Below are 48,743 nucleotides of genomic sequence, written 5' to 3'. Positions count from 1 at the left end.
CCCCTCTCCCGTGCGGGAGAGGGGTTCCCCGCGCCATCGATTTTCCCCGGACAGCCGTGCCCGGCGCCGCGGCGGGCCGGCGAGCAGCCTCGGCCGGCCCCGGCGCGGCGGCGATGACCGCCAGCAGGACCGCGAGGCCGGGGATCCGCGCGCGCGCCTTGCGGGCCGGTTGCGGCGATTTCAGCGCGCCCGGCATCGCCACGGCCACTTGGTCTCGCCAGTGCGCACAAGATCAGCGGTTATCTCGCCTGATCTCGGTGTTGCGATCGGTTGCGCGTACCGTCAATGCAATATACTTCATATTTCTCCTAGAAAAGTCGCGTAAAATTTACCCGACGAATTATTGCCTTCGGGTCACACCTCGCCGGGCTTGTGTTGCGTATGTCCCCGAATAGGTTCGGCGGGCTTGCAATGTCCGCCAAGCTGGGCAGGAAGTCGCGTCGTGCGGTCGAGGGTGCCCGGATCCGATGCCGGCGCGCCGCCCCGCTCACGAGGTGCACATCATGGCGATTGCGAAGCGCTTCTGGCTCGTCTCCGCGGCCGGTCTGACGGGCATCACGGGGGCGGGCGCCGCCGACCAGCCGGTCCGGAAGGCGGCCCTGGTCGAGTACCTCCGGGTCTGCTCGGCCTACGGCACGGGCTTCTTCTACATCCCCGGCACGGACACCTGCCTGCGCGTCGGCGGCCGCGCCCGCTTCGAGGCCGGATACGCCCAGAATTACGGCCGCTCGGGCGCCAACGGCGATCTCTCGCAGTATCGCGGCCTCGGCCGCCTGAACCTCGACGCCCGCACGCAGACCGGCTACGGCACCCTGCGCGCCTTCGTGCGCTTCGAGATCGCCAGCCGCACCGGCGCGTTCCTGACCTCGGGCACGCAGCAGCGCATCGGCAACGCCTTCCCGGCGCTCGGCGTCGACACGTTCGGCCGCTCGCAGCAATTCGCGAACGTCGACAAGGCGTTCGTGCAGTTCGCCGGCCTCACCGCCGGCCGCGCCTCGTCGTTCTTCGACTTCTACGCCCACGACTTCGAGATCATCGGCGCCACGGCCGGCTCGGAACTGGCCTCGACCAACCTCATCGCCTACACGGCCACCCTGGGCGAGGGTTTCTCGGCGACGCTCTCGCTCGAAGACCCGATCTTCCGCAAGACGCCCCTCTACGGCAACGCCGCGACGACCGGCAACCTCGCCAGTCAGTTCAACGTCTTCACCGGCAATTTCAACGTCTCGCCGGTGATCGGCACGGACGCGGCCGGCAACCCGGTGGGGCTGGCCTTCCTCGACGTCGTGCAGCGCTCGCGCCTGCCCGACTTCGTCGGCACGCTGCGCTACGACGGCGCCTGGGGCGCGGCGCAGATCTCGGCGGCGGTGCACGAGATCAACACCGGCAACGCCTCCTTCGCCATCAACGGCTTCAACGCCTCGGTGGGCGCTCCCGTGGCGCGGCCTGCGGGCACCACCTTCGCGCCCCGTGCTCAGAACGAGTACGGCTGGGCGGTCCAGGGGGGCGTGAAGATCAACCTGCCGTTCATCGCCAAGGGCGATTCCCTCTACCTCCAGGGCGCCTACGGCGAGGGCGCGCAGAGCTACACCGGCTACTCGTTCTACACCGGCCAGTACGCCGCCTCGGTGACGGCGGGCAACATCCAGGGCTCGCCCTTCCCGCAGTTCTTCTCGGACGCCGTGGTCAACCCGGCCACCGGGCGACTGGAGCTGTCGACGAGCTGGACGGTCCTGGCCTCCTACCTGCACTACTGGACGCCCGACTGGCGCTCGGCGGTGTTCGGCAGCTACGGCGAGATCGCCTTTCCGCAGGGCGCCCGCACGGCGCTCGGCCTGGTCAACTTCAACGGGATCGGCAATCCGGTCACCGCGCCGGCCGCCTTCGCGTTCAGCAACCAGTTGCGCGACACCAACCAGTTCGTGGTGGGCGGCAACGTGATCTGGTCGCCGGTCAAGGACCTCGATATCGGCCTGGAGGCCCTCTACACCCGCGTCTCGCTCAACAACGGGCGCACCGTCGACCAGAACCGCAACCCGGGCCAGACGGTCGCCAACGTGGTGAACGGCGTGCCGGTGAACGCCGCCGGCGCACCCGTGGCGACCACCAGCTTCGCCGACGCCGTGCAGGTGCGCATGCGCGTGCAGCGCGACTTCTGACGGCGCGGCCCGCGTGGGAGGCGCGCTCCCGTCCCGCTGATCGCACGGCTGTCCGGGGCGGGAGTGGTTGACGAAGCCGGCGGCGGCACGACCTCAAAGGGTACGCCATCCCACGCCGGTCTCCTCGGATGCGCTTCGCTGCGGCTCTCGCCACCGTGCTGGCCCTCGCCCTGCTGCTCCTGTGGCCGGGGCCCCTGGCGATCGTCCTGTCCCTCGCGCTGCTGCTGGCGTGGCCGCTGCTGGACCGGCGCCGCTGAGCCGCCGCGCCGCTTGAAACGGGCCGCGTCCCCGTCAGGTATGGCCCTGAGGCAGGAGCGACGCGATGATTCCGATGCTGGATCCGACGAGTCTGACCGTGTTCGTCACCGGCGCGACCGCCGGCTTCGGGGCGGCCGTATGCCGGCGCTTCGCCGAGGCCGGCGCCCGCGTCATCGGCACCGGCCGCCGCCGGGAGCGCCTGGACGCGCTGCGGCGCGAACTCGGCGACCGCTGCCACGTCGCCGAACTGGACGTCACCGACCGCGACGCGGTGACGGCACTCGTCTCCTCCCTCCCGGCCGGCTTCGACGCGCCCAACGTCTGCATCGCCAATGCCGGGCTGGCGCTCGGCCTGGAGCCCGCTCAGCAGGCCCAGATCGGCAACTGGGAGCAGATGATCGCCACCAACGTGAACGGTCTCCTCTACACGGTGACCGCACTCCTGCCGGGCATGGTCGCGCGCGACGAGGGCCACGTCGTGCTCCTCGGCTCGGTGGCGGGCGACTATCCGTATCCGGGCGGCAACGTCTACGGCGCCACCAAGGCCTTCGTGAAGCAGTTCGGCCTCAACCTGCGGGCGGATCTGATCGGCAAGCAGGTGCGCGTCACCAACATCGAGCCCGGGCTCGCCGAGACGGAGTTCTCGCTGGTGCGGTTTCAGGGCGATGCCGCCCAGGCGGCCAAGCCCTACGAGGGCCTCACGCCGATGTCCGCCGAGGACATCGCCGAGACGATTTTTTGGTCGTGCGTGCTGCCGCGCCACCTCAACGTGAATCGCCTGCAGATCATGCCGACCATGCAGGCCTTCGGCAATTTCGCCGTGCATCGCCGCTGAAGCGGATCGGGACCGATGGGCCGGCACCGGAGTGCCGGCCCCGAACCGCGCCTACCAGCGACGATGCCACCCGGCGTGGCGCCAGCCCCACCCGCCATGGTGCCAGCCGGCCCGCCGCCAGCCCCATCCACCGTGACCCCACCCGGCGTGACGCCACCCGTACGGGCGATGCCAGCCATACGGGCGGTGCCAGCCCGCGTGACGCCAGCCCCAGGGCCGGCGCCAGCCGTAGCCGTAGCCGTACACGGGACGGGCGTAGAAGACGGGACGGGCGTAGAAGACCGGGCGGTAGGCATAGGGCCGGAAGTTCGGCCGGCACCAGCCGTAATAGCCGCGATGGAAGCCGGGACCGCAGCCGTCCCTGGCCTCGGCCGCCGAGCCGGTGCCGAACAGGGTTCCGAGCGCGAGGAGTGCCGCGCCTGCCAACTTCAGTCGCATGGGTGTCCTCCTTTCGTGACGCCCATAAACCCGGTCGGCGATATTTGGTTTCAAGCTTTCGCGGGAAAATTGTTTCTGGATTGTAAACAACGAAGCGCGGCAGCAGGCGACGATGGTCGTATCATATCAGTGCGGAGGAAATCGTCGAGAAATGATAGTCGGACCGGCCGCGAGCCGCATGGGAGATCTGGAATCCTTGAGGGCAAATGAGGCGGTGATGATCTGCGGAGGATAACGATGCGAGCGGCTTTCCCTTGCGTGCCATGCACGTCGCGACGGACCGCCCGACGCCGGATCGAGCGGCCCGCCGGCGTCCGGCGTAGCGGTCTCCGACTCAGCGCCAGACGAACAGCTTCGGCAGGACGAGCGCCTGGATCCGGAAGCTGCTGAACAGCCACCGCGGCGGCAGCGGCTGCGGATTGAGGCCGCCGGACACGTGATCGAGGTCGGCATCCGACAAGATCTCGGACGCGGTCTCGGGCTTCGGCGCCTGCTTGGACTTGAGGGGCTTGAGCATCTGCTCTCTCCATGATGGCGAAGACTGCCACGAAAAGCAGGATGACCCTCCGTCGACTGTACGGATGTGCAGTGCCGCACGAGGCAGGATCGGGCACGGAACGGCTCGATGCTCGGCCCGACTTGGCCTCAACCCAGCTCGGCCTCTCGCCTCACTCGACCGCCGGGTGTTGCTGCAGTGCAGCATAACGTCGCGACGAGCGGTCGTGGCCCGGGCATGGCACGTGAATCGCCTCGCCGGCTTCGAGTACGGCAGGTCGTCGCCCGGCCCGAGGACTGCCGGTGCGGGTCACGAGACGCGCAGCACGATGGGGGCCGGTGGAGGTGGCATGGCCGAATTCCTCACCGTCGCGCTGGTCTGCGCCAAGGCCCTCGCCGCGCCCGACTGTTCCCGCGACACGGCGCTCGACGTCTTCGTGGCGCCGGCGCCCTCGCCCATCACCTGCATGATGCAGGGCGAGACGCTGGCGGCCCGGTCCGGCCTGCTCGACCGCGCGACCAACTACCTGAAGGTCGGCTGCGAACGGCGCCGCACGGCGGGCCTCGTGCCGTCCGGTCCCGTGGTGGCCAACGCCCCGTAGACCGGGATCGAGAGCGGGTGCGTCAGGGCAGCGCGCCGATCAGCGTCTTGGCCTGGCTCATGGTGTTCTCGCAGGCGTCGGTCTGACCGGCCTTGTCCTCGGCGCGCGCCTTCGCGATCAGCTCCCGCGCCTGCGCGATCTTGTCGGGACTGGGCGTGACGTTCGGATCGCTCGGCTGTCCGCCGGGCGGCGTCGGCAGGGCGCGGGGCGAGCCGGTCTGCGTGCCGGTGCTGCCGGTGACGGAGGCCGCTCCCGTGCTGTCGAGCCGGCGCTCGATGGTGGCGATCTGCTCGCCGCAGGGGCTCGCGAGGACCGGGACGGCGCTGGAGGCCGCCAGAAAGGCGGTCGTCACGGCGAGGGTGAGGCGCATGAGAATTTTTTCCTGTCGAGGACGGCGTGCCGGGCCGGCCGGCGGCGCGGACCTTCTCAACAGCCCGCCAGGGGCTTCGGTTCTCAGGCGCGACAATGGGTTGAGCGCTCGGGCCGGGTCGTCCGGGCGGGTCACGATGCCGTGAGCCGCAAGGCCCGGATCGTGCTCCGGCTTGCTCGGCGGCAGGCCCCCGCCTCTGATTTCCCGCAGGCGGCCGACGGGCCGCGACAGGGGAGACGATCGCCATGGGGATGGGATGCCGAGCGGCCCACGCGCTGGCCGTGCTGGGGCTCCTGGCGGCGCCGGCTGCGGTCGCGCAGGACATGATGCGCCACATCGACCTGACCTCGCCCGAGATGGCCGGAGCCGAGACCACTCGCGCGGCCGTGGAGGCGATGGTGCGGGAGGCGGCGGGCCGGCCGCTCGACCTCTCGGGCAAGCGGCTGTCGGGCCTCGATCTCTCGGGCCTCGACCTGCGCGGGGCGAACCTGCGCCTCGCCCGCCTCAACAAGGCGCGGCTCGCGGGCACCGACCTGTCCGGCGCCACCCTCGATCAGGCCTGGGCGCTCGGCGCCGATCTCTCCGGGGCCAAGCTCGGGGGCGCGAGCCTGTTCGCCCTGCAGGCCCGCAACGCCGTGCTGGCCGGGGCCGACCTGTCGGAGGCGCGGCTGGTGGCGGACCTCACCGGGGCCGACCTCACCGGGGCGGTGGTGCGCCGCGCCCGCGGCGGGGCCGACATGCGCAACCAGTCGATGGGCCTGATCCGGGCGGTGCTGGTCTCGGCCAAGCTCGACGGGGCGGACCTCGCCGGGTCGGACCTGTCGCGGGCCAAGCTCGACTTCGCGAGCCTCCGGGGCGCCAACCTCACGGACGTGAATTTGATGGGGGCCGACCTGTCGGGCGCCGACCTCACGGGCGCGCGCCTCGCCGGCTCCACCTGGACGGGCGCCGACGTGAGCGGCACCCGGCTGCGCGACCTGGAGGGCGCCGAGGCGGCGCGGGGCTTCGATGCCGTGGTGAATGCCGACCGGGCGCTGCGGAACTGAGGGCGGTCCGCGGGCCGTCCCCGATGAGGCGGAGGCGGCCTCAGAGCTTCGCCTGGATCTTCCGGGCGATCTCGCCGAGGCGCTGCTCCAGCAGGGTCGGCACCTCGCAGACGTAGGTCAGGGACTGGCTGCGCTCTTGGAAGATGCGCTTGTCCCAGTTGAATCGACTCTCCAGGTCGGCGAGTTCCTTCGTCTCCTTCACGTCGGGCGAGGTCTTGATCTCGCTGATCTGGCTCGCCTCCTCGCGGATGCGCTCGGCCATGACGCGCTGGCCGCGCGCGTAGCGCGTGATGCCGGCCATCACCTTGTCGCGCTCGCCGTTCAGCAGCTCGAACACCCCGGCGAAGACCCGGGTGAGGCGCTCGGCCTTCTCCGGTCCCGCCTTCTCGGCGAAGTCGGCGATCAGGCCGTCGGCCTCCTCCAGGGGCGTGCGGCGCGAGGCGAGTTTCTGGGCGAGCTGCGCGGCCTCGCGGTCGCTGCCCCATTCCGTGAGCGCCTGCGCGACGTCCGGCCCGGTCCAGACCGCCCCGGGGCCGAGCGTCGAGACCTTGCGCTGCGTGCAGGGCCAGGTCGGGTCCGGCTTCGGCTGGGCGAGCGCCGGAGAGACGAGGGCCGCGGCGGCCGTGACGGTGGTGACGAGGAGGGAAAGGCGGAGCATGGACCTCGATCTCGATGGGTGTCAGGCGGCCTCGCCGGCCGGGCCGCCGCGCCGGGCCAGCAGGCCGCGGCCGGGGTCGTAGGCGATCACCGCCAGGGCGAAGAAGACGATCCCGGTCCCGAGCACGACCGCGCAGGAGACCGGGTTGAAGGCGCCGTAGAGGGCGAAGCGCACCAGCTCCACCGCATGCGTGAACGGGTTCGCCTGGCAGATCCAGTAGAGCGCATCGCTCGATTCCCGCACCCGCCAGAGCGGGTAGAGCGCCGAGGAGGCGAAGAACATCGGGAAGATCACGAAGTTCATCACGCTCGCGAAATTCTCGAGCTGGCGCACCAGCGAGGACAGGAAGAGCCCGATCGCGCCGAGCATCAGCCCGGCGGCGATGAAGGCCGGCAGCGCCGCGAGGTAGCCCCACGGCGGGATGTCGGTCTCCCAGAAGGCCGCGATGGCGAGAAAGACGTAGGCCTGGATGATCGAGACCGCGACGCCCGCCGCGAGCTTGGCGAGCAGCAGGCTCCAGCGCGGATAGGGGCTGGTGAGCAGCACCCGCATCGAGCCGACCTCGCGGTCGTAGACCATCGAGAGCGAGGATTGCATGCCGTTGAAGAGCTGGATCATCGTGGCGAGGCCCGGCACGACGTAGACCTCGTAGAGCACGTAGGTCTCGTAGGGGGGCGTGATCGACAGCCCGAGCGTGTTGCGGAATCCCGCCGCGAAGATGAACAGCCAGACGAGCGGCCGCACCAGCGCGGAGAAGAATCGCTCCTTCTGGTTGAAGAAGCGCAGCAGCTCCCGGCGCACGATGCCGAGGAAGCAGATCAGGTAGCCGGTGGCGTCGAGCCGGCCGCGGGGCGCGGCGGAGGCCGGTGCGGGATGGGTCATGCGACCTGCCTCCGGCCCGCCTCGGCGGTGATCTGGCGGAAGGATGCTTCCAGGGAGCCGGAGGGCTCGCTCAGCGCGCCCGCGAGCCCGCGCGCCACGACGCGGCCCTTGTGCAGCACCACGACCCGGTCCTGGGGCTCGACCTCGTCGAAGATGTGCGTCGCCCACAGCACCGAGAGCCCCTCCTCCCGCACCAGCGCCCGCACGATGGCGACGATGTCGGCGCGCGCCTCGAGATCGAGCCCGACGGTCGGCTCGTCGAGGAGCAGCAGGTCGGGCGCGTGGATCAGCGCCCGGGCGATCTCGATGCGCCGCGACTGGCCGCCCGAGAGCGTGCGGATCTTGTCGTCGCGCCGCTCGAGCAGGCCGACGCGGCCGAGGAGCGCCGCGATGCGGGCATCCGCCGCCCGGCGCGCGATGCCGTGGAGGGCGGCGTGGTAGAGGAGGTTCTGGCGCACCGTCAGGTCGGTGTCGAGGGTGCGGGCCTGGAAGACCACGCCGAGGCGCGCGAGCGCCCGCGAGGGCTCGCGGGAGAGGGCGTGGCCGAAGATCGCCACCGTCCCGTCCTGGTTGGCGTAGAGCCGGGTCACCACCGAAAAGAGCGTGGTCTTGCCCGCGCCGTTCGGCCCGAGCAGCGCCACGAACTGGCCCCGCGGCACGGCGAGCGAGACGTCGTCGAGGGCCGCCCGGCTGCCGAAGCGGTGGCTCACCCGCTCGACCTGCAGGGCCGGCTCCGGGAGGGCCGGGGCGTCGGGCGCGGCGCTCATCGGCCGGCCCTGGCGTCCCGGACGGCGTCCAGGCACTCGTCGAACTCGCCCTCGCGCGCCTCGCGCTCGGCCACCCGCAGGGCCTTCCGGAGGCGGCCGGCGGCCGGCTCGGGCGGCGCCTTGTCGAGGGCGGCGCGGATCTCCGCGATCCCGTCGCGGCAGGCCGCCGCGTCGTCGGCGCGGGCGCCCGCGATGCCGCCGGCGGTGAGCGCGAGGACGAGGGCGAGGGAGCGCATGGGCTGACGAATCCTCCGGTGTCGGTCCGGCATGTAGGGTGGCGCGGCGCGTCCCGAAACAGGCCGCTACTTCACGATGAAGCGGCCGGTCATGCCGCGGCTCTCCAGCCCCTGGATGGTCCAGGGAAACTCGCCCGCCCGCACCGTGACGAACTCCACCTCGATCGTGCCGGGATCGTCGAACTCCAGGTGGTGGGGCGGCCCGGCCATGTGGATCTCCAGATGGTTGATGACGATCTGGTTCATCCACACGCCGCGGAAGAATTCGGGGGCGAAGAACTTGTACTCCTTCTGGCCCTTGGCGGTGATGCGCAGGCGGTAGGACTTGCCCGCCTCCATCTCGATCTCCTTGGTCGAGACCGCGTAGTCGTTGCCCTGGTCGTCGCCGAGGACGAGGTCGGGCAGGTCGGTGCGGCCCTTGGCGAGGTCGCGGGCGAGCGCCGGGCCGGCGGCGAGGAGCGCCGCGGCGACGAGGGCGCGCAGGATCGGGCGCATGAGAAAAAGTCCGTTGGCGAGGGAGATCAATGTGGTGAGACGACGACGCCCCAGGGCAGGAGGCCGACCGGGATGCTCTTGACCACCTTGAGGGCCTCGACGTCGATCACCGAGACGTCGTTCGAGGTGCCGTTGGTGGTGAAGAGCTGCTTCTGGTCGGGCGTGAAGGCGAGCTGCCACACCCGCTGGCCGACCGGCAGGTATTTTTCCACCTCGTAGGTCTTGGCGTTGATCACCGCGACGCGGTTGGCGGGGCCGAGCGCCACGAAGGCGCGGGCTCCGTCCCGGGTGAGGCGCACGCCGACGGGCTGGATCTGCTCGTCGGTGACGCCCGGGATCTTGAACGAGATCTTCTTGACCACCTTGCGGGTCGCGGTGTCGATCACCGCGACGGTGCCGCCCACCTCCGCCGAGACCCAGAGCCACTTCCCGTCCACCGAGAACTCGGCGAAGCGCGGGCGGGCATCCACCAGCACGTTGTCGATCACCTGGTGCGTCTTGGTGTCGATGAAATGGGCCATGTTGGTGGTCTCGGAGGTGTTGACCAGCACCGAGCCGTCCGGGCTCAGGCCCATGCCCTCCGGCTCCACGCCCACCGGGATCTCGGCGATGACCCGGTTCTTCTCGATGTCCACCACCGTGACCTGGCTGTCGTCCTCGTTGGCGATGTAGAGCGGGTTGCCGCTCGGATGCAGGATGAACAGCTCCGGGTCCGGCCCCGAGCGCAGGGACTTCACCACCTTGCCGGTCGCGGTGTCGATCACGTCGACCCGGTCGTCGTCGCTGGCGCAGACGAAGAGCTGCTTGCCGTCGTGGCTGATGGTCACGCCCCGCGGCCGGCGCCCCACCGGCCAGGTGGCGGTGACCTGCAGCGTGGTCGAGTCGATGACGCTGACCGAGTTGCCCTTCTCGTTCGTGACGTAGACCGTGTAGGCGCCCGCCGGGGCGGCGGCCAGCAGGCTCAGCCCAAGGCCCGCGGCGGCGATGGCGCGGCGCAAGCGGCGTGGCCCGGACGCGCGTCCCGTCCCGTGGCGTCTCATGGGGGTCTCCCTGGTGGTTTCTTGAGGGCGGTATGTAGCGTCCCGCCCGGTCCCGGGCGAGGCGGACAAAGGCCTTACCGGCGGCGGGGTGGGCGGGCGCGATGGGGCGCGGGGGGTCGGAAAGGGCGGCGGGCCGCCGATCACGATTTCGGCAGCTTGCACTGGCTCTCCGGCTGGTCGTAACCCAGCGTGTCCAGGGGGGTGCGCTGGTGCAGGTAGCCCTGCTCGGGGGCCACCGCGACGAGGGCGCTCGGCTGCACCAGCAGGATCGGCTGGCGCAACTGGTGATCCCAGGAGCGGAAGGTCAGCGACACGCCCTTGTAGGCCGGCAGCGTGAAGCCCGGATCGACGATCTGCGCGGCCAGCGCCGCTGGATCGGCGGTCCGCTTCTGCATCGCCGCCTCCCCCACCGCCCGGAACGCGGTCCAGACCTGGTAGTCGAGGGGGCGCATCAGCCGGCCGGCGAGGCGGCGGAAGCGGTTCTGGGCCTGGGCGGCGCCCCAGACCTCCAGGGTCGGGTGCCAGGTCGTCGGAAACAGCGCCTGCGTGCCCGCCACGGGCCGCGGGTCGGCGGTGTGGTAGGGCACGTAATCGCCGAAATCCCCCGCCTCGTCCGCCACCACCGCGATGTCGTAGTCGAGGCCCCGGGTGAAGACGAGGGCTTCGGCCCGGGTCGGGGTGTCGCCGCGCGCCCGCGCCAGCGGCCCGAAGGTCCAGGGTTTTTCGGCGCCGATCTGGAGCCCGAATTTTTTCGCCGAGCGCCTGAGCGCCTCGGCCCAGAGCCGGTCGTTCTCCTGCGGCCCGACGATCAGGAAGAGCTTGCGCCAGCGCATGAAGGCGAGGAACTGCGCCAGCGCGTCCGTCTGCATCGCCCGGCTCGGGGCGACGTGGAAGACGTTGGCCCGGCAATCCGCCGCGCGCAGGCGGTCGTCCGGGGCGGCGGCGTTGAACAGCGTCACGCCGCTGCCCTTCAGCGCGTCGGCCACCGCCAGCACCTCGGGCGCGGGCAGCGCCAGCACGATGAAGCGCACGCCCTTGTCGGCCAGCCCGCGCGCCGCCGCGACCGGATCCTGCGGCGGCGGCTCGCCCGGCGAGGGGTTGGCGAGCGCCACCTCCTCCAGGGCGTAATGGAGCTTGAGGAAGCGCCCGCTCGCGTTGTTGTCGCGCACCGCCATGCGGGCGCCCGCCACGCCCTCGTCCTCCGGCGCGGCCTGCGCGTCGTAGGACGACGGCGCGTCCGGCGGCCGGTGGATCAGGCCGATGCGGATCTCGGCCGCCCCGGAGGACGAGGACGTGGCGGGCGACTCGGCGGGCGGGGGCGCCGGCGCCTGCGCGGCGGCCGGCGGGACGGCGCCCGCCAGGAGGACGGCCAGCGGCGCTGCCAAGAGCGCGGCGAGAAGACCGGAGGCGAGGAGGCGGCGGGAGGAGGCCATGCGGGGCGCACGCTAACAAGGATTCCGACGTGCCCTCAATGCCTTATCGCTAAGGGAAATCTAAGGGGAAGGGCGCGCTCCGCCGCACCCGAAAGTCCTAGGCGCAGGCGTGCGCCCGGTCCCGGATTCGCCTCGGCGCTCCGTTGCGCGGGCCGCGCGCGCTGTGCCAGTGTCCGGCGATGCTGCCGGCCCGCCTCCTCCCCGCCCTCGCCGCCCTGCTGCTGCTGGACGCCGCGCGGCCGGCCGCGGCCGCGCCCGAGACGGCGGCGCTCTTCGGCATCGAACTCCTGGAGCCGGGAGTCGTCGGCGGGCGCCCGCCCCGGCCCGACGAGGCGCGCCGCCTCGCGCTCGCCACCGAGGAGCTGCGCAAGGCCGTGGCGGCGCAGGGCCAGGTCGCGTTCGTCGACCTCGCGCCCAAGGCCGCCGAGATCCGCAAGGACGCGCCGCTCTACAAGTGCGAGGGTTGCGCCGAGCGCATCGCCAAGGAGGCCGGGGCGGCCCTCGCCGTCTACGGCTACGTCCAACGCAACACCAACCAGATCCTCAACCTCAGCATCACCATCTCGGACACCGGCAGCGGCAAGGTGCTGCGCGGCGGCCAGGTGGTGATCCGCGGGGACACCGACGACACGTGGCTTCACGGCGTGCGCTGGCTGGTGAAGAACCGCCTCTTCGCGGAACCCCTGCCGAGCCGGTCCTGAGCGTGTCCGAGCCTCCCCTCGCCTCCGGCCCGCCCCTCACGCCGGTGCGTCTCCTCGTCAGCGTGCGCGACGCCGCCGAGGCGGCGCTCGCTCGGGCGGGCGGCGCCGACCTCGTCGATGCCAAGGACCCCGCCCGCGGCGCGCTCGGTTCCCTCGCGCCGGCCGCAGTGCGCGCCATCGTGGCGGCGGCGCGCGGGGGCGCGACGAGCGCGGTGGCGGGCGAGCCCGCGAGCGCCGCGGAGGCCGCCGGCCTGCTCGCCGCCCTCGCCGGGTCGGGGGCGGACTACCTCAAGATCGCCCTGCCCCCGGGGCTGCCCGCGGCGGAGCTGCGCCTGCCCGCCGGCCCGCCCGTGATCGCGGTGCTGTTCGCCGAGGACGATCCGCATCCGGACCGGCTGCCGGCGCTCGCCGCGGCGGGCTTTCGCGGGGCGATGATCGACACGCGCGGCAAGGACGGACGGCGGCTGCTCCAGCACCTGCCCCTGCCCCGGCTGGCGGCCTTCACGGCGGCCTGCCGCCGGCTCGGCCTGATGTCGGGCCTCGCCGGCTCGCTCGCCCTCGACGACATTCCGCTCCTGGCACCGGTCCGGCCCGGCTATCTCGGCTTCCGGGGCGGGCTCTGCGCTGGCGGCGACCGGCGCGCCGGCCTCGATCCCGCCCGCGTCGCTGAGGCCGCGCAGCGCCTCGCCGCGGAGGCGGCGCGACGCCGCGCCGCGGCGGCGGCGCCCCCGGCTGCGGCGTAGAGAACCCCGCATGGCGCCCGGTCTCAGCGTGGTGAAGCTCGGCGGCAGCCTCGTGGCCGATGCGCCGCGGCTGCGGGATCTCCTGCGCGCGCTCGCCGGCGGCGCTGAGGGGCCGGCCGTGATCGTGCCGGGCGGCGGCGGCCTCGCGGAGGCGGTGCGGGCGGCGCAGGGGGCGCTCGGCTTCGGCGACACCCTCGCCCACCGCCTCGCCCTCGACGCGATGGGCGGCATGGCCCGCATCCTCCAGGCGCTCGAACCCCGGCTCACCGTGACGACCGACCCGGCGGCGATCCTCGCCCGGGGCGGGGTGCCGGTCTGGGACCCGGCCCGGCTCGCGGCCGGCCACCCCGCCATTCCCGAGACCTGGGACGTCACCTCCGACAGCCTCGCCCTCTGGCTCGCCGCGGATCTGGGCGCTGCGCGCTGCCTGCTGGTGAAGTCCGCCGATGCCGGCGACCTGCTGGACGCGGCCTTTTCGGAGTTCGCGGCGCGGTTTTCGGGCGCGATCGTGCTGCGGGGGCCGGGCGGCGACCGGGTGTGGCGGGCGGCGGATGCCTCCGCGCTTCTGGCGGACGCCTGACATGCGCGCCGCATTGCAGAGGCCTTCTCCGTGGCCGCCCCGTCGATGGATGAGCGCGGGATCCCCTCTCCCGTGCGGGAGAGGGGTAGGGGTGAGGGTCCCGGGAGGGTGCCGCAAGAAGGCGGAGCGGTTTCAGCTACCAGCACCACGCCTCATGCTTGATCCTGAACCCTTCCGCTCCCCTCACCACTTACTGCGTTTCACTACGGCTCCCTCCCGGGACCCTCACCCCTGCCCCTCTCCCGCACGGGAGAGGGGTTCCTCGCGCTTCGTAGGGCGACGGGTCGTGGACGCGGCCCGGACGGAAACCGGAACCCCCGCCGCCCGCGGGAGGCCCACGCCATGACGGAGCACCTCGCCTTCATCACCGGCCGGCTCGCCAAGCCGCGCCTGGAGCGCATCGCCGAGACGCTGCCGCGCGACCGATTCACCTGGACCATCCTCGATGCGGGCGTGAAGGTCGCCGCGCTGATGACCGAGGAGATCATCCGCCGCCGGGTTACGGTGCCGGCGGGCGTGACGCGGGTCATCCTGCCCGGGCGCTGCCGGGCCGACACGGCGGCGCTGGCGGCCCATTTCGGCGTGCCCGTCGAGCGCGGCCCCGACGAGATCGTGGACTTGCCGGCCCATCTCGGGCTCGCGGGCCGCGCCCTCGACCTCTCGCGCCACGACCTGCGCATCTTCTCCGAGATCGTCGACGCGCCCCGCCTCGCCCCGGACGAGATCCTGGCGCGGGCGCAGGACCTCGCCCGCCGCGGCGCCGACGTGATCGACCTCGGCGGCCTGCCCGACACGCCCTTCCCGCACCTCGAGGAGACGGTGCGGCTCCTGAAGGGCGCGGGGCTCGCCGTCAGCGTCGATTCCTTCTCGCGCGACGAACTCGCCCGCGGCGCCCGGGCCGGGGCCGACTACCTGCTGAGCCTCAACGAGGACAACCTCGACCTCGCCTTCGAGACCGATGCGGTGCCGGTGCTGGTGCCGGTGCGGCCGGACGACCTCGCCTCGCTGGAGCGCGCCATCGCCCGGATGGAGCAGGCCGGCCGGCCCTTCCTGGCCGACCCGATCTTGGAGCCGATCCATTTCGGCTTCTCCGCCTCGCTGGTGCGCTACCACGAGCTCCGCCGCCGCCACCCGGACATCGCGATGATGATGGGGACCGGCAACCTCACCGAGCTGACCGAGGCCGACAGCGTCGGCGTCACCGCCCTGCTGCTGGGCATCTGCTCGGAGCTCGCGATCGGCAACGTGCTGATCGTGCAGGTCTCCAACCACACCCGCCGCACCGTCGAGGAGCACGACGCCGCCCGCCGGGTGATGTACGCGGCCAAGGCCGACGGCGCGCTGCCGAAGGGCTACGGCCGGCAGTTGCTGGGGCTGCACGACAAGCGGCCCTACGTGCAGACGCCAGACGAGATCGCGGCGCTCGCCGCCGAGGTGCGCGACCCGAACTACCGCGTGGCCGTGGCCGAGGACGGGGTGCACGTCTACAACCGCGCGATCCACCGCGTGGGCACCGACGCGATGGCGTTCTTCCCCGCCCTCGACGTGGCGCAGGACGGGGGCCACGCCTTCTACCTCGGCGGGGAATTGACCAAAGCCGAACTCGCGTGGCGGCTCGGCAAGCGCTACGTGCAGGACGAGCCCCTGGACTGGGGCTGCGCGGTGGACGCGGTGGCCGAGGACACCACGCGCTTCAAGGAGGCCGGCCACACCCGCGGCGGCAAACCCGCCCCGGCCGAGACGGAGTGAGCCGGTGCCGCTGATCCTCGAGACCATCGTCACGACGCAGGGGGCGGAGGGTGCCCTGCACCTCGTGCCGTTCGGCCTCATCGCGGACGGGCCGGACGTCGTGCTGGCGCCCTTCCGCCCCTCCCCGACCATCGCCAACCTCGATGCCAACCCGTACTTCGCCGCCGCCGCCCCCGCCGACATGCGGGTGATCGCGGGCTGCGTCACCGGACGGCGCGACTGGGCCACCCTGCCCTGCGCGCGCATCCCCGGCCGGCGCCTCGCCGAGGCCTACGGCCACCGGGAGTTCGAGGTGGTGGCGGTGGACGACGATCCCGTCCGGCCGCGCTACCGCGCCCGCGCGGTCCACGAGGCCGCGCACCGCCCCTTCACCGGCTACAACCGGGCGCAGGCCGCGGTGCTGGAGGCCGCGATCCTGTCGACGCGGCTCGACCGGCTGCCCCCGGACAAGGTGCTCTCGGAGATGCGCTACCTGCGGATCGCGGTCTCCAAGACGGCGGGCCCCGCCGAGCGTGAGGCGTGGGGCTGGATCGAGGAGAAGGTCGCCGCCGCGCTCGGGCTGGCGGCGCAGGACCGGATCCTCCTGGACGACGAGTGACACTGGAGAAGGACACACCCATGAAGCTTCTGATCGGGGGCGCCGTCGCGGCGCTCGTCGCGCTCGCGCCGCTGGCCACCGAGGCCCACGGGCCGACCCGCAAGAAGGTCGAGGAGAAGGTCGTCATCAACGCGCCCCCCGAGAAGGTCTGGGCGGTCGTGGGCAACTTCCAGGACATGAGCTGGCTGCCGCCGGTGGAGAAGACCGAGGGCAAGGGCGGCAACGAGGTGAAGGCCACCCGCACCCTCACGCTGAAGGGCGGCGCCACCGTGGACGAGGAGCTCTACAAGTACTCGGCCGATCAGAAAAGCCTGTCCTACCGGATCACCAAGGTCGACGTGAAGACCCTGCCGGTCAACAACTACTCCTCGACGATCAAGGTGGAGCCCGCCGAGGGCGGCAAGTCCACGGTGACCTGGGACGGCGCGTTCTACCGCGGCTTCATGAACAACGATCCGCCGCCGGACCTGAACGACGAGGCGGCCGTGAAGGCGGTGTCGGGCCTCTACAAGGCCGGGCTGGAGGGCCTGAAGGCGAAGGTCGAGAAGAGCGGTTCGTGAGCCGCCGCTCCGGGCGCCGGCCGGCGGGGCCGATCCTCGGCGCCGGCCTCTTCGTCGGCCTCTTCGTCGGCCTCTTGGTCGGTTCCTTGGCCGGTCCCGCGGGGCCGGCCCTCGCCGAGGAGGCGTTCGTGACGGCCCAGAGCGCCGAGACGGTCGACGTGGTCGACCTCGACGCGCGCCGGGTCGTGGCGACGATTCCCGTGCCGGGCGCCCCGGCCGGCATCGCCCTCTCGCCCGACCGCGCCCGCGCCTACGTGACGGCCCCGGAGGCCAAGGCGGTCGCGGTGATCGACACCGCGGCGCGGCGGGTGATCAGGACGGTGACGCTCGGCGGCGGTCCGCTCGGCATCGCCGTGAACCCGGCCGACGGCACGGTCTACGTCGCCGACTGGTTCGCCAAGCGCCTCATGGTGGTGAACCCGGAGACGCTTGCGGTGGAGGGCGAGATCGCGGTGGGCACCTCGCCCTCCGGCCTCGCGCTCACCCGCGACGGCCGCCTGCTCGCCGCTGCCGACCGCGACGACGACGCGGTCTCGCTCGTCGATACCCGCACCCGGGAGCGCCTCGCGGCGATCCCGGTCGGCACCCGGCCCTTCGGCGTCACCATCGATCCGGAGGGGCGGCGCGCCTACACGGCGAATGTCGGCTCGAACGACGTCTCGGTGATCGACCTCGCGGCCCGCCGCGAGGTCGCCCGGGTGCCGGTGGGCGAGCGTCCCTACGCGGTGGCGCTCACGGGCGGGCGCGCCTTCGTCACAGACCAGTACGGCGGCACCGTGAGCACCTTCGACCTCGCGACCCTCGCGCCCGGTCCGCGCATCACCGTGGGCGACTACCCGGAGGGCATCGCGGTGAGCCGCGACGGGACGCGCCTCTACGTGGCGAACTGGGAGTCCGACACGCTGAGCGTGATCGATGCCGAGACACTCGCGGTCACGGGCACGATCAGGACCGCGAGCGGCCCGCGAGCCTTCGGCGACTTCCTGCGCTGAGCGTCGGGACCGGACGCACGCCGCGCCTCCGCCGAATGGATGACGCGGGCCGGTTCGTCCCGTGCTCTGGTCCGAACGGTCTCAAGTCGACAGCCTTGGCCCGCCCGGCTCCGCGCCGCGGCGGGCTTTTCTTCGCCGGGACCGGACTGCCGGCGGCCGGCCGGCGATGCCGCCGGCAGTCCGGCGGCGGCGTGAGAGGTGCCCTGCGACCAGTCGAGCACAACCCGAAACGGACCGGGATGAAATCTACGGTTTGCTTTTCCGCCGCAAGTCGATCAGCCGGCGCGCGGCCACGTCACCGGCCGCAGTCGAGAGGGTGCGGCGCTTCCACAACTCGACCAAATTGGATTGGACGACCGGCTGATTGGACGGTCGCCCGAGGGCCAGGATCTGCCTGACGACAGGGGAAGAGGACAAATCAGGGTGCTTCGACATGCGGTGCACTTGAAGCCGTCGTGGTTAACGGGAGGTGTGTTTCTGAGGGGGCGACGCCCCGGCCCCCTCGCGCGCGGCCGGGCGCCTCGCCGCCGCCTGCGGCACGGCCGCCCATGCGGCTGCGCTGCCCTCACGGCATCACAATTTGCACGGTATGGGCCGCGGCGGTCGCTAACGACGGTTGTGCGACTAACGAAATGTTAACCACATGGATCCAGTCTTGGCGCATCAAGCCCGGCCTCAAGAGCGGCAAGCCGCCTGTGACATGTCTCGCATAACCCCTGGTTCCTCCGCGGCCCTTCCGGCCGGCTCGCGCCACGAGCAGCACGACTGGCACCCGATCGAGGCCGTCAGCCTCATCGTGGCGGGCGTGGTGCTGCTGGCGACCGGCATCCTCCTCAACAGCGCGTGGCCGCTCTTCGGCTGAGCCTCGTCCGCTCGGCAGGACCGCCGGTTCGGCGGCGATGCCGCGCCCGCCCGCTCCTCAGCCCGGCCGCGCCATCAGGATCGCCCGCCGAATCGCGTTGCGGCGGGCCTGGGCGATGATCGACTCGTCGGCGACCACGCGCCGCGCCCATTCATGCGCCTCCACCGCGGCGGCGATGTCCAGGCGGATGCCGCTCGCGATCTCCCGCAGCCCCGGTCTCGGGTCGGCGAGATAGGCCGCGACGGCGGCGCTCAGGTGGAGATCCGTCACCGCGTTGACCTTGAACAGGTCGCCCAGCGTCGGGATGTCGTTGCCGGCCATCGGTCACCTGCCTGCGGGCTGCGCGATCCTTCGCGAGGCCTCGGCCTGGACCGCGGCGGTGAGCAGGCTCATCCACCGACGTGGCAACGGTCCGGCGCGAGGACGCGCGAGAGAACAGCGATCGAGAGACGTGCTCCGGTCCATCGCGGCCGGGCAACGCTGTCGTGCCCGATCCGTGTTGCAGCAGCATTGCGTGCCCGTTGCGCGGCGCCGTTCGGGGGCGTGATCCGTCGGCGGCTCGCCCGCCGGACGCCTCCGCGTCGCCGGCCGGCAATCGGCCGCAGCAACCGGTGGCCTTGATGTCAGCGCAATTGCCAAGCGGGAGATCCCGTCTACTGCGTTATGGATACACTTGATTGGCCCCGCGGACGCCAAACAATTGATAAAGGCAATTTGTTTTTCTGAGCGAATACGCTCGGGACATGGTTCCGTTAACGATCCGGTAAGGCTTGCCCGACATAGAGGACGGAGTTGCGGCGGGCAGAGAGCGTGAGCGATGTACCGGCTGCTCACCTGCATCACGGACGAGCACATCCCCGGCCTGCTGGCGCTCAACGGGCTGATCGGCCTCGCGACGGCCTACACCCTGTTCGCGCTCATGGCGGATGCCCGGCGCGGGCCGCTCCCGCCGACGCGGTATCGGCTCGCCCGGCAGCTCGTCGTCGGCGTGGCGGCCGGGGGCGGGATGTGGAGCACGCACGTGCTCGGCATGCTGGCCTACGATCCCGCCGGGATCAGCTTCGGCTTCGAGGCCGCCAGCATGGCCCTGGCGTTCGGGCTCGGCATCCTCCTCGTCTGCGGCACGCTCGCGATCGCCCGCTCGCCGCGGGCCGGCGCGCCCGCCCTCGCGGCCGCCCTCCTGGCGCTCGGTTTCGCGGGCCTGCACGTGCTGGGCCTCGAAGGGACCGTCGTGCCGGGGCGCGTCGTCTGGGATCTGCCCCTCGCCGCCGCCGCCGTGGCGGCCGGGACCGGGCTCTCGGCGCTCGCCATGACGCTCGGCCTGCGCCGCACCGGCCTGCCGGCCCGCCTCGCGGCGAGCGTGCTCCTGACGCTCGGCATCTGCGGCATGCACGTCCTCGCGCTCGCGGCGGCCACGGTGGTTCCGGATGCCGGCGTGGTCGTGCCCGCCCTGATCGTCCCGCGCGAGGCGGCGGCGTGGTGCGTCGCCGCCGCCTGCGCGCTCCTCCTGCACCTCGCCGCGCACAGCCTCGTGGCGGATGCGCGGGCGGCCGCCCTGGAGGTCGCGCTGGAGCGCCTGCGCGGCCTGACGGAGGCGGCGTTCGAAGGCATCGCGATCTGCCGCGACGGGGCCGTCCTCGACGTCAATCCGAGCTTTTGCGGGCTGGTCGGGCGCTCCGCCGCGTCGCTGCGCGGCGAGAGCCTCGACGCGCTGACCGAGCCGGGCAGCCCGCCGCTGCGCGCGGCCTGCGGGACGGGCGAGGATCCGCGCTCCGTCGAGACGCTCCTGCGGCGGGCCGGCGGCGCCGTGCCGGTGGAGGTGCGGGCCAAGCCCTGGCGCGACGGCACCTACGTGCTCGCGGTCAATTCCCTGCGCGAGCAGCGCGAGGCGGACCAGCGCCTGAGGCAGATCGCGGTGCGCGACCTCGCGACGGGCCTGCCCAACCGCGTCGCCTTCGACGCGGCCCTGCGGACGCAGATCACCGCCTGCGTCCGCAGCAACGCGGCCTTCGCGCTGCACCGGATCGATCTCGACCGCTTCAAGGACATCAACGTGGTGATCGGCCACGCCGCCGCCGACCAAGTGCTCGCCACCCTGGCCAAGCGCCTCGTGCAGGGCGTCGAGTCCGGCACGCTCGACCGGGTCTTCCGGCTCGGCGACGACGAGTTCGCGGTGATCCAGGTCGGCACCGGCCCGCAGCGCTCCCCCGAGGCGGTGGCGCTCCAGATCGTCGAGCATCTGTCCGCGCCCGTGGTGGTGGCCGACCGGCAGGTGCCGGTGAGCGTCAGCGTCGGGATCGCGGTCTGGCCCGAGGACGGATCGGGGGCGGAGATGCTGCTGCGCCGCTCCGGCCTCGCCCTCGACCGGGCCAAGCTCGACGGCGGGAGCCGCCACTGCCGCTTCGACGAGTCGCTCGTCGGCGCCATCGAGGCGCGGCGCGCGCTGCAGGCCGACCTCGCGGAGGGCCTGCGCGCGGACGCCTTCAGCGTCGTCTACCTGCCGGTGGTGTCCTTCGCCACCCGCGGGGTGGTCGGCCACGAGGCGCTGCTGCGCTGGCGCCACCCGGTGCTCGGGGAGATCCCGCCGAGCCGCTTCATTCCGCTGGCCGAGGCGAGCGGAGCCATCGTGGATCTCGGCCGCTTCGTCCTGCGCGAGGCCTGCCGCGCCGCCGTGTCCTGGGAGGGGGCGCCGCTCGTCTGCGTCAACGTCTCGGGCGTCCAGCTGCGGACCGACGAGATCGTGACGCTGGTCGACGCCACGCTCGCCGAGACCGGCCTGCCGCCGCAGCGCCTGCAGCTCGACGTCACCGAGACGATCCTGATCGATGACCGGCACCGCATCGCCCAGCGCCTGGAGGCCCTGCGCCGCCGCGGCATCCGCGTCGCGCTCGACGATTTCGGCAAGGGGCTCTCGTCGCTCCAGCTGCCGCGCGACATTCCGTTCGACGCGGTGAAGCTCGACGTGTCGGTGATCCGCAGCCTCCTCGTCCCCCGCGAGCAGCGCGGGGTGGTGGAGGCGATGATCCGCCTCCTGCACCAGCTCGGCCGGGTCATCGTGGCGGAGGGCGTCGAGACGAAGGAGCAGTGGGATGTCCTGCAGCGGGCCGGCTGCGACTTCGCCCAGGGCTCGCTGTTCGGCACGCCCCGCCCCGCCCCGATCACCGGCGACGTGCTGCTCGAATCCCTGCCCCAGGTGACGCGCCTCGCCGACCACGCGCGCCGCCGCCAGGGCTGACCACATCCCAGGGCCGACCCACCCCTTTCCCGGATCTCCTTTCGCTGGCGCTCCCGTCGTCCGGGAAAGCAGCCGGGGAAGCCGGCCGAGGCGATCAGGGAAAACCGGATCAGGCCTGGTCCCGCAGCCGGGTCTGGAGCCGCACCAGGGAGATGCTGAGGCGCCGGACCTCCTCGTAGCGGGATTCCTCGTGAGGCGGGCGCTCGGGCGCACGCGTCTCCATCTCGCTCGCCGCCGCCACGAGCCGGCGCAGCGGCACCGCCACCCAGTTGGCGATCAGGAAGAGGAGAAGCAGGGCGAACAGGGCGCCGCCGCCGAGCAGGGTCCAGAACGAGCGCACCAGCTCCCGCGTCGGCGCCAGCGCGCTGCCCACGTTCTCGCGCACCAGAAGGCTCCAGCCGAAGCTCGGCAGGTCCGCGTGCCCCACCGCCGGAACGCTCACCGTGAGGTAGTCCTTGCCGTCCGGCCACGCCTCGCGGGTCACGGCGGTGCCGGCCCCGCGCACGGCCGCGCTCGCCGCCCCCACGGTGAGCGGTTTTTCCACGAGGTCGGGCGGTCCGTACAGGACCCGCTGGTCGCGCGAGAGCAGGATCACGTCGATGTCCGGGGCGCTGAGGCTCTTCAGCGTCTCGGTCACCCAGCGCCAGTCCACGTGGGCGCCGATCACGCCGGCCACGCTGCCGTCCGGTCGGCGCAGGGGGGCCGACAGGTCGATGAAGCGCAGCGGGTCGCGGCCGGTATTGCCCAGGCGCTTGGCGAGGAGCTGCGCCTCGTGGACGTCACCCGCGGAGGGGCGTTCGAGGCCGAGGCGGAACCAGGGCCGCTGGGCGACGCTCTCGCCTTCGAGGAGGCCGCCGCTCGCCGCCAGAACCTGGCCCTCGACGGTCGCGACCCCGATCCACGAGTAGCGCTTGTCGAGCTGGGCCAGCAGGGAGATGTCGTGGCGCGCGCGGTCCAGCCGCGAGAGGTCGACGCTGCGCGAGAGGCCGTCGACGTCCTGCCAGAGCTGGTGGAGGCGGCGCGCGAGCTGGTCGGCCCCGACCTCGCCCCGGGCGCGCAGTTTCTCGGCCAGCAGGGCCTCGGTGTGCTGCTGCAGCCCGCCGGCGTAGATCGACCCCGCCACGATGGCCGGCGCCAGCATCAGGGCCGCCCCGCCGAAGAACACCACGCCTTTCAGGCTGATCCATGCGCGCGCCATCGGGTCCGCCTCTCCTTCGTCTATCGGCTGAGGCTGCGGGCGAGGTCGCGCAGCATGAGCGCGAGGTCGCCCCGCCCGGTGCCGGGCGCGCCTTCGGTGGTGTGGAGCCGCGCGATCAGGCGCGCCTGCTGCTCGCGGTCGGGCGCGAGCGCGAGCCGGCACCCGTCCGGCGTCTCGTCCAGCACCCGGGCCGCGACCGGTCCGATCCCGGGCAGGACGAGGTGGCCCGCCTCTCCGGGCGCGAGGCCCGCCGGCCCTGAGAGGCGCGCCTCGCCGGTGCCGAGCGTGACGAGCCACGCCCCGAGCCGCCGGGCGCCGAGGGTCAGCTCCACGCGCTCCACCTGCTGGCGCAGGGGCCGGTCGGCCCGCGGCCGCTCGATGCAGGCCGCGATGGCGAGGGCCAGCACCACGAGGTTGTAGAGCGTCCAGAACAGGATGATGACCCGCCCGTCCCCCGCCACGTGGCTGTAGTTGAAGGTGAAATCGGTGGCGAGCGAGACCACGAGCCCGCCGAGCGTCAGGGCGAGCAGCACCAGGAAGGGCCGCATCAGGGGCCATTGCACCACCACCCGGGTGCGGTCGCCGCCCTTGGCGGTGACGCGGAACTTGTGCGGTCCGGGCGTGAGCAGCCCGGTGGCGACCGCCCGGGTGATCGGCCACGCCGCCAGGAGCTGCGAGACGTCGTTCAGCATCGGCACGAACAGGCCGTTCGACAGCCAGTTCAGGGTCATCATCACGGCGATATAGTAGGGAAGATAATAGGCGACGATCTCCTCGACCGAGGCATTCACCACGGTCACCCCGAAGTACCAGTAGAACAGCGGGCAGAGGAGGCTCGCCAGCCGAAAAGGAAAGGTGGTGGACCAGTAGAGCAGCGAGTCGAGCACGGAGAGCCGGTGGCGGAGCGGCAGGCCGTTCTGCCCGAACGGGTTGTAGACGTTGCGGATGATCTGCATCATCCCGAGGCACCAGCGGCCCCGCTGGACGATGTATTCCTGCAGGCCCTCGGGCGCGAGGCCCTCGGTGAGCGGCTCGTTGAGGTAGACACTCTCCCAGCCCGCCTCGGCGAGGCGCAGCGAGAGCAAAAAGTCCTCGGTGACGCTCTCGGTGGGCAGGCCGCCGATCGCCGCGACCGCGCGGGTGCGCACCATCGAGGAGGTGCCGCAGCAGACCGCGATGCCCCAGGCGTCGCGGGAGGGCTCGACGTTGTCGAAGAAGTGGCGCTGCTCGTCCGGATAGGCGCCGCTGATGCCGAGGTTGTGCTGGATCGGGTCGGCGTTGAAGAAGTGCTGCGGCGTCTGGACGAGGCCGACCGTCGGCGCGTGAAACAGCGCCAGCACCCGGCTGACGAAATTCCGGTGCGGCACGAAATCCGCGTCGAGCACGGCCACGAAATCGGGCGCGTCCGGCTCGGCCATGCGCAGCCGCAGGGCGTGGTTGATGTTGCCGGCCTTGGCGTGGGCGTTGTCCGGCCGCACGAGGTAGCCGATGCCGTGGCGCGCGCAGACCTCGCGCAGCCAGTCCCGACGCCCGTCGTCGAGGACGAAGACCCGCGTCGCCGGGTGGTCGAGGCCCTTGGCGCCCACGATGGTGCGCTCCAGGACCTCCAGTTCCTCGTTGTAGGTCGCGATGTAGACGTCGACCCGCGGGGGCGGGCCGGGCCGCCACCAGCCGGCATGCCGCGTCGCCTCCTCGCCCCGCTCGCGCAGCCGGGTGAGGATCAGGAAGGCGATCGTCGAGGAGATCACCGTCAGGCCTTCGAGCAGCGCGAAGCTCCAGGCGAGCAGGGGTTCGGGCGCGAGCGCGAAGGGCGGCACCGTGGCGGTGAGGCGCCACGCCATGTAGCGCCACGCCAGCACGGCGGCGAGGCCGAGGAGGAGCGCTCGCCAGAGCGTCCGGGTGCGGTCGAGCGAGGGCAGGACGAGGAAGCCGAGCCCGAGGAGGATCGCCGAGGCCGCGAAGGCCGAGAGCAGGGGCGAGACGGTGAGCACGGCCCCTAGAACCCGTAGCGGGTCGCGAAGGTGCGGAAGGCCCCGAGCGGTCCCTGGCTGAAGATCACCCGCCCGGTGCGCCCCACCGTGCAGCCGGCCTCCGCCTGGTCGACGAGGTCCGGCACGCTCAGCGTCACGTCGAAGCGCTTCAGGTGCTCGGCGCTCGGGCCGACCGCGAGGTTGGCGTAGAGGCCCGCGGCGCCGGAGCCGCCGAGCCGGGTGATGGTCGCGTTGAAGACCCGGTCGTCGCCGTAGAACCGGAACTGGGCCGGGGCGCCGAGCCGCAGGCTGTCGTAGAGCGCCTCCGTCACGCTCGCGGTCACCATCAGGCTCGAACAATCGACCAGGCGCAGCAGGTCCTGGCCCCGCCGCACGTACTCGCCGTCGTCGACGAGAAAGTCCCAGACCACGCCCGGCGCGCGGGCCTTGAGCACTGCGGAGGTGAGCTTGTTGACCCGCACCCGCTCGGCGGCGATCTGGGTCTGGGTCTGGGCGATGCGCGCGGCGGTCTGGTCCTCCTCGGCGCCGAGTTCGCCGAGCCGCAGGTCGAGTTCGCGGATGCGCTGCGAGGAGAAGGGCGCGTCGTTGTAGGAATCGCCGATGAAGACGCCGTTGCGGGCGGCGGCGAGTTCGGCACGCAGGTAGTTGGCGCGCTGGCGGGCGCTCTCCAGATCCTGCTTGGCGACCTCCGAGGCCGAGCGGGCGCGGTCGAGGTTGGCGGCGGTCTGGACGCCGCGCTCGCTCAGCTCGTTGGCCCGCTTCCACGAGGCGTCGGCCTCCTTCAGCCGGGCATTGGCCGCCTCCTGCGCCGCCAGGGACTCGGCGATGCGCGCCTCGATCTGCCGGACCCGCCCCTGCTGGTAGTCGGCGACCTGGGTCTCGTAGGCCTTGCGGGCGGTCTGGAGGGCGGCGCGCTGGGCGCGCACGCGCTTGAGGTCGAGGCTCTGCAGGTCGAGGCCGCGTTCGAGGTCGATCAGCCGCGCGGTGTCGAAGCGGTCGTCCAGGATGTTGGCCACCACCTCCCCCGCCCCGATCCGGGCGCCGATGCTGCGCAGCGCGAGGGAGACCTCCCCCTCGACGGGTGCGCGCACCACCGCCATCCGGGCGTTGACGGTGGCGTCCGAGGAGGTGCCGGCGAAGTGCTCGCCCACGAGGACGTACAGGCCGGCGCAGAGGAGCAGGAACCCGAGGACAAGCTTGAGAACGCGCATGGCACTTCGATCGGCGGGGCGAGACTGCGCCGGGCCCGGCCGTCCGCGCGGCGGCGCGCGCCTGCGGCGCCCGGGACGATGGCGCGGCGACGGTGATCGAGGAGGAACCCGGCCCGCGGACGCGGTCGGACGCGCGTTCATCGCACACGTCTACGTAGTTTGCACCACCCGATTTTCAGGGGGTTTACAACTCCTAGGATATGATCCCGGCCCGCAGGGCCAGGGCCACGGCGTGGGCCTTGTTCTGGGCGCCGAGCTTGCGCACCGCGTTGCGGGCGTGCTCCTCGACGGTGCTGCGTGCGAGACCGAGGATGCGGGCGATCTCCCAGGCGGTCTTGCCCTGCGCGGTCCAGACGAGGACGTCGCGCTCGCGCGGGCTCGGCGCCGGCCGGGGCTCGCACGCGGGTCCGGCGAGCGCCCGCAGGCGGCCGAACGCCGCGCGGGCGGCGAGATCGAGAGCGGCCTGCATCTCCGGCTCCGGCGGCGCCCGCCCGGCCAGGCAGACGCAGCCCCGCAGGCCCTGCGGCCCGTGCACCGGCACGCACAGTCTCTCCCCTGCCCCCTCCCGGCGGCCGGGGACGGCCGCGGACAGGCCGGGGACGGCCGCGGACAGGCCGGGGACGGCCGCGGACAGGCCGGGAGCGCCCGGGGCGGGCAGCAGGGCGTCGATGCCGAAGGGGCGCTCGGCCTCCAGGCAGCGTCGGATCAAGTCTGCCGCCGTCACCAGCCTGCGCGCGTCGGTCCAGCGCAAGTCGGCCTCCGGCCAGTCGAGCGCCAGGACCCGGACCGCGAGCGTGTCCGGCGACAGGGGGATCCGGCCCGCGGCGTCGATGACGAGGTAGTGCCTCACGGCGAAGGCCGACAGGCAGGTGGCGAAGGCCGTCGCGACGGCGGCGGGCTCGCGCATCGCCTCGACCTGCGCCGCCAGCCGGAGCGCGGCCGCGCCGAGGCGCGCGGGGGATGGCGGGCGCGAGGCACCGCGACGGTGACGCATGCGACGCAACTCCTGCATGCAAGAGACCGTAGTACCTCCGAAGCGTGTATGGCGACGGGGAAGGATTCCGTTAAGCCAGAACGGCGGATTTGCCGGGCCGGGCCGGGCCGGGGCGCAGGCGCACCTTGGATCGGCACGCCGCTCGCTCTTGTCACAATTGTGGTGGGAATGTGTCCTGGAATGGGCTAGTTCCTGCGTGTCGTCCCAGGATGAAACACATGCGCCCGCTCGATGGAGATCAGTTCACGGTCGTGAGAACGACGACCGAGATCGCCGCCGTACGGGCCAAAGCCAGGGCCGAGGCGCAGCATCTGCGGGCGCTGGCCTTCGTCGCCCTGCGGGACGGCATGCCCCACGCCGAGTCCCGCGCGGCGAATGCGCGGGCGGCGGCGCGCAGCGTCCTCGGCTTCGCCCGCCGCCTCACCGCCGAGGCGCGGGCGCGGGCGGCCCGCCCCGCGCTGGCGCCGGCTCTCGAACCGGCCTGACCGGACGGCGCCTCCTGCGATTTCCGCCTGACCTGTTGCGAAATCAATAACGCGCGGGATCCCCTCTCCCGTGCGGGCTAGCCTGTTCACACATCGCCGAATGAGGCGCGGGATCTCCTCTCCCCGCGTGCGGGGAGAGGGCTGCTTGCACCTTGTCGTGCAAGCAGCGAGCCCGCAGGGCGAGGGTGAGGGGGCGGCGCCGGATGAGGCTCTTCCGGAAGCGCCCCCTCACCCTCGGCTGCCGCCTCGCTCTGCCGACGACGAGGTCGGCAGAGCCCTCTCCCCGCGCGCGGGGAGAGGAGACCGCGCACGACCCGAAGTGTGAATCCCCAAGCCCGTGCGGGAGAGGGGTAGGAGCAGGGCGATCGCCTATGGGAAATTTGTTCTCGTTCCTCTGATCGTGGCGCCGATCGGTCGAGGAGGCGCTTCGCCAGAAGAGGCAAAGCCTCCTATCGGCGTGGAGAGGCGGAAGATCATCATTTCCAAATGCGATCGCCCTGGGGGTAGGGGTGAGGGTCCCGGAAGGGTGCAACAAGTACCCGGAACGTTGCCGCTACCAGCACCACCGGCCGGAGTGAGTTCTGAACCGTTCCGCTCCCCTCACCACCCTCAGCACTTCACTGCGGCTCCCTCCCGGGACCCTCATGTGGGATCTTCGATCCCCATGCCCTTCTCCCGCACGGGAGAAGGGTTCCCCGCGCCCGACACGAGCGAGGGGTGAGGCGCTTTGTCTTTCCTCGACCGGATCGAACGTAACCGTATCACGGACCGACATAGGTCAGGCGCACCTCCCGCGGCTGGCCGGGGACGCGGTGCGGCACCGAGACCGTGCGCACGCGCGTCGGCGCCGCACCGATCGCCGCCATCCGGATCAGGCGCGCCCGCGCGAGGTCGTGCTCCTGCAGCGCGCCGCCCGCCGGCCCCGCCGATTGCGCCAGGCACTCGCTGAACGAGAACGGCGCGTAGGCGGTCAGATCGTAGGGATGCCATCCGTCGGATCCGAGCGGGCTCGGCCGCTCCATGATCCACGCGACCGTCGCCCCGGAGATCCGGCAGGGTCCGGGCGCCGCGGCGTCGAAGGCCTGCAGCATCAGGCCCTGGGTCTCGTTCTTCAGGTTGAAGCGTACCGTGGTCGGATCGAGCACGGTGAGGATCGCGCTGACCACGTCGCCGGCCGCCACCGGCAGCGTCAGCGGCTCGGGCGCGTTCTCCTGCCCGCGCGCCCACCACTGGTACCACGTCTCGTAGACCGCCTGCGGCGGCGGCCCCGGGTGCCAGATCTGCAGGGTACCGATCTGCGGCAGGCTGGAATCTTGGTAAAACCCCTGCCCGTCGAGCCCGATCCAAGTCGAGCTGCGCCGCTCCGCTTCCCCCGCCGGTCCGGTGACCGTCGGGACGGTCCAGCGGCCCATGACGGACACGAAGTGCCGCCCGCCGCGCGGCGCCAGGGAGGCGCCCGACCAGTTCGCGCTCTTCTGCACGGGCATTCGGCCGGCGGCGGCACTCGTGCGCAGCGGCGCGGTGCGGGCGGCGAGCGCCAGGGCCTGCCGCTGCGCGGGCACGAAGCGCAGCGGGCGGTCCCGGGGCGGCGCCAGGAAGGCGCGGCGGAAGGCCGCCGCCGCCCCGGCGGCGAAGCCCGGCCCGGCCGGCAGGCCGTGGGCCAGCAGCTCCGCGTCGTCGGCCCGCGACGGGTCGAAGCCGTCCGGCGGCAGGGGATGGTGATGGACCGCCCGGTTCTCCGGGCCGGTCTCCGGCCCGGCGCCCACCTCGTCGATCATCGCGCGCTCCTCATGCGGAGGATGGTCGGTGAAGGTCTCTCGGGGAGAAGGCCCTCAGGGAAGCACCAACTGGCTGTTGAACTCCCGCGCCGCCTTGATGGCGGCGTCGCCGAACGAGCGGAGCGTGTAGGAGGCGGGGTCCAGCGGATCGCCGGTGCGGGCGCTGAGTACCGCGAAGACGGCCGCCGCCAGGATCTCGCCCGCCTGGGAATCGCTCGGGTAGTGCAGGCCGGCGATCTCGCGGTTGCGCGCCACCCGCCGGGCCAGGGCCTTGAGCGTCTCGTCGAGCGCCGCCCGGTCGGCGGCCGGCAGGCCCGCGAGCGCGAAGACGTGCCCCAGGCAGGCCGCCATCAGGTGGGCCTGGGTCGCGTGCCCGCTCGGGAAGGCGGAGTGCCCCGGCACCGGCACCGGCGGCAGCAGGGCCGGGCATTCCCAGGACGGCCGCGGCCGCTCGAAGACGTCCTTGAACACCAGGGCCGCGTAGGAGCCGATCAGGCTCGCGACGTGGATCACCCGGAAGGTGCGTGGATGCGAGCCCGGGGTCATCGCCAGGGCCTCCATGTAGGCGGTGATGAACTCGATGTCCTGGTTCAGGATCTCGCCCATCGCCGCGGCGCGCTCGTCGCGGGCCAGCGCGACGAGCGTGTCGAGTTCGATCGCCTGCCCGGTCGTCGCGCCGACGGGGAGCTTCAGGGCGAGCAGGATGTCGGCGAGCTGGTTGTGCAGCGCCGGGGTGTTCCAGTTCTGCACGGCGAATTGCTTGAGCACCCGGAACGCGTACCAGCGCCCGGCCCAGTTGCGATCGTCGAACCTGACCGAGAGAGCGCCCGCCGCGTCGGCGTTGCGAAACCCCACCACCTTGCGGTTGGCGCCGCCGGGGGTCTCGTCGCGGATGTGGACCGTGCGGCGCAGCGCGCCGATCTGCGTGCCGGCCTGCGTGGTTTCGAGCGAGAACGGGAAGTCGGCCCGGTCGGCCAGGATCCAGCCGCCGCCGGAATCACCGCTGATCCCGGCATTGCCGGTATTCCCCGTGTTTCCGGTATTGCCGGTGTTGCCCGTGTTGCCGGTCATCGCCGCCCTCTCTCGCTCTCACTCGGGAAGTCCGGCCGCCCGCAGGTGCCCGAGCCAGCGCTCCAGGAACGGCGCCGTGAAGGGGCAGCGGGGGGCGTAGACGCTGAGCCGGAAGTTCGGCTGGACCCGCAGCAGGTGCGCCGCCGCCGCCGCGGCCTCGTGCGGGTAGCCCGCCGCCGCGAGGCTCGCCGCGAGCGTGCGCAGGTTGAAGCGGATCGACGGGTTGTGGGCGACCGCGCTGCGCGCCCACACCACCGCCTGGTCGTAGCTGCCGTCGAGGTAATGCGCCTGGGCCAGGATGCCCTCGTGCCAGAACGTGTAGGGGTCGGCGGGCGCCAGCCGCTGCCCGGCCTCGCCATGCTGCACCGCGAGGCGCGGGTTGCCGGCGAAGCCGTGCGCGGCGCTGCTCATCGACCACGCCATGGCGACGCTCGGGCCGGCGGCGATCGCCCGGTCGAGGAAGCGCCGCGCCGTATCCGGATCGCGCAGCAGGTAGGCCTGGACGTGGCCGTAGATCGCCAGCGCGAGCGGGTCGCTGCCGTCGCGCTCCACCGCCGTGCGGGCGCGGTCCTCCGCCGCCCGCGCATCCGCGGCCGGATCGGGCGAGCCGAGTTCGCCCACGCGCAGGACGTGCCACCACGCCGCGTACGCGAAGGGGGGCGCGTAGGCGGGGTCGAGGGCCATCGCCTGCTGCAGCAGCGTCCTGGCGCGGGCGAAGCTCTCCGCGTCCATCTTGTAGAGGAGGTCGACCGCCTGCAGCAGCAGGTCGTAGCCCGTCAGGCTCTCCGGGTGCTTGCGCAGGGCGCGCCGCAGCTCCCGCTCGCGCACGTGCGGCGCGATGGTGCGGATGAGCTTGAGGGCGATGCGGTCCTGCAGCTCGAACATCTCGTCGAGGGCGCCCTCGTAATGGTCGGCGCTGACCACCGCGCCGGTCTCGCTGTCGATCAGCTCGGACCCGACCCGCAGGCGTCCGGCATGCTGCCACACGCTGCCGTCCATGACGTAGCGCACGCCCAGCTTGCGGCCGAACGAGATCGGATCGGTGCGCCCGCGCCGATAGGCGAGCGTCGAGCCGCGCGAGATCACGAACAGGTCCTTGAAGCCCGACAGGGAGCGGACCATCCAGTCGACCAGCCCGTCCGCCACGTAGCTGTGGCCGGGCCGGTCGCTGGTGAGGCGAAAGGGCAGCACCGCGATCGAGGCCCGGGCTTCGAGCGCGGCGAGGCTCTCGCCGATGCGGCGCGCCGGCCCGGCGGCCGGATCGGCCCGCAGCGCGAAGACCCGCACCGGCCGCGTGTGGTTGCGCAGGTGCAGCTCGCCGAGGTCGGTCGCGCGCGCCCGGTCGTCCGGATCGAGCGTGGCGAAGACGGCCTCCGACACCACCACGTCGCCCGCCTCCGCGTAGGCCTGGAGCCGGGCCGCCACGTTCACCCCGTCGCCGAAGATGTCGCCATGGTCCTCGATGACGTCCGCGAAGTGGACGCTCATCCGGAAGGCGAGGCGCAGGGCCTCGGGCTGCCCGGCGGTCGCCTCCATGAGCGCGCGCTGCAGCGCCACGGCGCCCTGGGCCGCCGGGGCGGCGGCCGCGAAGGTGGCGATGAAGCCGTCGCCCGTGTTCTTCACCACCTGGCCGCCGGCACTGGCGACGGCCGGGTCCATCACGCCCGCGCGCAGGGCCATCAGCCGGCGGTGGGTGTCCTCCTCCGCCATCTCGCTGAGCCGCGTATACCCGACCACGTCCGCGACGAGGATGGCGGCTGGGCGACGCTTCATCGAGACCCTCGCATCTCTGGACAAGGAGATCGGGAGGTTCCCCGCCGCGCGGCGGACCCGGCTCGTGTCGCCTCGACTGCGTTCTGAACGCCTCGTCCTGCAAGGAGCGGCAGGGCCGAGGCGATGCGCAGGTCTCTCTGAGACATCCCGATGAACCGGCCAGTTCAGGCGTCCCGGCGATACTGTCATGGCGGCGGCCACGGGTCCAGTTGCGCCGATGGTCGCTCCCGCCCGCGCAGGCCGTGGTCACCCGGCCGGTCAGCGGCGCAGGCTGCCGATGCCGCCCACGAGGTTGCCGACGCCCCCGAGGAAGTTGCCGACCTCCCCGAGCGAGGCGCCCCCGCCCTGCTGCTGCGGCGCGGGCCGGGCCGCGGGAGCCGGAGCCGCCTCGGCGGTGGACGCCGGGCGCGGGGGACGCGGCGCCGCGGGCCGGGCGGTCCGCTCCACCGGCGGGCGGGCGGCGAGGAGCTTCTGGTAGTCGGCCTCGCTCTGCTCCCACAGGGCGGTCTGCTGCGCCTTCGTCAGGTAGCCGGATTCGGGCAGCTGGCGGGTCTTCTGCCAGTTGGTGAGGGCGCGGCGGGTGCCCGGGCCGAAATTCCCCGAGGCGCCGCCCGGATCGAAGCCGAGCGCGCGCAGCCGCATCTGCGTCTCGGTGCGCTCCTTGGCCGAGAGCTTCAGGTCGCCCTCGCTCTTCGGGGTGCCGGGCTCCTTGAGGTCGGCCTCCGTCACCGCCTGGCGGCCGGCGCCCGCGCGCGCGATCCGGTTCCGGGCGATCTGGGCGAAGTAGCCGTTGGGGTGGGCCTCCAGGTAGGCCTTGTAATCCTCGGCGGCGTTCGACCGCTCGGCGGCCTCCCACAGCTTGATCTCCAGGGCCTGCGGGGCGGCGAGCGCCTGCGGGGCGACCAGGGCCGAGGGGGCGGCGGATGCCGGCAGCGCGGTGGCGAGCCCGTCGGGGGAGGCCGCCGCCACCCGGACCGGCGCCGCGGCGGGGTTGAGGTAGAACTCGCCGATGATCGAGGTGTTGACCCAGGGGCGCTGCTTCTCGCCGGTGGAGCGCCACACCTCCTCGCGCACCCGGTCCATGACGGTGCTGATCGAGACCCCGGGCGTCTCCATGTGCTTCAGGAGGGCCGCGGTGAACGGGCTGTTCTGCCCGCCCGTGCCGTCGAGGGCGGTCTTTTCCGGGTCGGTCGCGAAGGCGATCAGCGTGCCGGCCGCGGAATTGACCGCGATCTCGCTGAGGCCGCTGCGGACCGCCACCGAGCGCGACTTGATCGAGCGCGCGAGTTCCTTGGCGAAGGGATTGTCCCGGCAGGCGTCGAGGATCACGAGGTTGACCCGGTCCTCGCGCTGCATCTGCCGCAGCACGAGGTTGATGTTCATGGTGCGGAAGTCGAGGTCGGCCTCGCTCTTGAGCACCGTGTCGGTGGGCAGGAGGTAGTTCTCGCCCGAAACCGCCACGCCGTGGCCGGCGTAGTACACCGCCGCGACCTTCGCGCCGTCGAGCTTCGCCGCGTAGTCGCTCACGAGGCCGCGCATCGCGTCGAGCGTGAGGTCGTAGCCCTCGACCACCTCGAACCCGATCCGCTTGAGGGCCGCCGCCACCGCCTTGGAATCGGAGAGCGGGTTGTCGAGGGCGGGCACGCTCCGGTAGGCGCCGTTGCCGATCACCAGGGCCACCCGGCGCTCGCCCGTCGCCGCGTCGGTCCCGCTCACCAGGATGCCGGCCAGCCCCAGGCCCGCCGCCGCCGCGAGGCCGAGGCGGCGCAGGCCGCGCGTCAGGTTCCGAACCACGCTTCTCATCCCCCACCCTCCGCATTCTTCTCGCGCGGCGCCTCGGCCCGTCGCCGCAGCCCGGCCCCGCTTTCGACCGGGGCCGGCCTAGCCGTGGACTGTTGCGTCAACATTTCGTGGCGACGAGGGGAGCGGCGCGGACGCTCCGGAAGGGCTCCCGGGGATCCGAACGCGAGTCCGTGTTGTCATTATGCCACGTCGACGGGGACCGAACCGGCACCCGGCCGCGTGGACATCGGGCGACTGCGCGTTGTCGCGGGACCGTGCGCCGCCTACCGTGGCGCGATGCGACGCGGCCCGCCCGACCCGGACACGCCCTCTCCCCGCCTCGGCCGCGGGCTGTCGCACCACATCCTGCCGAACGCCGCCACGATGGCAGGCCTGTGCTCCACGCTGATCGGCCTCGTGAAGCTCGGCGAGGCCGACGCCATGACGCGGCAGGCCGACGAGATGCTCGCCTACATCACGGTGCTGTTCGTGGTGAGCGCGCTGTGCTCGTACGGCTCGATCCGGGCCACCTCCGGCGCAGGGCGCAGCGAGCGCCTGGAATGGATCGCCGACGTCACCTTCATCATCGCCCTGGTCGCGCTGGCGGTGGTGTCGCTGCTCTTCGCCCACGAGCAGCTGTGAGCCGGTCCGCGGCGCGGCTCGGGTGCGGTGGCGCACGCCGTCCGGCCGCGCGGTGCGGCACAGGGGTCCCGACAACGCAAGGGAGATCCCCGATGGTGAGCCCGTTCCAGATCCGCCGCCTGATCGCCGCGGCCTTCGCCCTCGGCCTCGCCCTGGCGCCGGTCGTCAATCCGCTGCTGCCTTGACACTTCATTAGTCCTGAAAGGCACAGTGCGGCCCAGATCGCCTTCGGGCCGGTCGATCATGCTGCGCAGAACAGCATCAGGCGCTACGATCCGGGCTCGATTGCCCATACGGAAGCGACCCGATGCCCTCCGACACTGCGATGATACTGCTCCTCGTGGTCTCCATCTTGGTGTCGACTGCGAGCGCCCTGATCGCGTGGCGGACGCTGCGGCACCTGCGATGGACCGCCCGTAAGACGGCGCAGAGCATGTGGTCGCTGCATGCCGGCACGAACGCGGCGCCGGATGCCCGCGGCCGGCTGTTCTACCTCCGGCTGGCCGATCCCAGGCGCAACCGGTTCCGGATCGGCAGCCTCCGGGTGCGCCAGCCCGCGGGTGCGGGCGCCTCGGCGGTGGAGTTCCGGCCCCTCGACGCGTCCGGACGGGGCGGCTACCGGCACCTCAGCTTCAAGCGCGTGCTCTCGCTCAACCACGAGATCACCGACCGCAAGATCTACGAGCCGGGCGTCGGCGGCGCCGACCATCCCGGCGAGGGGCGGGTGTATTTCTTCGTCACGCCGCGCCCGGACGGCTTCTGGCGCCGCCGGCTGCCCGACCGCCTCGTGGTGGAGATCGACGTCGAGGAGGTCGCCCCCGACCGCGACGTGCAGCGCCTGAGGCTCACGAGCGATCCCGTCGTCTGGGAGGACGCGCCGGCCGCGGCGGGCTGACGGTCCGGGCCGGCTCCGGCCGCCGCACCGTGTCCCGGCTGCACTGGCCGCCCCCGCCCGGCCATGCCACCACGCGCCCATGATCCGCCTCCTGAAGCACGTGCTGATCGAGTACGGTCCCGACCGCGAGGCCCAGATCGAGGCCGCGGTGGCGGTGATCCTCGACGCCATCCCGGAGGCGCGGCTCGACGTGGCGCAGGGGCTCCTCGACGACGACCTCCTGATCGAGGTCCGGATCCCGCTGAGCCGGCTCGACAACTGGCCGGAGGTCGCGCGCCGGGTCCACGCGTACCTGCCGGCCGGGGGGTAGCGGAGCCGGATCGTTGACGAGCCGCGGCCTGCATGCATCCTGCGCATGCAAGAGCCGAGCGCGCCACCGGCCGGTGACGCCCGGTCCGCACGGTGCGCTCCATGTCGCTGGCCCTCGATCCGCCCGGAACCCGCAAGGCGCGCCCCGCCGCGGACGCGCCCCTCGCCGACGCGGTCTATCTCAGGATCAAGCGGGCGGTGATCCGGGGCGACCTGCCCCCCGGCTCCCAGATCACCGAGCAGCAGATCGCCGCGGAGCTGGAGGTCAGCCGCACCCCGGTCCACGAGGCGGTGGTGCGCCTGGAGAACGAGGGCTGGCTGCGGCTGCAGCCGAAGCGCGGCCTCGTCATCGCGGCCCTGACCGCACCGGAGATGCGCGACGTCTACGAGGTGCTGATGGGCCTGGAGGGGATGGCGGTGGAGCGCCTCGCCGCGCGGCCCGCGGACGAGCCGGTCGAGGCGGAGATCCGGGCCGCGGCCGCGGCCGCCGAGGCGGCGCTGGCGCGGGGCGACCTCGCGGGCTGGGCCGAGGGCGACGACCGCTTCCACGCGCTCCTCGTCGAGCGCTGCGGCAACCCCATCCTGGCGGGCCTCGCCCGGACCGTGATGGAGCGCGCGCACCGCGCCCGGCTGCTGACCCTGCGCCTGCGGCCGCCGCCGGATTCCTCCAACCGCGACCATCGCGAGATCCTGGCGGCGATCGCCCGCCGCGACCCGCCCGCCGCCAAGGCCGCCCTGGAGGCGCACCGCCGCCGCGGGATGGCCGTGCTGCTGCCGATCCTCGACACCCTGGCGGCCCGGCCGCGGCTCGACCCCGTGCGCGGAGATGATGCATGCTAGTGTTGCATGCAACGCCTGGGTGCGCTACGGTCCCGGCCGGATCGGGAGGATTCCGATGAAGGACAGCTACGCGATCGCGCTCCTGCCGGGGGACGGGATCGGGCCGGAGGTGACGCAGGCGGCCGCCGCCATCCTGGCCGATGCCGCGGCGCGCCACGGCCTCGCCCTCGCCTTCACGCCCTGCGAGGCTGGCGCGGGCACCTACCGGAGGACCGGCGAGGCGATCTCCGCCGAGACCGTGCGCACGGTCGGCGAGGCCGACGCCATCCTGCTCGGCGCGATGGGCCTGCCGGCGGTGCGCTACCCGGACGGCACCGAGATCGCCCCTCAGATCGACCTGCGCGAGCATTTCGGCCTCTTCGCCAGCCTGCGCCCCTGCCGCCTGTTTCCCGGCGTGCCGAGCCGCGTGCGCACCGAGCGCGTCGACATGCTGATCGTGCGCGAACTCACCGAGGGGCTGTTCGCCGGCCGCCACGACCCGGCGGAGCCGAGCGACGAGCGCGCGAGCGACCGCCTCACCATCACGCGCGCGACCAGCGAAAAACTGTTCGACCTCACCTTCGCGCAGGCGCGGCTGCGGCGCCGGCAGGGCCGCCCCGGCCACGTCACGCTCCTCGATAAGGCCAACGTGCTGCGCAGCAACGCCTTCCTGCGCCGCCTGTTCGACGAGGCGGCCGCGCGCCATCCCGACATCGCGACCGACCGCCTCTACATCGACGCGGGGGCGATGATGCTGGTGACGGATCCGGAGCGCTTCGACGTCGTCGTCACCGAGAACATCTTTGGCGACATCGCCTCCGAGATCGCCGCCGGCGTGGTGGGCGGGCTCGGCGTGGCGCCCTCCGGCGACGTCAGCGAGAGCCGCGGCCTGTTTCAGCCGAGCCACGGCACCGCCCCCGACATCGCCGGCCGCGGCATCGCCAACCCGGTCGCCGCGATCCTCTCGGCGGCGATGCTGCTCGACTGGCTCGGCCAGCAGCACGGGGACGCGCGCTGCGACGCGGCGGCGGCGGCGATCCGCGCGGCCACCGGGGCGGTGCTCGCCGCCGGTCCCCGGACCCGCGACATCGGCGGCACGGCCGGCACCGAGGAGGTGACCGGCGCGATCCGGGCCGCGCTGGCCGCGCCGGCGCTGGCAGCCTGAGGGAGAGCACGGGATGGCGAAGGTCGCGATCGTCGGTTGCGGGGCGATGGGCTCGGTCTACGCCGCCCTGATGGCCTCCGCGGGCCACGCGGTGTACGCGGTGACGCTCTGGCCGGACCATGCGGCGGCCATGCGCGAGCACGGCCTGCGGGTCGAGGGCGCCAGCGGGGACCGCACGGTGCGGCTCGCCGGCGCCGGCACGAGCCCCGAAGGAATCGGGATCTGCGACCTCGTCATCATCGCCACCAAGGCTTTCGATGTCGAGGCGGCCGCGCGGGCGAGCCGGCCGCTGGTCGGGCCGCAGACCGTGGTCCAGACGATCCAGAACGGCCTCGGCTCGCCCGAAGTGGCAGCCCAGGTGCTGGACCCGGACGCGATCGCGGTCGGGGTGGTGGGCGGCTTCGGCGCCTCGATGCGCGGCCCCGGCCACGCTCACCACAACGGCCTGGAGATGATCCGCTTCGGCGCCTTCGCGGGCCTGCCGGCGGCGCGCCTGCGGGCCGCGGCGGCGATCTGGGAATCCGCCGGCTTCACGGTCAGCCTCTTCGACGACGTGCGGCGCATGGTCTGGGAGAAGCTGATCATGAACGTCACCTTCTCGGGCACGAGCTGCCTCACCGGGCTCACCATCGGCGGGGTGATGGCCGATCCCGACGCCTGGAGCGTGGCGCTCGGCTGCGCCCGGGAGGCGATCGCGGTGGCCGAGGCGACCGGCGTGCGGATGGAGGTCGGGGACCCGATCGCGCATATCCGGCGGCTCGGGGGCAAGATCCCGGAGGCGCGGCCCTCGATGCTGCTCGACCACATGGCCGGCCGCCGCGGCGAGGTCGAGGCCATCAACGGCGCGATCCCGCGCCTCGGCCGGACCTGCGGCGTGCCGACCCCGGTCAACGAGACCGTGGTGGCGCTGATCCGGGCGCGCGAGGCCGGCTACCCCGCCTGATCCCGCCCTTCCTCTCCGGCCCCGCTTGCGGCGAGGCCCGGTCCGGCCGCAGAGTGGGCCGGCGGAAGACGGGCGAGAGGAGAGACCGGCATGCGAGCCATCGTCGCGACCCTGGTGACCGGCGGCGCCATCCTGGCGGCGGTTCCGGTCCTCGCTCAGGCCGACAGGACCGGGACCGGCGGCGGTCCGGATTCCACCATCACCGCGCCCTACACGCGCTCCACCGGCGAGACGGTGCCCTCCGGCCGGGGCGACCGCGAGATGGAGCGGCGCATCGACGAGCGCTCCAGGATGGAGAAGCGCGACGACCAGATCGACCGGAGCATCTGCCGGGGCTGCTGAGCCGGGTCGCGGCCGGGATGCGTGACGCCGGGAATCGGACGAGGATGCTGACGTGACACGGTACGGACTGCTCGGCGCGCTCCTCCTCTGCGGTGCCGCCACCCTCGCGGTGTGGCTGCTCGTGATGCCGGACGAGCCGGCGCGGGCGCTGCAGGACGGGGCGGGTGCGGCGGCGCTCGCCACCCTCCTCGTCGGGGTGGCGATCCGGCGCGGCGTGGGCTGATCCGGAAGGCCTGCCTCGGAGGCGGTCAGCCGCCGGTGCGCGAGCGCCGGAGGGCCGAGGTCTCCGGACCGCCGCCCCGCAGGGCCGACTCGATGGCGCGCGCCAGCCCGTCCTGGTCGAACGGCTTGCTCAGGCGCGGCACGGCCGAGCCCTCGTCGGCCGGGATCTCGGCGTAGCCGGAGGCCAGGATCGCCCGCAGCTCCGGCCGCGCGGCCGCGATGGCGCGCAGGAGCTGCGTGCCGGTCATGCCCGGCATGGCCTGATCCGTGATGACGAGGTCGAGGGCTCCGGCCCGCCCGAGCAGGCCCAGGGCCTCCTGGCCCGAGCGCGCCTCGATCACCCGGTGGCCGAGATCCTCCAGCATCGCGGCGGTGTTTTCCAGCACCAGCGGGTCGTCGTCGACCACCAGCATCGTCATGCGGCGCGGGACCGCCTGCGCCTGAGCCGGGGTGGCGGCCGGCACCGGCTCCCCGGCCTCGGCCGGGGCGACCGGTAGCCAGATCTCCGCGACCGTGCCCGTCCCCGGGCGGCTGCGGAGCACGAGGCGGCCGCGCGACTGCTCGGCGAGCCCGTGCACCATCGAGAGGCCGAGGCCCGTGCCCTTGCCGACGCCCTTGGTGGTGAAGAACGGTTCCTGCGCCCGCGCCAGGGTCTCGGCATCCATGCCCTGGCCGGAATCCGCGACCGACAGGCAGACGTAGCGGCCCTCGGCCAAGTCGACCGGCGCCGCGTCCTCCCGGGCCGCGATGGTGATGGTGCCCCCCTCCGGCATCGCGTCGCGGGCATTCACCGCGAGGTTGAGGAGGGCGAGTTCGAGCTGGTTGGCGTCCACCTGCGCGGCCGGCAGCCCGGCCGGGAAGCGCGTCTCGATCCGCACCGCGGGCCCGATCGAGCGCTGCAGCAGGTCCGACATCCCGTCCACGAGGGTGGGCAGGGCCACGGCCTCGGGCTTGAGGTCCTGGCGCCGGGCGAAGGCCAGCATGCGCTGGGTCAGGGCGGCGCCGCGCTGCGCGCCCTGGACCGCGTTGTCGAGCAGGCGCAGCAGGCGGGGATCGTCGGGGAGCCGCTTGCGCAGCAGCTCCAGACTGCCGAGCACGGCCATCAACAGGTTGTTGAAGTCGTGCGCGACGCCGCCGGTGAGCTGGCCGATCGCCTCCATCTTCTGCGCCTGGAACAGGGCGGTCCGGGCCTGCTCCAGGGCCTCCTGGGCCTGCTTGCGCTCGGTGATGTCGCGCGTGACCTTGGCGTAGCCGACGAGCCGGCCGTCGCGATCCCGCACCGGGTCGATCACCACGCTGGCCCAGAACCGGCTGCCGTCCTTGCGGACGCGCCAGCCCTCGTGCTCGAAGGTGTTCGCCTGCGCGGCCAGGCGCAGCGCCTGCTCCGGCAGGCCCGCCGCGCGGTCCTCGGGCGTGTAGAAGTGCGAGAGGTGCGTGCCCAGCACCTCCCGCTCGCTGTAGCCCTTGATGCGCTCGGCGCCCGCGTTCCAGTTCGCCACCCGCCCGTCCGCGTCGAGCATGAAGATGGCGTAGTCGGTCACGCTCTGGAGCAGGAGCCGGAAGCGGTCCTCGCTCTCGCGCAGGGCCGCCGCCTCGCGCTCCGCCCGGTCGGCGACCAGCCGGTCGAACAGGGCGGCGATCAGCGCCAGGACGAGGATCAGGAAGGTGGTGCCCGCCACCCAGAACGCCAGATGGGTCTGCCGGACGCCCCCGAGCCCCTCGGCGCCCTCCACCGGCGCCGTGGCGGTGAACACCGCGCCCTGCATCGCCGCGTAGTGCATCCCGGCGATCGCCAGCCCCATCACCAGCGCCGCGCCGAGCCGCGGGGCGAAGCCGACGGTCCGGGAGGCGAGCCGGAGGGCGATCGTCGCCGCCCCGATCGCGATCAGCAGCGAGGCGGCGACCCAGCCCGGCTCGTGCCCGAGATCGAGCGGCAGGCGCATGGCGGCCATGCCGGTGTAGTGCATGGCCGCCACGCCGCATCCCATCACCAGCCCGCCCGCGCCCAGCGCGAGCCGGCCCGGATTCTCCCGGGCGGCGATCAGGAAGCCGAGCGCCGTCACGGCGACCGGCAGGGCGAGCGAGACCAGGGTCAGCGCGAGGTCGTAGCGCACGCTCACCCCGGGCAGGGTGAAGGCCAGCATGGCGACGAAGTGCATCGACCAGATCCCGCCGCCCATCGCCAGCGCCGCGGTGACGAGCCACGCGGCGCGGGGCCAGCCCGAGGCGGCGCGCATGCGCGCCGCGAGGTCGAGGGCCGTGTAGGCGGCGCTCGCCGCGATCAGGACCGAGAGGGCGACGAGAAGCGTGTCGTGCGTGCCGGGCTGGTGCATCCGTCGAGGCTGGTCCGCTCCCGTCTGCATGCGGGAGTACGTTCCGGCCGTACCACACTCCCGGTGGCCGGTGAGAGCGAAATGCGCCCGATGGCGACCGGCGGAGCGCTGCGGCCGGACCGGCGGCGTGCGGGCGCAGGTCCGGCCGCTCGGCCGTGCCGACGCGCCCGGGGGGATGAGCGGCGGCACGGATCCGCTCGCTCCGGTCGGAGCGAAGCACGGCGCGGCGGCGATCGCCGCCCTTCCGCAGAGGGGCGATGTGCCCGAGCGCTCCCAACCACGTCAATGGCATCAAGTTACTAGTACATGAGCGAGGAGGGAGGAACTAAGCGGCGAGGCGCGCATTTCCGAACCCATCGTCAATCGCATCAGGGGCATTAGGGCAGTGGCACTGGACGCCGACAGGTCAGAACTCCGGCAGATCATCGCCGGCCTCGCCGAGGGCGTCATCCTGGTGGAGCCCGACCAGCGCCTCACCTGGGCGAACGAGGCGGCGCTCGCCATGCACGGCGTCACGCGCTTCGCCGACCTCGGCGAGACGGCGGCCGCCTACCGCGAGCGCTTCCGCCTGCGCTACCGCAACAACCGCGCGCCCGACGCCTACCCGCTCGAACGGGTCGCGGCGGGAGAGACCTTCACGGACGTCGTCGTCGACGTGACCCGCGCCGACCAGCCGGACACGGCGTTCGTCCACGCCCTGCGCAGCCTGATCGCCACCGACGCGGACGGCCGCCCGACCTGCCACGCCCTGATCCTCCAGAACGTGAGCGCGCAGTTCGAGGCCGAGGAGCGCTTCGAGCGCACCTTCGCGGCCAACCCGGCCCCGGCCGTGATCTGCCGCCTCTCGGACCTGCGTCACGTCAAGGTCAATGCGGGCTTCCTGGAGATGACCGGCCATACCCGCGACGCCGTGATCGGGCGCAGCGTCTACGAGATCGACGTGCTGGCGGGCGCGCGCAGCCGCGACCTCGCGATCGCCCGGCTGCACGAGGGGCGCACCATCCCGCAGATGGAGGCCTGCCTGAACCTGCCGGACGGCGGCACCCGCTTCGTGATCGTGGCCGGCCAGCCGATCGAGATGGGCGAGGAGCCCTGCATGCTCTTCACCTTCGCGGATCTCGAACTGCGCCGGAAGGCCGAGACGGCCCTGCGCCAGAGCGAGGAGCGCTTCGCCAAGGCCTTCCGGCTCACCCCCGTCCCCACCCTGCTCGCGCGCGCAGAGGACTTCGTCATCACGGGCATCAACGAGGCCTTCACGCGGGTGTTCGGCTACGGGGAGGACAAGGTGGTGGGGCGCAGCCCCGGCGAGATCGGGCTCTGGGTCAAGGAGGATGCCCGCCAGCCCTTCGAGACGGCCCTCGGCCGGACCGGCTTCGTGCTCGGCCTGGAGGTCTGCCTGCGCCACGAGGACGGGGCGGAGCGCGACAGCCTCGTCTCGGCCGAGCGCGTCGTCATCAACGACGAGGACTTCATCCTGGCCGTCCTGCAGGACATCACCGAGCGCAAGCGCTCCGAGCGCGAGTTGTTCGCCGCCATCGAGACCGTGATGGCCGACACCTCGTGGTTCAGCCGCGGCCTCATCGACAAGCTCGCCAACCTGCGGCACCCGGGCCGGAACGGCGAGGGCGACATCGCCCTCAGCCTGACCCTGCGCGAGCGCCAGATCCTCAGCCTGATCTGCGCCGGCCTGAGCGACCAGGCGATCGCCCAGCGGCTCGGCCTGTCGCGCAACACCGTGCGCAACCACACGGCCGCCCTCTACCGCAAGCTCGGCATCCACAAGCGCACCGAGGTGATGCTGTGGGGGCGCGACAAGGGCTTCCCGTCCACTTCGCCTGATGCGAAAAATTCAACTGATTAGTCCTTATGTACCATTGAAGAGGCGCCGCGCGGCAGCATCTGACACGGGCAGGCCGCTCCTTCCGCAGTGGAAGGCGGCATCACACGGGCAGCGCGCAAGCACAGGGCCGCCAACCGGCACCGCGATGAGCGCGGTGACGCTGCGGCCGGCATGCCTCGTCCCGCTCCGTTCCGGGGGCGGGGATGGCGGGCGGCTGTCCGGATGACCACACGGGAGAGATCATCATGGTTGATACGGATCGCATCACGGGCGCCGCGCGGGAGCTGGGCGGCAAGGTGCAGAGCGGCGTCGGCGACCTCGTGGGCTCCCACGGCGACTCCCTGGAGGGCCGGATGCGCGAGGCGCAGGGACGGGGCGAGGCGCTCTACGGCCAAGCCAAGGACGCGGTGCGCCACGCGGCCGGCGAGGCCGCCGACCTCGCGGACGACTTTTACGCGCAGGCGCACGACACCGTGCGCGAGGGCCGCAACGTCGTGAGCCGTCAGGTCGAGGAGGCGCCCCTCGCCTCGCTGCTGATCGCCGGACTGGTCGGCTACGGGCTCGCCCTCCTCATCCACGGCCGCCGCTGAGCGCGCCGGTTCCCCCGTCCCGGATTCGGAGTCGTCGCGTGACCCCCTCCTACACCCCTCCCCTGGCACCTTCCGGCGCGGCCGACACGCGCGCCGTCCGGCAGTACCCAGTGCCTTACCAAGTCTCCTGGGGCGCGATCTTCGCCGGCGCCGTCCTGGCGCTGGTGGTGCAGCTCGTCCTCAACATCGTCGGGGTCGGCGTCGGCCTGGCCAGCCTCGGCACCGACGGATCCGCCAGCCCGGCCGCCACGACCCTGTCGCTCGGCGCCGGGCTGTGGTGGGTGGTATCGGGGATCCTGGCCTCGCTGGCGGGCGGTGCCCTGGCCGGCCGCCTGTCGGGCAAGCCGGACGGCAGCACCGCGGGGTTCCACGGCCTCGTCTCCTGGGCGGTGACGACGCTGGTGGTGATCTACCTGCTGACCTCGACGGTCGGCGGCATCGTCGGCGGGGCCTTCAGCACGGTGACGGGCGTGCTGGGCGGCGCCGGCTCCGCGCTCGGCGGCACCGTGCAGACCGCCGCCCAGGCGGCGGCGCCCGCGCTCGGCCGCGCGGCGAACCCCCTCGACGGCATCGAACAGCGCGTGCGCGACGCGGCGAGCAGCCAGGACCCGGCCGCCCTGCGCGACGCGGCGACCGCGGCGATGCGGGCCTACCTGACCGGCGATCCGGCGCAGCGCCAGCAGGCCGAGACCCGCGCGGCCGACGCCCTCGCCAGGGCGCAGAACATCCCGGCGGACCAGGCCCGCCAGCAGGTCCAGGATTACCAGCGCCAGTACGAGCAGGCGGTGGCGAGCGCCAAGCAGAAGGCGGAGGCCGCCGCCGCGGCGACCAAGTCGGCCGCCACGCAGGGCGCCTTCTACGCGGCCCTCGCCCTGGTGCTCGGTGCGCTCGCGGCCTTCCTGGGCGGTCGCTTCGGCGCCCTCCCGCCGCACGGCGCCCTCGCGCCGCAGGACACCGCCCTGCACCGCGCCTGAACCCGGCGGGCCGCGCGCCCCGCGGCCCGCTTCCCTCTCACGAACCGAACGAGACTCCCATGAACCGCGACCAACTTCAGGGCGGCGCGCGCCACCTCAAGGGCCGTGCGCAGACCACCCTCGGCGCCCTGGCGGGCGATGCCGGCCGGCAGATCCGGGGCGGCGTCAACCAAGTGGCCGGCGGGGCGCAGTACGCCTACGGCCGCGCCCGCGACCGGGCTGAGCACCTCACCCAGGAGGGCGCGCTCCTGGCCCGGGAGGCCCGGCGCCACGGCACCGCCTACCGCCGCGAGGCGACCCGCTACGCCGAGACGCATCCCACCTCCACCCTGCTGGGCGTGGCCGCCGTCGCCTTCGCGGCCGGCTGGCTCCTGCGCCGCTGACGCCAGACCGCGCGCCGCTCCGGCCGGATGCGGCGCAGCCCGCCCCCGCCGCGGCCGACCCATCGCCTTGCTCCGGCCCCGCCGATCCGCGAGGGTCGCTGGCCCGAGGCATCCCGGGCCGTCGGTCATGGAGCGGCGATCGTGGAACGGGAAGACCCACATGCGCAGCGTCGCCGCGGTTCTCATCGGGCTGATCACCACCGGCGCGCTGGCGGAGGGGTTCGCCGTGCGTGATCTGAGGACGGTGACGGGCGAGGCGACGGCGGCGCTGGGCGGTCGCTTCGCGTCGCGGGCCGAAGCCGGGCGGCTCACCCTCGCCTGCCCCGATTGCGAGGGCGGGCCGATGATCGACGTCCTGATCGGCCGGCAGACCGACGGCACCGAGGGGCGCGTGCGCTCCGGGCAGACGTCGCTGGCGCAGCTGGAGGCCCTCTGCCAGGCCCGCAGCCCGGATTGCCGCCTGTCCGGGCTGTCGGTCGCCCCGGCGGTCGGCTGGATCACCACCTACCCGATGGGCCGGACCGCCGGCGCGACCGCCGTCATCCTGCGCGACGGCGACTCGCTGACCATCCGCTCGCTCGCCAGCGACGGCGCGGTCGCGCGGCGCAACGCCGAGACGCTGGCGCGCACGGTCGCACCGCGGATCGTGGGCCGGTGAGACACCTTCGCGCAGAGGGGAGCTGAAGGGGCGCCCGAGCCCGGGAAGCGGCGGGCCGGAGCCCGCATGCCGGCCGCGAGGCCGCGCGGTTTTGTGCCTTGACGAAGCGCCCCCGGGCATCGTTTAAGTCGCCCCGAACGCCCCCTGAACCGCCGAGAATCGCAAGGTTTCGAGGGCGTTGGCCGGTGTAGCACAGCGGTAGTGCAGCGGTTTTGTAAACCGAAGGTCGGGGGTTCGATCCCCTCCGCCGGCACCAGCGACATCGAGGGACCGTGCAGCGGTGCCAGGAATGACCATCGACACAGGTCGGCGCCCCTTCGGACCCGCCGTGAGAGTGCCGCTCGCCCTGTTCGCCCTCGTGTGGCCGCTCGCCGCGCTCGCCAATCCCTGCTCGCGCGAGGGGCCGGCCGTCACCTGCGCGGACGGCCGGCGCGGCCTCGTCCAGCAGGACGGCATCGTCTGGAGCGACGGATCGGTCTCCCGGCTGCTCCCGCCTCCGGACGTGCGGATCGGCGCACGTCCCTCCGTCACCATCGGGCCGGGCGTGTTCGTCGGGGACGGGCGGGGCGGGAAGCGGGTGCTGGACGATCCCAATCGGGCCGACAGCGCCCGCTGCGCGATCCTCGACGGCATCGCCTACTGCCACTGAGGCGTGGCGGCATCTCCCCGGGGCTGACAGCGGGCCGCCGCGCCGGCACGGTGCTGCCGCGCGGATGCGGGCTCGCGTGCGTGTTCCTACCAGCCCGCGAGCGGGAAGGGCCACCTCACGCGGGTCTTCATCTCGCCGTGCGGGTCCGGCTTCGCGCCCCGGATGCCCACCATCATGGTGATGCTGATCGCCTCCCCGGCGCAGGGCGGGGCGGGCCTGCGGATTTGGATCCAGGCCTCCGGCAGTTTGTCCGCGCACCAATCGAGGAAGGTGTCCGCCGTGTCGCCCGCCGGCCAGTCGCAGGCGGCCAGGTAGCCCTGCAGGCCCGCGCGGTTCGTCACCTTGATCGCCAGCCCCGGCCATGTGCGGGGCAGCCCGAGACGCGCATCGTCGCGCCGTTCGCAGATCACCAAGCGGACGCCAGTCATGAGCGGGAGGCTGAACCCCTCAGCGTTTCGATTTCGCTACCGTGCAGGGCCCCGAACCGCGGCGCCCGCCTCTTTCGACCATGCCGATGCGGTGTCCGGCGTGGTTCCCAGCCTCAAACCGATGAACGAGATGCTGAGCAACGTCTCGAAGACCCGCAGCGAGATCGCGATGATCTTCGCGCACAATGCACGCGGGTTGACACGGCCGGCGAGCGCGGCAGCCGGTGATTCGTCGACCATCGCGACGACCGGCTCGCCGCGCGTGCGGAGCTCACACTGTGAGGATAGACGGCGCAGAACCGTTCGGTGACTCCGTGCGTTGGTCGCCACACCTTCGGAGACGACACATGCGCGCAACGATTCTCGCCTTGGCGGCCTCGGTCGCCCTCACCGGCGCCGCCCTCGCCCAGACCGCCGCTCCCGGCAGCGCCGAGCGGAACATGAACAATCCCGGCAGCGTGAAGAGCAACGCCGAGAAGGGCATGCCGGAGCGCCCCGGGCCCGGCACCACCGGCACGGTCACGGCTCCGTCCGCCGGCGCGCCGGCGGCCGCGCCGACCACCAGCGGCCACAGCGGCGGCTCGAACACCAGCAGCGGGACGGTGCCGGCGAGCCGCTGAGCGACGCCCGTTCGGGAACGACGGGAGGACCGGGCCGGCGCCCGGTCCTTTCCGTTCAGGGGCCTACGCCATGCCGAGGGCCTGCATGTAGAGTTCGAGGATCGCCTCCTCCTCCTGGCGCTCCTCATGGTCCTTCTTGCGCAGGGAGATGATCTTGCGCAGGACCTTGGTGTCGAAGCCGTTGGCCTTGGCCTCGGCGTAGACGTCCTTGATGTCGCCCGCGAGGCCGGCCTTCTCCTCCTCCAGGCGTTCGATGCGCTCGATGATGCTCTTGAGCTGGTCGGCGGCGACCGACGAGTTGTCGACGGCGAGCGCGGGGGATGCAGCCATGATCCTCGAATCCCTCTTGGTGGCCCTTCGGCGGCCCTTTGAGCGGGCCGACGCACCTTCGCAGGTGCGTCCTTCCCGGTGTTGATAGTCTCTCAACCTTACCGAGACCTTGCCGGGCCCTGCGACCCAGCCGCGCTGCGGCGGGTTGAAGCCGCGCTGGCCCGCCCCATGCTCCTGCCCGGACAACCCAGGAGGGCCACATGCCCGGAGGGCCGCATGACTGACGAGGACCGGACGTTCATGGCGCGCGCCATCGCGCTGTCGGAGACCACCGCGCTGGTGGACCGGGCGGGCGGCCCCTTCGGCTGCGTCATCGTGCAGGACGGCCGGATCCTGGCCGAGGGCGCGAACCGGGTGGCGGCCGAGAACGATCCGACATGGCACGCCGAGATGGCGGCGATCCGCGAGGCCTGCCGGGCCGCGGGCCGCCCGACGCTGGACGATGCCACGCTCTACACCAGCGCCGAGCCCTGCGCGATGTGCCTCGCCGCCGCCTGCTGGGCCGGCATCGCCCGCATCGTCTACGCCTCCACCAACGCGGACGCGGCCGCGGCGGGCTTCGACGCCGCCTGGGTGGCCGAGGA

The 48,743-nt window shown here is 72.8% G+C and carries 55 protein-coding genes and 1 tRNA gene (1 of these 56 cut by a window edge); 32 read left to right on the top strand and 24 right to left on the bottom strand.

What is annotated here, in order from left to right:
- Nucleotides 1–208, bottom strand: a 208-nt coding sequence (locus ACKUB9_RS04935; RefSeq protein WP_410825766.1) for a hypothetical protein, incomplete at its 3' end; no start/stop codon positions are given.
- Nucleotides 209–503: 295 nt separating this feature from the next.
- Here ACKUB9_RS04935 and ACKUB9_RS04930 point away from each other — a divergent pair.
- From ACKUB9_RS04930 to ACKUB9_RS04920, 3 genes are all read left to right on the top strand, one after another.
- A complete protein-coding gene (locus ACKUB9_RS04930; RefSeq protein WP_407519971.1) occupies nucleotides 504–2,159 on the top strand; it encodes a porin in 1,656 nt (551 codons plus the stop codon).
- Nucleotides 2,160–2,287: 128 nt separating this feature from the next.
- Complete coding sequence (locus ACKUB9_RS04925; RefSeq protein ID WP_407519969.1) at nucleotides 2,288–2,416, top strand: hypothetical protein; 129 nt, start codon at nucleotides 2,288–2,290, stop codon at nucleotides 2,414–2,416.
- A gap of 65 nt (nucleotides 2,417–2,481) precedes the next feature.
- The gene (locus ACKUB9_RS04920) at nucleotides 2,482–3,252 is read left to right on the top strand and encodes an SDR family NAD(P)-dependent oxidoreductase (RefSeq protein WP_407519968.1); all 771 of its coding nucleotides are present in this window, start codon (nucleotides 2,482–2,484) and stop codon (nucleotides 3,250–3,252) included.
- Between the two features lie 51 nt (nucleotides 3,253–3,303).
- Here ACKUB9_RS04920 and ACKUB9_RS04915 read toward each other — a convergent pair whose 3' ends face one another.
- Nucleotides 3,304–3,690: a GCG_CRPN prefix-to-repeats domain-containing protein gene (locus ACKUB9_RS04915; RefSeq protein WP_407519967.1), complete on the bottom strand. Its 387-nt coding sequence runs from the start codon at nucleotides 3,688–3,690 to the stop codon at nucleotides 3,304–3,306.
- A gap of 334 nt (nucleotides 3,691–4,024) precedes the next feature.
- The gene (locus ACKUB9_RS04910) at nucleotides 4,025–4,207 is read right to left on the bottom strand and encodes a hypothetical protein (protein WP_407519966.1); all 183 of its coding nucleotides are present in this window, start codon (nucleotides 4,205–4,207) and stop codon (nucleotides 4,025–4,027) included.
- A 328-nt stretch (nucleotides 4,208–4,535) separates the two neighbouring features.
- Between ACKUB9_RS04910 and ACKUB9_RS04905 the strand changes: the two genes are divergently transcribed.
- Nucleotides 4,536–4,787: a hypothetical protein gene (locus tag ACKUB9_RS04905; protein ID WP_407519965.1), complete on the top strand. Its 252-nt coding sequence runs from the start codon at nucleotides 4,536–4,538 to the stop codon at nucleotides 4,785–4,787.
- 22 nt (nucleotides 4,788–4,809) lie between these two features.
- Here the strand turns inward: ACKUB9_RS04905 and ACKUB9_RS04900 are convergent, their stop codons facing one another.
- On the bottom strand, nucleotides 4,810–5,157 hold the full coding sequence (locus tag ACKUB9_RS04900) for a hypothetical protein (protein ID WP_407519964.1): 348 nt from the start codon (nucleotides 5,155–5,157) through the stop codon (nucleotides 4,810–4,812).
- Between the two features lie 245 nt (nucleotides 5,158–5,402).
- Between ACKUB9_RS04900 and ACKUB9_RS04895 the strand changes: the two genes are divergently transcribed.
- Nucleotides 5,403–6,203 carry a pentapeptide repeat-containing protein gene (locus tag ACKUB9_RS04895; RefSeq protein WP_407519963.1) on the top strand — a complete coding sequence of 267 codons (801 nt, stop codon included), beginning with the start codon at nucleotides 5,403–5,405 and terminating at the stop codon, nucleotides 6,201–6,203.
- A gap of 40 nt (nucleotides 6,204–6,243) precedes the next feature.
- Here ACKUB9_RS04895 and ACKUB9_RS04890 read toward each other — a convergent pair whose 3' ends face one another.
- From ACKUB9_RS04890 to ACKUB9_RS04860, 7 genes are all read right to left on the bottom strand, one after another.
- Nucleotides 6,244–6,861, bottom strand: a complete 618-nt coding sequence (locus ACKUB9_RS04890; RefSeq protein ID WP_407519962.1) for a hypothetical protein — start codon at nucleotides 6,859–6,861, stop codon at nucleotides 6,244–6,246.
- Between the two features lie 21 nt (nucleotides 6,862–6,882).
- The gene (locus ACKUB9_RS04885; RefSeq protein ID WP_407519961.1) at nucleotides 6,883–7,743 is read right to left on the bottom strand and encodes an ABC transporter permease; all 861 of its coding nucleotides are present in this window, start codon (nucleotides 7,741–7,743) and stop codon (nucleotides 6,883–6,885) included.
- Nucleotides 7,740–8,510, bottom strand: coding sequence for an ABC transporter ATP-binding protein (locus tag ACKUB9_RS04880; protein WP_407519960.1), 771 nt, complete (start codon nucleotides 8,508–8,510; stop codon nucleotides 7,740–7,742). Before ACKUB9_RS04880 ends, ACKUB9_RS04885 begins: the two co-directional genes overlap by 4 nt.
- Nucleotides 8,507–8,746, bottom strand: coding sequence for a hypothetical protein (locus tag ACKUB9_RS04875; protein ID WP_407519959.1), 240 nt, complete (start codon nucleotides 8,744–8,746; stop codon nucleotides 8,507–8,509). Before ACKUB9_RS04875 ends, ACKUB9_RS04880 begins: the two co-directional genes overlap by 4 nt.
- 66 nt (nucleotides 8,747–8,812) lie before the next feature.
- Nucleotides 8,813–9,241 (bottom strand): cupredoxin domain-containing protein, encoded by a 429-nt coding sequence (locus tag ACKUB9_RS04870; protein WP_407519958.1) that lies wholly within the window; start codon nucleotides 9,239–9,241, stop codon nucleotides 8,813–8,815.
- A gap of 26 nt (nucleotides 9,242–9,267) precedes the next feature.
- Nucleotides 9,268–10,281: a YVTN family beta-propeller repeat protein gene (locus ACKUB9_RS04865; RefSeq protein ID WP_407519957.1), complete on the bottom strand. Its 1,014-nt coding sequence runs from the start codon at nucleotides 10,279–10,281 to the stop codon at nucleotides 9,268–9,270.
- Nucleotides 10,282–10,421: 140 nt separating this feature from the next.
- Complete coding sequence (locus ACKUB9_RS04860) at nucleotides 10,422–11,714, bottom strand: ABC transporter substrate-binding protein (protein WP_407519956.1); 1,293 nt, start codon at nucleotides 11,712–11,714, stop codon at nucleotides 10,422–10,424.
- A gap of 179 nt (nucleotides 11,715–11,893) precedes the next feature.
- Between ACKUB9_RS04860 and ACKUB9_RS04855 the strand changes: the two genes are divergently transcribed.
- The 8 genes from ACKUB9_RS04855 (at nucleotide 11,894) to ACKUB9_RS04820 (ending at nucleotide 18,499) form a co-directional block, all read left to right on the top strand.
- A complete protein-coding gene (locus ACKUB9_RS04855; protein ID WP_407519955.1) occupies nucleotides 11,894–12,415 on the top strand; it encodes a DUF3280 domain-containing protein in 522 nt (173 codons plus the stop codon).
- Nucleotides 12,412–13,158, top strand: a complete 747-nt coding sequence (locus ACKUB9_RS04850) for a (5-formylfuran-3-yl)methyl phosphate synthase (RefSeq protein ID WP_407520088.1) — start codon at nucleotides 12,412–12,414, stop codon at nucleotides 13,156–13,158. The genes ACKUB9_RS04855 and ACKUB9_RS04850 overlap by 4 nt, the downstream gene beginning before the upstream one ends.
- 10 nt (nucleotides 13,159–13,168) lie before the next feature.
- The gene (locus ACKUB9_RS04845; protein ID WP_407519954.1) at nucleotides 13,169–13,738 is read left to right on the top strand and encodes an amino acid kinase family protein; all 570 of its coding nucleotides are present in this window, start codon (nucleotides 13,169–13,171) and stop codon (nucleotides 13,736–13,738) included.
- Nucleotides 13,739–14,080: 342 nt separating this feature from the next.
- A complete protein-coding gene (locus ACKUB9_RS04840; RefSeq protein ID WP_407519953.1) occupies nucleotides 14,081–15,487 on the top strand; it encodes a DUF6513 domain-containing protein in 1,407 nt (468 codons plus the stop codon).
- A 4-nt stretch (nucleotides 15,488–15,491) separates the two neighbouring features.
- Complete coding sequence (locus ACKUB9_RS04835; protein WP_407519952.1) at nucleotides 15,492–16,085, top strand: DUF447 domain-containing protein; 594 nt, start codon at nucleotides 15,492–15,494, stop codon at nucleotides 16,083–16,085.
- Nucleotides 16,086–16,105: 20 nt separating this feature from the next.
- Nucleotides 16,106–16,645, top strand: coding sequence for an SRPBCC family protein (locus tag ACKUB9_RS04830; RefSeq protein WP_407519951.1), 540 nt, complete (start codon nucleotides 16,106–16,108; stop codon nucleotides 16,643–16,645).
- Nucleotides 16,646–16,719: 74 nt separating this feature from the next.
- On the top strand, nucleotides 16,720–17,637 hold the full coding sequence (locus ACKUB9_RS04825; RefSeq protein ID WP_407520087.1) for a YVTN family beta-propeller repeat protein: 918 nt from the start codon (nucleotides 16,720–16,722) through the stop codon (nucleotides 17,635–17,637).
- A 700-nt stretch (nucleotides 17,638–18,337) separates the two neighbouring features.
- Nucleotides 18,338–18,499 carry a hypothetical protein gene (locus ACKUB9_RS04820; protein WP_407519950.1) on the top strand — a complete coding sequence of 54 codons (162 nt, stop codon included), beginning with the start codon at nucleotides 18,338–18,340 and terminating at the stop codon, nucleotides 18,497–18,499.
- Between the two features lie 57 nt (nucleotides 18,500–18,556).
- Here ACKUB9_RS04820 and ACKUB9_RS04815 read toward each other — a convergent pair whose 3' ends face one another.
- Nucleotides 18,557–18,820 (bottom strand): hypothetical protein, encoded by a 264-nt coding sequence (locus ACKUB9_RS04815; protein WP_407519949.1) that lies wholly within the window; start codon nucleotides 18,818–18,820, stop codon nucleotides 18,557–18,559.
- Nucleotides 18,821–19,316: 496 nt separating this feature from the next.
- Here ACKUB9_RS04815 and ACKUB9_RS04810 point away from each other — a divergent pair, with 496 nt between their 5' ends.
- A complete protein-coding gene (locus ACKUB9_RS04810; protein WP_407519948.1) occupies nucleotides 19,317–21,734 on the top strand; it encodes a putative bifunctional diguanylate cyclase/phosphodiesterase in 2,418 nt (805 codons plus the stop codon).
- Between the two features lie 109 nt (nucleotides 21,735–21,843).
- Here ACKUB9_RS04810 and ACKUB9_RS04805 read toward each other — a convergent pair whose 3' ends face one another.
- From ACKUB9_RS04805 to ACKUB9_RS04790, 4 genes are all read right to left on the bottom strand, one after another.
- Nucleotides 21,844–22,932 (bottom strand): cache domain-containing protein, encoded by a 1,089-nt coding sequence (locus ACKUB9_RS04805; RefSeq protein ID WP_407519947.1) that lies wholly within the window; start codon nucleotides 22,930–22,932, stop codon nucleotides 21,844–21,846.
- A gap of 20 nt (nucleotides 22,933–22,952) precedes the next feature.
- Complete coding sequence (locus ACKUB9_RS04800; protein WP_407519946.1) at nucleotides 22,953–24,923, bottom strand: glycosyltransferase; 1,971 nt, start codon at nucleotides 24,921–24,923, stop codon at nucleotides 22,953–22,955.
- A gap of 5 nt (nucleotides 24,924–24,928) precedes the next feature.
- A complete protein-coding gene (locus tag ACKUB9_RS04795; RefSeq protein WP_407519945.1) occupies nucleotides 24,929–26,134 on the bottom strand; it encodes an HlyD family secretion protein in 1,206 nt (401 codons plus the stop codon).
- 193 nt (nucleotides 26,135–26,327) lie between these two features.
- Entirely contained in the window at nucleotides 26,328–27,128 is an 801-nt protein-coding gene (locus ACKUB9_RS04790) for a helix-turn-helix transcriptional regulator (protein ID WP_407519944.1), read from the bottom strand.
- 218 nt (nucleotides 27,129–27,346) lie between these two features.
- Between ACKUB9_RS04790 and ACKUB9_RS04785 the strand changes: the two genes are divergently transcribed.
- Nucleotides 27,347–27,613 carry a hypothetical protein gene (locus tag ACKUB9_RS04785; protein ID WP_407519943.1) on the top strand — a complete coding sequence of 89 codons (267 nt, stop codon included), beginning with the start codon at nucleotides 27,347–27,349 and terminating at the stop codon, nucleotides 27,611–27,613.
- A 761-nt stretch (nucleotides 27,614–28,374) separates the two neighbouring features.
- Here ACKUB9_RS04785 and ACKUB9_RS04780 read toward each other — a convergent pair.
- The 4 genes from ACKUB9_RS04780 to ACKUB9_RS04765 form a co-directional block, all read right to left on the bottom strand.
- Nucleotides 28,375–29,391, bottom strand: coding sequence for a G1 family glutamic endopeptidase (locus tag ACKUB9_RS04780; protein ID WP_407519942.1), 1,017 nt, complete (start codon nucleotides 29,389–29,391; stop codon nucleotides 28,375–28,377).
- 54 nt (nucleotides 29,392–29,445) lie between these two features.
- Nucleotides 29,446–30,462, bottom strand: coding sequence for a phosphatase PAP2 family protein (locus ACKUB9_RS04775; protein ID WP_407519941.1), 1,017 nt, complete (start codon nucleotides 30,460–30,462; stop codon nucleotides 29,446–29,448).
- Nucleotides 30,463–30,480: 18 nt separating this feature from the next.
- A complete protein-coding gene (locus ACKUB9_RS04770) occupies nucleotides 30,481–32,235 on the bottom strand; it encodes an adenylate/guanylate cyclase domain-containing protein (protein ID WP_407519940.1) in 1,755 nt (584 codons plus the stop codon).
- Between the two features lie 258 nt (nucleotides 32,236–32,493).
- On the bottom strand, nucleotides 32,494–34,038 hold the full coding sequence (locus tag ACKUB9_RS04765) for a caspase family protein (protein ID WP_407519939.1): 1,545 nt from the start codon (nucleotides 34,036–34,038) through the stop codon (nucleotides 32,494–32,496).
- 276 nt (nucleotides 34,039–34,314) lie between these two features.
- On the opposite strand from ACKUB9_RS04765, the gene ACKUB9_RS04760 reads away from it, so the two are divergent.
- The 8 genes from ACKUB9_RS04760 to ACKUB9_RS04725 all read left to right on the top strand — a co-directional run bounded on the left by ACKUB9_RS04760 (nucleotide 34,315) and on the right by ACKUB9_RS04725 (nucleotide 39,355).
- Nucleotides 34,315–34,659, top strand: coding sequence for a hypothetical protein (locus ACKUB9_RS04760; protein ID WP_407519937.1), 345 nt, complete (start codon nucleotides 34,315–34,317; stop codon nucleotides 34,657–34,659).
- Between the two features lie 307 nt (nucleotides 34,660–34,966).
- Nucleotides 34,967–35,554, top strand: a complete 588-nt coding sequence (locus ACKUB9_RS04755) for a hypothetical protein (RefSeq protein ID WP_407519936.1) — start codon at nucleotides 34,967–34,969, stop codon at nucleotides 35,552–35,554.
- A gap of 79 nt (nucleotides 35,555–35,633) precedes the next feature.
- Entirely contained in the window at nucleotides 35,634–35,864 is a 231-nt protein-coding gene (locus ACKUB9_RS04750; RefSeq protein WP_407519935.1) for a hypothetical protein, read from the top strand.
- A 101-nt stretch (nucleotides 35,865–35,965) separates the two neighbouring features.
- Complete coding sequence (locus ACKUB9_RS04745; RefSeq protein WP_407519933.1) at nucleotides 35,966–36,703, top strand: GntR family transcriptional regulator; 738 nt, start codon at nucleotides 35,966–35,968, stop codon at nucleotides 36,701–36,703.
- Nucleotides 36,704–36,758: 55 nt separating this feature from the next.
- The gene (locus tag ACKUB9_RS04740) at nucleotides 36,759–37,847 is read left to right on the top strand and encodes an isocitrate/isopropylmalate dehydrogenase family protein (RefSeq protein WP_407519931.1); all 1,089 of its coding nucleotides are present in this window, start codon (nucleotides 36,759–36,761) and stop codon (nucleotides 37,845–37,847) included.
- Between the two features lie 13 nt (nucleotides 37,848–37,860).
- A complete protein-coding gene (locus ACKUB9_RS04735) occupies nucleotides 37,861–38,790 on the top strand; it encodes a ketopantoate reductase family protein (RefSeq protein ID WP_407519930.1) in 930 nt (309 codons plus the stop codon).
- 90 nt (nucleotides 38,791–38,880) lie between these two features.
- Entirely contained in the window at nucleotides 38,881–39,132 is a 252-nt protein-coding gene (locus ACKUB9_RS04730; protein ID WP_407519929.1) for a hypothetical protein, read from the top strand.
- Nucleotides 39,133–39,184: 52 nt separating this feature from the next.
- Nucleotides 39,185–39,355, top strand: coding sequence for a hypothetical protein (locus ACKUB9_RS04725; protein WP_407519928.1), 171 nt, complete (start codon nucleotides 39,185–39,187; stop codon nucleotides 39,353–39,355).
- 25 nt (nucleotides 39,356–39,380) lie between these two features.
- Here ACKUB9_RS04725 and ACKUB9_RS04720 read toward each other — a convergent pair whose 3' ends face one another.
- Nucleotides 39,381–41,687, bottom strand: coding sequence for an MHYT domain-containing protein (locus ACKUB9_RS04720; protein ID WP_407520086.1), 2,307 nt, complete (start codon nucleotides 41,685–41,687; stop codon nucleotides 39,381–39,383).
- Between the two features lie 385 nt (nucleotides 41,688–42,072).
- On the opposite strand from ACKUB9_RS04720, the gene ACKUB9_RS04715 reads away from it, so the two are divergent.
- The 7 genes from ACKUB9_RS04715 to ACKUB9_RS04685 all read left to right on the top strand — a co-directional run bounded on the left by ACKUB9_RS04715 (nucleotide 42,073) and on the right by ACKUB9_RS04685 (nucleotide 46,781).
- Nucleotides 42,073–43,548, top strand: coding sequence for a helix-turn-helix transcriptional regulator (locus ACKUB9_RS04715; RefSeq protein ID WP_407519927.1), 1,476 nt, complete (start codon nucleotides 42,073–42,075; stop codon nucleotides 43,546–43,548).
- A gap of 224 nt (nucleotides 43,549–43,772) precedes the next feature.
- The gene (locus ACKUB9_RS04710) at nucleotides 43,773–44,117 is read left to right on the top strand and encodes a CsbD family protein (protein WP_407519926.1); all 345 of its coding nucleotides are present in this window, start codon (nucleotides 43,773–43,775) and stop codon (nucleotides 44,115–44,117) included.
- Nucleotides 44,118–44,155: 38 nt separating this feature from the next.
- Nucleotides 44,156–45,091, top strand: a complete 936-nt coding sequence (locus tag ACKUB9_RS04705) for a PhnA-like protein (protein ID WP_407519925.1) — start codon at nucleotides 44,156–44,158, stop codon at nucleotides 45,089–45,091.
- A 59-nt stretch (nucleotides 45,092–45,150) separates the two neighbouring features.
- A complete protein-coding gene (locus ACKUB9_RS04700) occupies nucleotides 45,151–45,474 on the top strand; it encodes a CsbD family protein (protein WP_407519924.1) in 324 nt (107 codons plus the stop codon).
- Between the two features lie 160 nt (nucleotides 45,475–45,634).
- Nucleotides 45,635–46,132: a hypothetical protein gene (locus ACKUB9_RS04695; protein ID WP_407519923.1), complete on the top strand. Its 498-nt coding sequence runs from the start codon at nucleotides 45,635–45,637 to the stop codon at nucleotides 46,130–46,132.
- A gap of 181 nt (nucleotides 46,133–46,313) precedes the next feature.
- Nucleotides 46,314–46,388: transfer RNA gene (locus ACKUB9_RS04690), tRNA-Thr, on the top strand.
- A 33-nt stretch (nucleotides 46,389–46,421) separates the two neighbouring features.
- The gene (locus tag ACKUB9_RS04685; RefSeq protein ID WP_407519922.1) at nucleotides 46,422–46,781 is read left to right on the top strand and encodes a hypothetical protein; all 360 of its coding nucleotides are present in this window, start codon (nucleotides 46,422–46,424) and stop codon (nucleotides 46,779–46,781) included.
- 86 nt (nucleotides 46,782–46,867) lie between these two features.
- Here the strand turns inward: ACKUB9_RS04685 and ACKUB9_RS04680 are convergent, their stop codons facing one another.
- Together ACKUB9_RS04680 and ACKUB9_RS04675 are read right to left on the bottom strand one after the other, a co-directional pair.
- The gene (locus tag ACKUB9_RS04680) at nucleotides 46,868–47,209 is read right to left on the bottom strand and encodes a hypothetical protein (RefSeq protein WP_407519921.1); all 342 of its coding nucleotides are present in this window, start codon (nucleotides 47,207–47,209) and stop codon (nucleotides 46,868–46,870) included.
- 36 nt (nucleotides 47,210–47,245) lie between these two features.
- Nucleotides 47,246–47,449 (bottom strand): hypothetical protein, encoded by a 204-nt coding sequence (locus ACKUB9_RS04675; RefSeq protein ID WP_407519920.1) that lies wholly within the window; start codon nucleotides 47,447–47,449, stop codon nucleotides 47,246–47,248.
- 107 nt (nucleotides 47,450–47,556) lie between these two features.
- Between ACKUB9_RS04675 and ACKUB9_RS04670 the strand changes: the two genes are divergently transcribed.
- A complete protein-coding gene (locus ACKUB9_RS04670) occupies nucleotides 47,557–47,829 on the top strand; it encodes a hypothetical protein (RefSeq protein ID WP_407519919.1) in 273 nt (90 codons plus the stop codon).
- Nucleotides 47,830–47,892: 63 nt separating this feature from the next.
- On the opposite strand, the gene ACKUB9_RS04665 is transcribed toward ACKUB9_RS04670, so the two are convergent.
- On the bottom strand, nucleotides 47,893–48,159 hold the full coding sequence (locus tag ACKUB9_RS04665) for a DUF2312 domain-containing protein (RefSeq protein ID WP_238233756.1): 267 nt from the start codon (nucleotides 48,157–48,159) through the stop codon (nucleotides 47,893–47,895).
- A gap of 216 nt (nucleotides 48,160–48,375) precedes the next feature.
- Here ACKUB9_RS04665 and ACKUB9_RS04660 point away from each other — a divergent pair, with 216 nt between their 5' ends.
- Nucleotides 48,376–48,743 carry the 5' portion of a nucleoside deaminase gene (locus ACKUB9_RS04660; protein WP_407519918.1) on the top strand. 100 nt of this gene lie beyond the right edge of the window, so the window shows 368 of its 468 coding nt (coding positions 1–368); the start codon lies at nucleotides 48,376–48,378; its stop codon lies off the right edge, out of view.

Source organism: Methylobacterium oryzisoli (assembly GCF_046557895.1).
Taxonomy (GTDB): Bacteria; Pseudomonadota; Alphaproteobacteria; order Rhizobiales; family Beijerinckiaceae; genus Methylobacterium; species Methylobacterium oryzisoli.
The sequence above is the reverse complement of the archived record's forward strand: the minus strand, read 5'-3'. Positions and strand labels throughout refer to the sequence as shown.

Excerpts from the sequence above, each read along its gene's own strand:
- ACKUB9_RS04930 (WP_407519971.1), top strand. The coding sequence starts at position 504 with ATGGCGATTGCGAAGCGCTTCTGGCTCGTCTCCGCGGCCGGTCTGACG.
- ACKUB9_RS04925 (WP_407519969.1), top strand. The coding sequence starts at position 2,288 with ATGCGCTTCGCTGCGGCTCTCGCCACCGTGCTGGCCCTCGCCCTGCTG.
- ACKUB9_RS04920 (WP_407519968.1), top strand. The coding sequence starts at position 2,482 with ATGATTCCGATGCTGGATCCGACGAGTCTGACCGTGTTCGTCACCGGC.
- ACKUB9_RS04915 (WP_407519967.1), bottom strand. The coding sequence starts at position 3,690 with ATGCGACTGAAGTTGGCAGGCGCGGCACTCCTCGCGCTCGGAACCCTG.
- ACKUB9_RS04910 (WP_407519966.1), bottom strand. The coding sequence starts at position 4,207 with ATGCTCAAGCCCCTCAAGTCCAAGCAGGCGCCGAAGCCCGAGACCGCG.
- ACKUB9_RS04905 (WP_407519965.1), top strand. The coding sequence starts at position 4,536 with ATGGCCGAATTCCTCACCGTCGCGCTGGTCTGCGCCAAGGCCCTCGCC.
- ACKUB9_RS04900 (WP_407519964.1), bottom strand. The coding sequence starts at position 5,157 with ATGCGCCTCACCCTCGCCGTGACGACCGCCTTTCTGGCGGCCTCCAGC.
- ACKUB9_RS04895 (WP_407519963.1), top strand. The coding sequence starts at position 5,403 with ATGGGGATGGGATGCCGAGCGGCCCACGCGCTGGCCGTGCTGGGGCTC.
- ACKUB9_RS04890 (WP_407519962.1), bottom strand. The coding sequence starts at position 6,861 with ATGCTCCGCCTTTCCCTCCTCGTCACCACCGTCACGGCCGCCGCGGCC.
- ACKUB9_RS04885 (WP_407519961.1), bottom strand. The coding sequence starts at position 7,743 with ATGACCCATCCCGCACCGGCCTCCGCCGCGCCCCGCGGCCGGCTCGAC.
- ACKUB9_RS04880 (WP_407519960.1), bottom strand. The coding sequence starts at position 8,510 with ATGAGCGCCGCGCCCGACGCCCCGGCCCTCCCGGAGCCGGCCCTGCAG.
- ACKUB9_RS04875 (WP_407519959.1), bottom strand. The coding sequence starts at position 8,746 with ATGCGCTCCCTCGCCCTCGTCCTCGCGCTCACCGCCGGCGGCATCGCG.
- ACKUB9_RS04870 (WP_407519958.1), bottom strand. The coding sequence starts at position 9,241 with ATGCGCCCGATCCTGCGCGCCCTCGTCGCCGCGGCGCTCCTCGCCGCC.
- ACKUB9_RS04865 (WP_407519957.1), bottom strand. The coding sequence starts at position 10,281 with ATGAGACGCCACGGGACGGGACGCGCGTCCGGGCCACGCCGCTTGCGC.
- ACKUB9_RS04860 (WP_407519956.1), bottom strand. The coding sequence starts at position 11,714 with ATGGCCTCCTCCCGCCGCCTCCTCGCCTCCGGTCTTCTCGCCGCGCTC.
- ACKUB9_RS04855 (WP_407519955.1), top strand. The coding sequence starts at position 11,894 with ATGCTGCCGGCCCGCCTCCTCCCCGCCCTCGCCGCCCTGCTGCTGCTG.
- ACKUB9_RS04845 (WP_407519954.1), top strand. The coding sequence starts at position 13,169 with ATGGCGCCCGGTCTCAGCGTGGTGAAGCTCGGCGGCAGCCTCGTGGCC.
- ACKUB9_RS04840 (WP_407519953.1), top strand. The coding sequence starts at position 14,081 with ATGACGGAGCACCTCGCCTTCATCACCGGCCGGCTCGCCAAGCCGCGC.
- ACKUB9_RS04830 (WP_407519951.1), top strand. The coding sequence starts at position 16,106 with ATGAAGCTTCTGATCGGGGGCGCCGTCGCGGCGCTCGTCGCGCTCGCG.
- ACKUB9_RS04820 (WP_407519950.1), top strand. The coding sequence starts at position 18,338 with ATGTCTCGCATAACCCCTGGTTCCTCCGCGGCCCTTCCGGCCGGCTCG.
- ACKUB9_RS04815 (WP_407519949.1), bottom strand. The coding sequence starts at position 18,820 with ATGGCCGGCAACGACATCCCGACGCTGGGCGACCTGTTCAAGGTCAAC.
- ACKUB9_RS04810 (WP_407519948.1), top strand. The coding sequence starts at position 19,317 with ATGTACCGGCTGCTCACCTGCATCACGGACGAGCACATCCCCGGCCTG.
- ACKUB9_RS04805 (WP_407519947.1), bottom strand. The coding sequence starts at position 22,932 with ATGGCGCGCGCATGGATCAGCCTGAAAGGCGTGGTGTTCTTCGGCGGG.
- ACKUB9_RS04795 (WP_407519945.1), bottom strand. The coding sequence starts at position 26,134 with ATGCGCGTTCTCAAGCTTGTCCTCGGGTTCCTGCTCCTCTGCGCCGGC.
- ACKUB9_RS04790 (WP_407519944.1), bottom strand. The coding sequence starts at position 27,128 with ATGCGTCACCGTCGCGGTGCCTCGCGCCCGCCATCCCCCGCGCGCCTC.
- ACKUB9_RS04785 (WP_407519943.1), top strand. The coding sequence starts at position 27,347 with ATGCGCCCGCTCGATGGAGATCAGTTCACGGTCGTGAGAACGACGACC.
- ACKUB9_RS04780 (WP_407519942.1), bottom strand. The coding sequence starts at position 29,391 with ATGATCGACGAGGTGGGCGCCGGGCCGGAGACCGGCCCGGAGAACCGG.
- ACKUB9_RS04775 (WP_407519941.1), bottom strand. The coding sequence starts at position 30,462 with ATGACCGGCAACACGGGCAACACCGGCAATACCGGAAACACGGGGAAT.
- ACKUB9_RS04770 (WP_407519940.1), bottom strand. The coding sequence starts at position 32,235 with ATGAAGCGTCGCCCAGCCGCCATCCTCGTCGCGGACGTGGTCGGGTAT.
- ACKUB9_RS04765 (WP_407519939.1), bottom strand. The coding sequence starts at position 34,038 with ATGAGAAGCGTGGTTCGGAACCTGACGCGCGGCCTGCGCCGCCTCGGC.
- ACKUB9_RS04760 (WP_407519937.1), top strand. The coding sequence starts at position 34,315 with ATGCGACGCGGCCCGCCCGACCCGGACACGCCCTCTCCCCGCCTCGGC.
- ACKUB9_RS04755 (WP_407519936.1), top strand. The coding sequence starts at position 34,967 with ATGCCCTCCGACACTGCGATGATACTGCTCCTCGTGGTCTCCATCTTG.
- ACKUB9_RS04750 (WP_407519935.1), top strand. The coding sequence starts at position 35,634 with ATGATCCGCCTCCTGAAGCACGTGCTGATCGAGTACGGTCCCGACCGC.
- ACKUB9_RS04745 (WP_407519933.1), top strand. The coding sequence starts at position 35,966 with ATGTCGCTGGCCCTCGATCCGCCCGGAACCCGCAAGGCGCGCCCCGCC.
- ACKUB9_RS04740 (WP_407519931.1), top strand. The coding sequence starts at position 36,759 with ATGAAGGACAGCTACGCGATCGCGCTCCTGCCGGGGGACGGGATCGGG.
- ACKUB9_RS04735 (WP_407519930.1), top strand. The coding sequence starts at position 37,861 with ATGGCGAAGGTCGCGATCGTCGGTTGCGGGGCGATGGGCTCGGTCTAC.
- ACKUB9_RS04730 (WP_407519929.1), top strand. The coding sequence starts at position 38,881 with ATGCGAGCCATCGTCGCGACCCTGGTGACCGGCGGCGCCATCCTGGCG.
- ACKUB9_RS04720 (WP_407520086.1), bottom strand. The coding sequence starts at position 41,687 with ATGCACCAGCCCGGCACGCACGACACGCTTCTCGTCGCCCTCTCGGTC.
- ACKUB9_RS04710 (WP_407519926.1), top strand. The coding sequence starts at position 43,773 with ATGGTTGATACGGATCGCATCACGGGCGCCGCGCGGGAGCTGGGCGGC.
- ACKUB9_RS04700 (WP_407519924.1), top strand. The coding sequence starts at position 45,151 with ATGAACCGCGACCAACTTCAGGGCGGCGCGCGCCACCTCAAGGGCCGT.
- ACKUB9_RS04695 (WP_407519923.1), top strand. The coding sequence starts at position 45,635 with ATGCGCAGCGTCGCCGCGGTTCTCATCGGGCTGATCACCACCGGCGCG.
- ACKUB9_RS04685 (WP_407519922.1), top strand. The coding sequence starts at position 46,422 with ATGACCATCGACACAGGTCGGCGCCCCTTCGGACCCGCCGTGAGAGTG.
- ACKUB9_RS04680 (WP_407519921.1), bottom strand. The coding sequence starts at position 47,209 with ATGACTGGCGTCCGCTTGGTGATCTGCGAACGGCGCGACGATGCGCGT.
- ACKUB9_RS04675 (WP_407519920.1), bottom strand. The coding sequence starts at position 47,449 with ATGGTCGACGAATCACCGGCTGCCGCGCTCGCCGGCCGTGTCAACCCG.
- ACKUB9_RS04670 (WP_407519919.1), top strand. The coding sequence starts at position 47,557 with ATGCGCGCAACGATTCTCGCCTTGGCGGCCTCGGTCGCCCTCACCGGC.
- ACKUB9_RS04665 (WP_238233756.1), bottom strand. The coding sequence starts at position 48,159 with ATGGCTGCATCCCCCGCGCTCGCCGTCGACAACTCGTCGGTCGCCGCC.